Source organism: Streptomyces sp. NPDC048603, assembly GCF_043199475.1.
In the GTDB taxonomy this organism is placed as follows: domain Bacteria; phylum Actinomycetota; class Actinomycetes; order Streptomycetales; family Streptomycetaceae; genus Streptomyces.
Genome location: NZ_JBICVY010000026.1, coordinates 1 through 55,841 on the forward strand (window position 1 = coordinate 1; position 55,841 = coordinate 55,841).

Here is a 55,841-nt window from a genome sequence, read left to right on the forward strand (position 1 = left end):
CTCGAGCGGAGTCGAGAGCTTGGGGGAGGGTGGGCACACCGGGACACCGCCGCGCAACGTCCGTACCCCGCCCAACCCGAAGCCCCGCTCACGGGACCCGGGGCGCAGCTCCGGCTCACGAGTTGCGGGGCCCGGCCCCGCACCGGGCGCGGGGCGGAGCCCCGAGGGGGCCGGGGCGGAGCCCCGGTTTCGGGAAGGGGCGGGGTGGGGCAGAGGGAGGGGTCAGGCCTGGCGGCTGAAGGCCGCGTCCGCGTCCGCCTTGGCCGGAGCCGGGATCCGCACCCGCGCAGGCCCGGCCGCAGCTTCGGCGGAGGCACAGGCCGCAGCCTCGGCAGAGGCATCGGCGGAGGTGCAGTCCATGACCCGCGGCAGCTTCAGCGCCATGACCGCCCCGGCGAGCAACAGCCCCGCACTCACCATGAGCGTGACATGCAGCCCGTGCACGAACGACACCCGCGCCGCCGCGTACAGCGCCTCCCCCGCCGGCCCGCCCAGCGCGGACGCGATCTGGTAGGCCTCGCCCAGCGAGTTCGCCGCCCCCGCCGAATCGGCCGCCGGCACCCCTGCCACCTGCGCCAGGCCCGGCGCGTACGCCGCGTTCATCACGCTGCCGAGCAGCGCGATGCCCATGCCGGCGCCCAGCTGGTAGGAGGTCTCGCCGATGGCGGCCGCGCCGCCGGCCGTCTCCGCCGGGGCCTCGCTCAGCATCGATTCGTAGGCCGCGAAGAGCGTGGTCTGCAGGCCGAAGCCGAGCAGTACGAAGCCCACGGTCAGCAGCAGCGGACGGTCGTGCTGGCCCATCAGGGTCAGCATCAGCACGGCCAGGGCGGTGAGCAGGAAGCCCAGCGAGACCATCGCCCGCGGGCCGATCCGGTTCAGCGTGTACGAGCCGGTGCCGCCGGCCGCCATGGCCGCGAAGGTCAGCGGCAGCAGCCGCAGGCCGGTCTCCAGCGGGGACAGGTGCAGCACCAGCTGCAGGTACTGGACGGCGATGAGCTCCAGGCCGACCAGTGCCAGCATGGCGAGCACGATGCAGCCCACCGAGGTGGTGAAGGTGGCGCGGGAGAACATCCGCATGTCGATGAGCGGGTGCTTCCGGCGCCGCTGGCGGTGTACGAACAGCACCAGCAGGACCGCTCCGAGGAGCAGCGGAAGGAAGGCCTGCGCGTCCAGGAAGCTGCGGTCGGCGCCGGCCCGCTTCACGCCGAGCACCACGCCCAGTACGCCGCCCGCGGCCATCAGCGCGCCGACGACGTCCCACGGGCCGTCGGTCTCGCCGCGCGATTCGGGCAGCAGCCACCGGCCGAGCGGCAGGATCAGGGCCATCAGCGGGATGTTGATGAGGAAGACCGAGCCCCACCAGAAGTGCTGGATCAGGAAGCCGCCGAGGACGGGTCCGCTGGCCGCGCCGATCGCGGCGACCCCGGTCCAGATGCCGATCGCCAGGGCGCGTTCCTTACGGTCCGGGAAGACCTGGCGGAGTATGGACAGGGTGGCGGGCATGATCATCGCGCCGCCGATGCCGAGCAGGGCCCGCGCGGCGATCAGTACCTGGGCGTTGTCGGCCAGGGCGGCCACGGCCGAGGCCACGCCGAAGAGGCCGTAGCCCAGGAGCAGGATGCGGCGCCGCCCGACCCGGTCGCCGAGGGTGCCGAAGAGGATCAGCAGCGAGGCGCACACCAGCGGGTACGCGTCGACGATCCACAGCAGCTCGATCGAACCGGGACGCAGGTCCTCGGTCACGGAGGGGACGGCGACGTGCAGGATCGTCGCGTCGAGCGCGACGAGGACCAGGCTGATGCACAGGACCGCCAGGACCACCCAGCGGTTGGCTCCGCCCGCAACCGCGGTGAGCCGCTGCCGGGACTTCGGTCCGGACATGCATGTACCTCCCAGGTGATCCCTCGCGTTCGGTGGACCAGCGTCGTGACGTGCCGCGGTGGGCGGCTTGGTTGACGGGGCCCGGCATCGACACGCGAGTGAACGGTCAGCGTACGCGAGTTCGGTCAGGGGTCGCGTGGTCAAGCTCTCACCCCGGCGACCCCCGGCGTGTGGCGTGCGCCACTCGCCTCCCCTCCGCGTACACGCCTGGTCACGGCCCGTGGTTCTGCTCCCGGGTGCCGTGCCGGTACCACCGATAATCATGCCTGTGGAAGATCTTGCCGTTCGCCGGGCCGCGCCCGCGCTGCTCGCCTTCGCCGCCGTCCGGATCCTCGGGCTGGCGGTGCTCGGCGTATGGGGGGCGGTCGCCGGCAGCAGCCCGCACACCTTGCTCTCGGCCCGGTGGGATTCCCTCTGGTACGCGCGGATCGCCGCCGAGGGCTACGGGTACGAGGTGGTGCTGCCGAACGGCGACGTCCATTCGAACCTGGCGTTCTTCCCGCTGCTGCCCTGGCTGGAGCGGGCCGTCTCGGCGGTGACCGGGCTGTCGTACGGCTCCGCGGGCCTGGTGGTCTCGGTGCTCGCCGGTCTCGCGGCGGCGTGGGGGATCTTCGCGATCGGTGATCTGCTGTACGGCCGCCGGGTGGGGGTGTGCGCGGTGGCGGCCTGGGCGGCGCTGCCGGTGGGGATCGTCCAGTCCATGGCCTACAGCGAGTCGCTGTTCACGGCGCTGGCGGCGTGGTCGCTGTACGGGGTGCTGCGCGGCCGCTGGATCACCGCGGGCCTGCTCGCGGCGGCGGCCGGGCTGACCCGCCCGGTGGGTGTGGCGGTGGTGGCCGCCCTGTGGGTGGCGGCGGTCCTGGCCGCGCGGCGCGGTGAGGCCTCGTGGCGTACGGCGGCGGGGGCGCTGGTGGCTCCGGCGGGCGCGGCGGCGTACGTGCTGTGGGTGGGGGCGCGCACCGGCGAGGGGGTGCTCGGCTACCTGCGGGTGCAGGGCGGCTGGGGCAACGGCTTCGACGGCGGGCTCGCCTTCGCCCGGTTCATCGGGGCGAAGCTGGGCTCCCCGGCGTGGCCGGCCGGGGTGGGGCTGATCGCGGGTGTGCTGCTGGTGCTGTGGCTGTACCGGCTGTGCGTGCGGCAGCGGCAGCCGGCGGTGCTGCTGGTGTACTGCGGGGTCGTGGTGGCGCTGGCGTTGTGCGCGTCGGCGTACTTCGGGTCGAAGCCGCGGCTGCTGCTGCCGGCGTTCCCGCTGCTGCTGCCGGTGGCGGCGGCGCTGGCGCGCGGGAGCACCCGCCGGGCGGCGGTCTGGCTGGGGGCCGCGGCGGCGGTCGCGGCGGTGTACGGGGCCTTCTGGCTGAACGGTTCCGGACCGCCATAGCGGAATTCAGAATTCCGACACCGAATTGACGCTCCCCCATAAAGCGGTTGACGGGTTTCGGAGGAATTCACGAGCCCGGGACGGAACCACTGCCGGATTACCCCGGATAAAACCCCGACTGAGACCTACTCCACATCACATGGTCATCACAAACCCGGCGATTCGCGCGGGCGCCCCACTCGCGCGCGGTAACGTCGATTGAGTGCGTACCGACCCGTCATTCACCCGTCTGGAGCGGCTGTTCGCCCGCCTGGACCGTGAACCCGAACGACCGGCTCATCTGCAAACGCCGCAGATGAGCCGGCACCGTGTGGTGCTCTTCGCTTCGACCCTGGTGTTCTATCTGGCCATCGTGGTGGCGGTACTGACCACGTCCTGGCTGGTCCGGCTCGACTGGCAGGTGATGTTCTGGCGGCCGTACGAGCAGCTGCCGGAGCTCCACGCCTTCCTCGACTACCTGGTGGTGCTCGGCCAGCGCGGCCCGACCGCCGTGATGGTCGCCGCCTGGCTCGGCTGGCGGTCCTGGCGGCAGCACACCCTCCGCCCGCTGATCACCCTCGGCGTGGCCCTGCTGCTGCTCAACATCACCGTCGGCTCGGTGAAGCTCGGTCTGGGGCGGCTCGGTCCGCACTACGCCACCCGGATCGGGTCCGCCGAGATGTTCGCCGGCGGGGATATATTTCCGTCGGGCCACACCGCCAACGCCGTGGTGACCTGGGGCATCCTCGCCTACCTGGCCTCCACCGTGCGCACCCGGCGCAATCTGTCGGTGCTCTCCGCCGTGGTCGCGCTCAGCGTCGGCGCCACCACCGTCTACCTGGGCACCCACTGGGTCAGCGACGTGCTGCTCGGCTGGGCGGCCGGCCTGCTCATCCTGCTGGCCCTGCCCTGGTTCGAGCCGCTCATCGCCCGCACCGAGAGCCTGGTCTTCGAGCTGCGCGAGTACGTCCGCGAGCGCCGGGCCGGGCGGCGTGCACCGTTGCCGGTTCCCGTCCCCACCCCGGTCACCCTGCGTGCCGCGGGCCACTCCGCGGCACCCCGGGCCACCGCGCACCTCACCGTCCGGCCGCACATCATCCGCTCCGAGCGGACCCCGGCGACCCCGGCCGGGAGCCGTCGCCCCGCGCACGCCGCGGCCCATGCGGCGCACGCCGAGCGGGGCGCGCGGAACCCGTCCGCCCGCCCGGTCGCGGGAGGCTGATTCACGCCGCGCGGGGGCCGGTACGCACACACCGCCCCCGCGCGTCAGCGGCACGGCCACGGCTTCAGCCGAATCGGGTCACGCTTAGGTCACGAAATGTCGACAACTGTTTCACCGGCCCGGCTCACCCGAAGCGACGCATTCCGGAGCCCGCAGAATTGCCTCCGGTGGTGCGACACGCCCGGCCCGAACTCCCTTCTGCATTCCGCCGGCAGGCACCTGAATTACCGTGCGAGCATTCCCGACGGGCCGCCCCCGCAACGAATCTGACGGACTATGGACCGGCCTCCCCAGCGAGCCCGCACGGAACCCTCACTTCTTCCTCACGGGCGCGTCCGCACCGCCTTGCCGGGAAGAGGCTGGGAGCATCGTGACCCTGATCTGATGCCGCCTCAGTGAGGGGACCATCGTTGGGAACGCCGCCCGCGACAGCGCCGCCGGTCCGCACCCGCGGCCGGATCCTGGTCGACTGGCTGACCACCACCGACCACAAGAAGATCGGCCACCTCTACCTGGCCACGTCGTTCCTGTTCTTCCTGCTGGCCGGCCTGCTGGCGCTGCTGATGCGGGCGGAGCTGGCCCGGCCGGGCCTGCAGCTGGTCACCAACAACCAGTTCAACCAGGCGTTCACCCTGCACGGCACGATCATGCTGCTGCTCTTCGCGACCCCGACCTTCGCCGGGTTCGCCAACGAGATCATGCCCCTGCAGATCGGCTCCCCGGACGTGGCCTTCCCCCGGCTGAACATGCTGTCGTACTGGCTGTTCCTGTTCGGCGGGCTGATCGTGCTGATGTCACTGGTCATCCCGACCGGGCCGGCGTACTTCGGCTGGACCGCCTACGCCCCCCTCAACAGCCTGGACCGGTCACCCGGCATCGGCGCCGACATGTGGATCATGGGCCTGGCACTGGCCGGCTTCGGCACCATCCTCGGCTCGGTCAACTTCATGGTCACCATCATCGGCATGCGCGCCCCCGGCATGACCATGTTCCGGATGCCGATCTTCACCTGGAACGTGCTCTTCACCTCGATCCTGGTGCTGTTCGCGTTCCCGGTGCTCGCCGCCGCGCTGCTGGTCCTGGAGTCCGACCGGCGGTTCGGATCGGTGGTCTTCCAGCCCCAGTGGGGTGGTGCGCTGCTCTGGCAGCACCTGTTCTGGTTCTTCGGCCATCCCGAGGTCTACATCATCGCGCTGCCGTTCTTCGGGATCGTCACCGAGATCCTGCCCGTGTTCTCCCGGAAGCCGGTCTTCGGCTACGTCACCCTGATCGGCGCGACCATGGCCATCACCGGGCTGTCCGTGGTGGTGTGGGCGCACCACATGTTCGTGACCGGCGCCGTGCTCCTGCCCTTCTTCTCCCTCCTCTCCTTCCTGATCGCGGTGCCCACGGGGGTGAAGTTCTTCAACTGGACCGGAACCATGCTGGGCGGCTCGCTGTCCTTCGAGACGCCCATGCTGTGGTCGATCGGCTTCCTGGTGAGCTTCCTGTTCGGCGGGCTCACCGGGGTGATCCTGGCCTCCCCTCCGATGGACTTCCAGGTCACCGACTCCTACTTCGTCGTCGCGCACTTCCACTACACCGTGTTCGGCACGGTGGTGTTCGCGACCTTCGCCGGCTTCTACTTCTGGTGGCCCAAGATGACCGGCAAGATGCTCGACGAGCGCCTCGGCCGGATCCACTTCTGGACCCTCTTCATCGGCTTCCACACCACCTTCCTGGTGCAGCACTGGCTGGGCGCCGAGGGCATGCCCCGCCGGTACGCCGACTACCTGGCAGCCGACGGCTTCACCGTCCTCAACAGCGTGTCCACGATCGGGGCCTTCCTGCTCGGCCTGTCCACGCTGCCGTTCCTCTACAACGTCTGGAAGACCCACCGCTACGGCGCCCGGGTCGAGGTGGACGACCCCTGGGGCTACGGCCGCTCGCTGGAGTGGGCGACGTCCTGTCCGCCGCCCCGGCACAACTTCACCGGGCTGCCCCGGATCCGCTCCGAGTGCCCCGCCTTCGACCTGCATCATCCGGACTTCGCGGCGCTGCCGATCCGGGCCCGGGACCCGCGGACCGCTGAGCTGCCCGGGCCAGCAGATCCCGGGCGTCCCTGATCCGCTCGACCAGCTCGGGCGGCTCCACCACCTCGAACTCCAGGCCCATGAACAGCACGTGGAAGAGCAGCACGTCCAGGCTCACCCCTCCGGTGTGCAGCAGGCACGAGTGCGCGTCCACCGGCTCCAGCACCCCGTCCGCCGGCGCGAGGACCTGCCCGGCCTCCTCGGCGGAGACCAGCAGCCGGATCACCCCGTGCACCGCGTACGCCCGCTGCCCGATGCCCCTCGACACGTAGGCGGCCAGGTCCTCCGCGGGCGGCGTACGCGGAGTGAAGCGCGGGCCGTGCGGCGGTCTGGGCTCGATCCGGTCGGCCCGGAAGGTCCGCCAGTCGGCCCGGTCCACGTCCCAGGCGACCAGGTACCAGCGGCGCTCGGTGCACACCAGGCGGTGCGGCTCCACGGTCCGGCGGCTGGACGCCCCCTCGTGGTCGCGGTAGGAGAACCGGAGCCGCTCGCCGTCCCGGCAGACGGCGGCCAGTTCGGTGAGCACGGAGGGGTCCACGGTGGACCGCTGCTGCCCGCGCAGCAGGGACACGGTGAACTCGTTCAGCGTGTTCACCCTCCGCCGCAGCCGGCCGGGCAGCACCTGCTCCAGCTTGGCCAGCGCACGTACGGACGCCTCACCGATCCCCTCGACTCCGTTGCCGGCGGCGGTACGCAGACCCACGGCGACGGCCACCGCCTCCTCGTCGTCGAGCAGCAGCGGCGGCAGCTCGGCCCCCGCGCCCAGCGAGTAGCCGCCGCCGGTGCCGGGGCTGGCGTTGACGGGATAGCCGAGCTCGCGCAGGCGGTCCACGTCCCGCCGGACGGTGCGCGGGGTGACGCCGAGGCGCTCGGCGAGATCGGCCCCGGTCCATTCGCGGTGGGTCTGCAACAGGGACAGCAGGCGCAGCAGGCGCGCGGAGGTCTCCAGCATGCCCCGAGTCTGCCAGCGGGCCGGCCCGCTCCCGTGGGCGGCCCGGAGGGCCGCCCCGGGTGGGTGAAGCCCGCGACACACGGACGAGTGAGGCGGGAGGGCGGGAAGGCGGGAAGGCGGGAGGGCGGGAGGGCTCAGCAGCCGGGTGCGTCCTTGCCGCCGCTCCTCGCGAGTTCGCAGAGCGTCCGGGCCGACACCTTCCAGGTGCCGTCGCGGAGCACCGCGGTGCCCTTGCTGCCGGAGAGCAGCGGATTGCCGCCCACCCGCAGGTCGTAGGTGACCCGCGCCTCGGTGGGCGAGGTGAAGAGCACCTCGCCCACTTCGGCGGAGGTCCTGGTGGCACTCGGGTCGGCTTCGAGCCGGGCGAGCAGCGGCGCCATGCCGCTGCCGTTCTCCAGGACCCGGACCCGCTCCGCCGCGGGCGTCCGTCCGTCGAAGAAGAGCGCCCAGTTCTCCTCCACCTCGGCCCGCGCGGCGACGGCGTCGACGGGCTCCCGGGCGACGCCGATGCCTGCGGATGCGGAGGCGGAGGCGGAGGGAGAGTCGGAGGCAGAGGCCGGTGGAGAGCCGGAGGGGACGGGCGCGGGAGCCTCCTTGGACCGGCCTGGGGAATCGGGACCGGGCACGCCCCCGCCGTCGCCACCGGCGGAACATCCCACCAGGGCGGCCACCGCCCAGACCCCCACCGCCACCGCACGCGCGCGCACACGCCAGCCCATCCGCTCACCGCCACAATCCGAGCGACCCTTTCGCCCCATTCCTCCCAGCCTGCGTCCCCCCATCCCCCACTTCAAGCAGCCCCGCCGCCGAGCGGGCACGGGTCGGCCCGGCCTTCGGTGGAGTCGGCGGGGTCGGGGGCAGGGTGAGCATCGTGCCCGGCCGCAGGAGGGCCGGCCGGTCACCCACGCGATCGCGGTTCGCCGCGCGGAGGGTCCGCCAGCCTCCCTCGATCCGGTACTTCCGCGCGATCGCGTACAGCGTGTCACCCGGCCGGACCACATGCATCCGCCCGGCCAGCCCGTACCGCCTCGCGCACTCCGGCCAGGCCTCCCAGCCCTGCGTGGCCAGCACCTCCTCCGCGACCCGGATCTGCTGCGGCTTCGTCGCGAGGTCCGCCCTCGGCGCGAAGGCCAGGCCACCGTGGTCCTCCCAGGTCCGCTGCCAGAACTGCAGCCCGCCGTAGAACCCGTTGCCGGTGTTGACGTGCCAGCGCCCGCTGCTCTCGCAGTCCGCCACGCAGTCCCAGGGCCACACCGCCCCCGGCCCGCAGTCCCCCGGCCCGGTGCCGATCACGCCCGGCGAGCCGACCGCCGCCGACCCGGCCGGTCCCGGCGCGGGCGGGGGCGGCGCCGCGGCAGCCGCCCGGACGGCCGGCGACAGGGACAGCGGCAGGGGCAGGGGCAGGGGCAGCGAAAGGAGCAGGGACAGCGGCACGGACACCAGCGCGGCGATGGCCGGGGAAACGGCCCGCCGGATCCGGGAGTTGGGCATCGGGACACGCTACGCAGCCCGCCGGCGCCCGCTCCCGCCGCCACGCGGCACCCACCCCGGCCCCACCCGCACGGCCCACCCGCACGGCCCACCCGGCCACCCCCGCCGATGGCCGATCGACAACGTCAAACGACCGCATCCCGACCGGAGTTGACCGCTTGGGAAAGGGCCGTTCGGCGCATTCACCCTTTCGGGCCCCCGGTTCGATTCCGTTCCCCCGTCCGGCGTTACCCCGCCCACGGCTCCCCCGTTGAGCCCGGCGAGCCGGGAACCGCCCGGCCGCGCACGCCTAGTCCGAGGAGTGACCCCGTGCCGCGCATGCTCGACGTCAGTGATGACGTACGCGCCGAGATCGGCGACGAAGAAGCCGAACTGCTGCTCGCCGGCGACAACGCGCCGGGCAGTTACGACTGCACCTCCTGCCGCACCCCGGGCAACTCCGAGACCGAACGCACCAGCACCGTGCTGTTCGTCGGCGAAGAGACCGCCGTCCTCGCCTTCGCCCACGCCACCTGCATCCCCTCCCAGGTGGTGGCCGTGTCCGAGGAGCAGCTCCAGGGCGCCGTCGCCTCCATCACCGGCGACTCCCCCGCGCCCGGCGCCGGGACCCCCCAGTCGGTCCCCGGCGGCCAGGCCGTCCTCGGCATCACCAGCGGGCTGGTGCTCATCGGCGGGGAGCTGCACCCCGCCCTCGTGGTGGAGCCCACCGCCCCCATCGCCCGCCCCGGCAGCACCGGTCCCGGCGACGACTTCCTGCCGCTCCTGATCGAGCAGGGCTTCCACCCGATCACGGACACCACCGCGCTGCCCTCCCCGCTGGAGGGCTGGTCCGTGCTGCTGGCCGCCGGCCAGCTGCACGCCGTACTGCAGCCCGGCGCGGCCCCCGGTGCCCCGCAGGTCGCCTGGTGGCAGGCGCACCAGGCACTGTCCGTCACCGAGGGCTGGCGGGCCGCCGTCAACAAGACCCAGCGGGTCCTGATCTACGCCGCCCCGGTCGGCTCCATCGGGCAGCAGCCCCGCGAGGACCTGCTGCGCGACGCGCTGGACAAGGCGGCCGCCGCCGGCCAGCTGGTCGCCGCCTCCATGCCGCTCGCCGGCACGTGATGTCCGGGGCGGGGGCCGGCTGACGCGGCCCCCGCAGACGGGCGGCCGGGAGGCCGGCCGGCCCGGCGGGCGAGGACCCCGGTGGTGCGCCGGGGGTGCGCGGGATGCCCGCGTACCCCCGGCCATCTGCGTTTTTTCGGCGTTTCATGGCGGGTTTTCCGACCGACACGCGCCGCGCCCGCATCCGCGGCGCCTGTAGTTTCGTTGGCGTATACGTGCATTCATACGACCCCCACATCCCCCCGATGCGGACGCACAGCGCCTCGCAGACCCCGATCTACGACGCCCTCTACTCGGAGTACCTGCGGTCCTTCCGTGCCCTGCCGTACGACCGGACGGGCGAGGAGGACCTCGGGTTCACGGCGTTCGGGGCGCTCACCACCCCCGCCGCCATCACCCCCGTCCAGCAGTCCGCGTACGGGTTCGCCGGCCAGGGCTTCACCGGCCACAGCAGCAGCGGCCACAGCGGCGTCGGCGGCTGGAACGGTTCCGCATGGCAGACCGAGCCCTGGCCCGCCGTGTACGCCGCCCAGCCGACCCAGGTGGGCACCGGGTCCGCCGGAAACGGCGGCGGGCGGCAGCACCAGACCGGGATGCACCACATCCCGGCGGCCCTGCCGCCCGCTCCGCGCCGGACCTACTGAGCCCCGGCGCCGGGGGTTGTCCCCCCGGTCACTTCTTCTTGGCGGTCTTGCTGCCGCGCTTCTCCCGGACCCGCACGGAGATGTGGATCGGGGTCCCCTCGAAGCCGAACTCCTCGCGCAGGCGGCGCTCGACGAAGCGGCGGTAGCCGTGCTCCAGGAAGCCGGACGCGAACAGCACGAACCGCGGCGGCTTGGTGCCCGCCTGGGTGCCGAACAGGATGCGCGGCTGCTTGCCGCCGCGGATCGGGTGCGGGTGGGCGGCGACGATCTCACCGAGGAAGGCGTTCAGCCGGCCGGTCGGGACCCGCGTCTCCCACCCCTCCAGGGCCGTCTCGATGGCCGGGACCAGCTTCTCCATGTGCCGGCCGGTCTTCGCCGAGACGTTCACCCGGGGCGCCCACGCGACCTGCTGCATCTCGGTCTCGATCTCGCGCTCGAGGTAGTAGCGGCGCTCCTCGTCGAGCTCGTCCCACTTGTTGTAGGCGATGACGATGGCCCGGCCTGCCTCGACGGCCATGGTGATGATGCGCTGGTCCTGGACGCTGATCTTCTCGGTCGTGTCGATCAGGATGACCGCGACCTCCGCCTTCTCGACGGCGGCGGCCGTGCGCAGCGAGGCGTAGTAGTCCGAGCCCGTCTGGAGGTGGACCTTCTTGCGGATACCGGCGGTGTCCACGAACTTCCAGGTGACGCCGCCGAGCTCGATCAGCTCGTCGACCGGGTCGCGGGTGGTGCCGGCCAGCTCGTTGACGACGACCCGCTCCTCCCGCGCGACCTTGTTGAGGAGGGAGGACTTGCCGACGTTCGGGCGGCCGATGAGCGCGATGCGGCGAGGGCCGCCGATCGCGTTGCCTCCGAAGGTCTGTGCGGGCGCGTCGGGCAGCACCTCCAGCACGGCGTCCAGCATGTCGCCGGTGCCGCGGCCGTGCAGCGAGGAGACCGGCCAGGGCATGCCCAGGCCGAGGGACCACAAGGAGGCCGCGTCGGCCTCGCCGCTCTGGCCGTCGACCTTGTTGGCGCACAGTACGACGGGCTTGCCGGCCCGGCGCAGCAGCCTGACGACGGCCTCGTCGGTGTCGGTGGCGCCGACCTTGGCGTCGACGACGAAGACGCACGCGTCGGCGGCCTCGATGGCGTACTCGGCCTGGGCGGCGACGGAGGCGTCGAGGCCCAGGACGTCCTGCTCCCAGCCACCGGTGTCGACGACCTTGAAGCGGCGGCCCGCCCACTCGGCCTCGTAGGTGACCCGGTCGCGGGTGACGCCCGGCTTGTCCTCGACGACCGCCTCGCGGCGGCCGATGATGCGGTTCACCAGGGTCGACTTGCCGACGTTCGGGCGGCCGACGACGGCGAGGACGGGCAGCGGGCCGTGGCCGGCCTCCTCGATGGCGCCCTCGACGTCCTCAAGGTCGAAGCCCTCTTCCGCGGCGAGCTCCATGAACTCCGCGTACTCGGCGTCGCCAAGCGCTCCGTGCTCGTGCTGGTCGTTCATGAAGTCCGTTCCTCGTCGTTCGTGGTGATCGGTGGCACCCGCGCGGTCACGCGGGCCCACTACTGGTTCAAGTCTCACTCAGCGCCCGGTCAGGCGCTTCGCGTCCGCCAGGTGGGCGGTGAGGTGGTCCTGGATCCGTACGGTGGCGGCGTCCAGGGCCTGCCGGGTGCGGCGGCCGGTGCCGTCGCCGGCCTCGAAGGCGTCGCCGAAGACGACGTCGACGCGGCCCCGCAGCGGGGGCAGCCCCTTGACCAGGCGGCCGCGGCGCTCGCTGCTGCCGAGCACCGCGACCGGCACGATCGGGGCGCCGGAGCGCACCGCGAAGTAGGCGAGCCCGGCCCGCAGCGAGGCGAAGTCGCCCTCGCCGCGGGTGCCCTCGGGGAATATGCCGAGCACTCCGCCGTCCGCCAGCACGCCGAGCGCGCCGGTGACGGCGGTCCGGTCGGTGCCGGAGCGGTCGACCTTGAGCTGGCCGATGCCCTCCAGGAAGGGACCGAGCGGCCCGGTGAAGGCTTCCTTCTTGATCAGGAAGTGCACGGGCCGGGGCGCGGTCCCCATGAGCATGGGCCCGTCGATGTTGTGGGAGTGGTTCACCGCGAGAATGGCCGGCCCGGAGGCCGGCACCTTCCAGGCGCCGAGCACGCGGGGCTTCCACAGCCCGTACATGAGCCCGATGCCGATCCGCCGCCCGACCGCCGCACCCCTGAGGGAGGGCGAATCGCTCACTTGCCGCCCGTCCGCTTCTCTTCGACGAGCGTCACGACGCACTCGATGACCTGGTCGAGGGTGAGCTCGGTGGTGTCCACCTCGACGGCGTCACCGGCCTTGGCCAGCGGAGAGGTCTTCCGGCCGGAGTCGGCGGCGTCCCGCTTGATCAGGGCTTCCTTGGTGGCCGCCAGGTCGGTGGCCTCCTTGCCCCCCAGCTCACCGTTGCGGCGGGCGGCGCGGGCCTCGGCGGAGGCGGTGAGGAAGATCTTCAGGTCGGCGTCGGGGAGCACGGTCGTGCCGATGTCCCGGCCCTCGACCACGATGCCGCCCTCGGCGGCCGCGGCCGCCGCGATGGAGCGCTGCAGCTCGGTGATGAGGGTGCGCACCTCGGGCACCGCGCTGACCGCGCTGACCTTGGAGGTGACCTCCTGGGTGCGGATCGGGCCGGAGGCGTCCAGGCCGTCGACGGTGATGGTGGGCGCGGACGGGTCGGTGCCGGAGACGATCGCCGGCTTGCCGGCGGCGGTGGCGACGGCGTGCTGGTCGTGGACGTCCACGCCGTTGGTGATCATCCACCAGGTGATCGCCCGGTACTGGGCGCCGGTGTCCAGGTAGCGCAGCCCGAGCTTGGCGGCGACGGCCTTGGAGGTGCTGGACTTGCCCGTGCCGGAGGGACCGTCGATGGCGACGATCACGGCAGACGGAGCGGCGGTTTCCACGGGACGGACACCTTCCTGGTTGCGCGACGTTGTGCGGGCGCGCCAAACGCACCCCCGCTCAAGGTTACCGGCCCTCCGAAGCACCCTGTCCCCCCGTCCTCCCGGCTCCGCCGAGGTGGGGACGGCCCGGCAGGGGTCACTGGCGGCGGATGGCCCAGCCGCGTTCGGTGAGTTCCGCCGTGAGGACCGGTGCCGCGGCCGGTTCCACCATGAGCTGGACCAGACCCGCCTGCTGCCCCGTCGCGTGCTCGATGCGCACGTCCTCGACGTTGACCCCGGCCCGCCCCGCGTCGGCGAAGATCCGCGCCAGCTCGCCCGGCTGGTCGCTGATGAACACGGCCACGGTCTCGTACGACGCCGGCGCCGCACCGTGCTTTCCGGGCACCCGGTCCCGCCCGGCGTTGCCGCGGCGCAGCACGTCCTCGATGCCCGCCGCGCCCTCCTGCCGCTTCGTCTCGTCCGCCGACTGCAGGCCGCGCAGGGCCTGCACCGTCTCCTCCAGGTCGGCCGCGATCCCGGAGAGCACGTCCGCGACCGGCCCCGGGTTCGCCGAGAGGATCTCCACCCACATCCGCGGGTCCGAGGCGGCGATCCGCGTCACGTCGCGGATGCCCTGCCCGCACAGCCGTACGGCGGTCTCGTCGGCTTCCTCCAGCCGCGCCGCGACCATCGAGGAGACCAGCTGCGGGGTGTGCGAGACCAGGGCCACGGCCCGGTCGTGCGCCTCGGGGTCCATCACGACCGGCACGGCCCGGCACAGCGCCACCAGCTCCAGTGCCAGGTTGAGCACCTCGTGCTCGGTCTCCCGGGCCGGGGTGAGCACCCAGGGACGGCCCTCGAAGAGGTCGGCGGTGGCCGCCAGCGGGCCGGACTTCTCCTTGCCCGCCATCGGGTGCGTGCCGATGTAAGCGGACACGTCCACGCCCCGCTCCGTCAGCTCGCGCCGCGGCCCGCCCTTGACGCTGGCCACGTCCACGTAGGCGCGGGCCACGCCGCGCCCGATGGCGTCGGCGAGGGTCGCGGCCACGTGCGCCGGCGGCACCGCGATGACCGCGAGGTCGACCCGGTCGGGCGCGGGCTCGTCGGTCCCGGCACCGAGCGCGGCCGCGGTCCGGGCCTGGGCCGGGTCGTGGTCGACGAGGTGGACGGTGATCCCCCGGCGGGACAGGGCGAGCGCCGCGGAGGTGCCGATCAGTCCGGTTCCGATGACGACGGCGGTTCTCACGGTGGGCGCTCCTGGGTGGTCGTGGCGGGTCTGACACTCAGGGTAGTCATCCCGTACGACGGGCGGACCCCGGGGACCGCCTGTCGAGACGGCCGCCGGTTCCCCCGTGACGGAGCCGAACGGGCCTGCGGGGCCGGTCCCGCCCCGTCAGAGCCGCTGCTGCCGGATGATGTCCTCCAGCGAGCCGCTGGGCACGTGGCCGTCGGGGGTCAGCCTGTCGACGGCCTGGGGCAGCACCTGGGCGAGCTCGTCGGCGGCCTCGTCGGGGGTCACACCGGCCTCCTGGGCCACCTGCCGCAGGGTCTCGTCGGGCAGCGCCTCCTTGAGCTGCGCGCCGGAGACCGGCTGGTTGGCACCGGAGGAGACCCAGGACTGCGCCTGGTCGACCAGGCCGGACTTGGTCAGCATCTCCAGCAGCCCGTTGAGCGGGTTGCCGCCGACGGCGGCGCCTCCGCCCTGCGCACCGCCGGCGCCGCCCATCAGTGCGCCGAGCAGGGAACCGAGGACGTTGCCGGCACCGCCGGGGCTGCCGCTCCCGCCACTGCCGATCAGGCCGCCGAGGAGAGAGCCGAGATCGTTTCCCGCCATGACCGTGCGCCTTTCGAAGAGGGACCGGGCGACGCCGGGGAAGCGCCCTCCGGCTTCGGGACACGGATAATTTCTCCCGGATGGGGACATGTCGCCACCTCGCGGAGGGCAGGGCGGCGGACTGCGCTACAACAGGCGGCATGATCTTCCACGTCGTCCCGCTCACCGACTGGTCCGCCCGGCCGGAACTCCCCTACGCCCCGTCCTCCCTCGACTCCGTGGGTTACGTGCACTGTTCGGCGGACCGCCCGACCGCGCTGGCCATCGCGGAGTCGCACTACCGCGACACCCCCGGCACCCTGCTGGCGGTGGAGATCAACGAGCGGGCGCTGACCTCCGAGGTGAGCCGGGAGGGTGAATCGGGCGGCCGCTACCCGCACGTCCACGGCCCGATCGACCGGGCCGCCGTGGCCCGCGTGTGGGAGGTCGTCCGTACGCCGGGCAGCCCGGCCGAACTGGCGCCCTGGCAGCCCGGCACCCCGTAGGGGGTGTCCGGCGGCCGGTGCGGCGCGGCGGACCGTCATACGGCCCGGCAGGGACCAGGATGCTGCTCGCGACCCGGAACCCGACGAGGAGCCTCGGATGAGCGACCCACTGCACCCCGGAACCGCCCGCCGGACCGTCCTCGGCGCGGGCGCCGCGGCACTGGCCTGCTGCGGGCTCACCGCCTGCGGCGACGGCGGCGCCCAGGAGCCCGCACAGCCGCCGAGCCCGTCGGCCACCCCGCCGGCCACCCCGCCCGCCACGCCTCCGGACGCGGCGGCGCCCACGGCGCCCTCGTCCGCCGCCGCAGGCACCCCGCTGCTCCGGACGGCGGACGTGCCGGTGGGCGGCGGGACGATCCTGAAGGCGGAGAAGGTGGTGGTGACCCAGCCCACGGCGGGGTCCTTCAAGGGGTTCTCCGCCGTCTGCACCCACCAGGGCTGCATCGTGGCGAAGGTCGAGAACGGCACCATCGACTGCCCGTGCCACGGCAGCAAGTTCGATGTGACCGACGGCGCGGTGGCCCACGGCCCGGCCACGCGGCCCCTGCCGGCACGCGCGATCACGGTCTCGGGCGGCGAAATCTCCCTCGCGTAGCGGCGGGCCCGCCGCCTACCCTCCCGGGGTGAACGAACAGACCCTCGCCGACGAGACCCTCGTCGCGGAGCACACCGTGTACGCCTGCGTGATGGGCTCGCGGGCCTTCGGGCTGGCCACCGGGACCAGCGACACCGACCGGCGCGGTGTCTACCTGGCCCCGACCCCGCTGTTCTGGCGGTTCGAGAAGCCCCCCACGCACGTCGAGGGCCCCCTGCCGGAACAGTTCTCCTGGGAACTGGAACGGTTCTGCGAGCTGGCCCTCAAGGCCAATCCGAACGTCCTGGAGTGCCTGCACTCGCCGCTGGTCGAGCGGATCACCCCGGTCGGGGAGGAACTCCTCGCCCTGCGCGGGGCGTTCCTCTCCCGCCACGCGCACGCCTCGTTCACGCGGTACGCGATGGGGCAGCGCCGCAGGCTGGAGGCCGATGTCCGGCTGCACGGCGCGCCCCGCTGGAAGCACGCCATGCACCTGCTGCGCCTGCTGGTCTCCTGCCGCGACCTGCTCCGCACCGGCCGCCTGGCCATCGACGCCACCCCGCACCGGGACCGGCTCCTGGCGGTGAAGCGGGGTGAGCTGAGCTGGCAGGAGGTGGACGCCTGGATGGCCGGGCTGTCCGAGGAGACCGAGGCCGCCCTCGCCACCACTCCGCTGCCCGCCGAGCCGGACCGCGCCGCGGTCGCGGACTTCCTGCACCGCACCCGCCGCGCGTCGGCCCTCTGACGGCCCCCGCGCCGCCTGAGGGCCACGGCGCCGGCACCGACCGGGCTACGGCGCCGGCGCGTCCCAGAGCGCCCCGAACTCCAGCAGTTCGTCGCGGTACTCGATGCGCCCCTCCCAGTCCCGCGGCCACGCCTCCGCCCCCAGGTGCGCGCCGGCGAAGGCGCCCGCCAGGCAGGCGATCGAGTCGGAGTCGCCCTTCGTGCAGGCGGCCCGGCGCAGCGCGAGGAGGGGCTCGTCCGGGAAGAGCAGGAAGCAGTGCAGGGCGGTGGCCAGGGCCTCCTCGGCGATCCAGCCCTCGCCGGTGGCCAGGCACGGGTCGAGCTCGGGGGCCGGGTCGCGCAGCGCGGCCGCGAGCCGGTCCAGGACGGCCAGGCACTCGTCCCAGCCGCGCGCCATGAAGGACTCGGGCGTGGCGTCCGAGGTCGCCCGCATCCACAGGTCGCCCAACCAGCGCTCGTGGTAGCGGGTGCGCTGCCGGAGGGCGTACGAGCGCAACCGGCCGACCAGACCGGTCACTTCGACCCCCTGCGCCAGCAGGAACACCGCGTGGGCGGTCAGGTCGGACGCCGCGAGCGCGGTCGGATGGCCGTGGGTCAGCGCCGACTGGAGCTGGGCCGCTCCCGCCCGTTCCTCCTCCGTCCAGCCGGGCACCAGGCCCACCGGCACCACCCGCATGTTCGCGCCGCAGCCCTTGGAGCCGATCTGGCTGGCCTCGTGCCAGTCCCGCTCCGGGGCGTTCAGCAGGCTGCACGCCCGCAGACAGGTATTGCCCGGGGCCCGGTTGTTCTCGGGCGAGTGGTACCAGTCGACGAACTCCTCCCGCACCGGGCGGGTCAGGCGCAGCGGTCCGATCCGGCCCCGGTCCGTGGCGGTGCGGATGCCGCGCGCCAGGGCCAGGGTCATCTGCGTGTCGTCCGTGACGATCGCCGGGCGCGGCAGCGGCATCTCCCGCCACGGGCCGCACTTGGCCAGGATGCCCGGCACGTCGTTGAACTCGGTCGGGAAGCCCAGCGCGTCGCCCAGTGCCAGGCCGACGAGCGCGCCGGTCGCCGCTCGCTTGGTGGGGGTGGTGCCGGTGGTCGTCATCGCGGCTTTCCTTCCGGTCGGAGCAGGGGCGGGTGGAGCACGGCGGCGGATCCCGCCCGGTAGAGGGCGGCGGGCTTGCCCCGGCCGCCGGTGAGCCGGGCGGCGCCGGGCACGGGTTCGACGAACCCGGGGGTGGCGAGAACCTTCCGGCGGAAGTTCGGCCGGTCGAGCGTGGTGTCCCAGACGGTCTCGTAGACGGCCTGGAGCTCGCCGAGGGTGAACTCGGGCGGGCAGAAGGCGGTGGCCAGGCCGGTGTACTCCAGCTTGGCGCGGATCCGTTCCCGGGCGTCGTGCAGGATCGCGTCGTGGTCGAACGCGAGCGAAGCGAGACGGTGGTCCCCCCGGCCGGAGGCCGGTGGACGACCGGTGTCGTCCGCGGGCACCCAGCGCGCCTGTGCGGCGTCCCCGCCGCCCTCGGCGGCGGGTTCGGGCATGTCCGGCACGAGCGCGGTGAACGCCACCGAGACGACCCGCATCCGCGGGTCCCGGTCCGGTTCGCTGTACGTGCGCAGCTGTTCGAGGTGGAGGCCGGCCACGACCGGCCCGGGCAGCCCGGTCTCCTCGGCGAGTTCCCGGCGGGCGGCGGTCTCGGCGGATTCGCGGGGCAGCACGAAGCCGCCGGGCAGCGCCCAGGCGCCGGCGTACGGCTCCTGGCCGCGCCGGATCAGCAGCACGTGCAGCCGGCCGGCGCGCACGGTGAACACGGCGAGGTCGACGGTGACCGCGAAGGGTTCAAAGGCGTGCGGGTCGTAGGAGGGGGTGGTCATCGTCGCTCCGGAAGGGGGTCGGCGAACCGCGGGCCCTCGGCGAGCAGCGTGTCGACGGCCTCCACCGCGGTCCGCAGTCGCTCCTGCTCGCTGCCGCGGACCACGAGGAAACGGCGTCCGGTCCGGGTGAGTTCCTCCTCGAACCGGTCGGTCATCCAGGGCCGCAGGCCCGGGCTGTCGCGGAGCCCGTCGTCCTCGAAGGGCACGCCCTCGTGGTGGGTGAGCAGGTACAGGTCGCGGGGGCGGCGGGCGGCGATCTCCTCGACCTCCGGGCTGCGGCAGCCGAGGTAGCGCTCGTGCCAGATGCCGGTGGCGAAGGAGTCGGTGTCGCAGATGAGCACCGGGGAGCCGAGCCGGGCCTCCCGCTCCTCGTCGGCGTCCTGCCGGCGGGCGATGACCGGGAACTCCTCGGTGCCGAACTCCGCGTCGGCCCAGTCGGCCTCCGGGTCGACGGTGCGCAGCGCGGCGAGCTTCTCCTCGCTGTGGCGGCGCCCGTACTCGGGGACCCAGCCGGTGCGGGCCCAGACCCCGCCGCGCGCCCGGTAGTGGCCGGCCAGGGCCCGGGACAGGGTGGTGGTGCCGGTGGACTCGGCTCCGAGGACGACCACCCGGCGGGCGAGGGCCGCCCGTACCGGCGCGGAGAGGTACTCCCAGCAGGCGGCCGGGTCGGCCCGGACGGCCGTCCCGGAGACCGGGTAGCGGGTCCGGCCGGGGTCCACCAGGACCTCTTCGGCACCGAACCTGCGGGCCAGTTCGGCGCCGTAGTCCTCCGAGGTGAACACGGCGTCGACCGGTCCGGGGACGGCCGCCCGGAAGATCGCCATGTGGGCGTCCCAGACGGCGGGGTCGAGGAGGTCGACGGGGACGTCGTCCACGGCGCCCACCACGTCGGCCTCCGGGTGCTCCTCCCGCATCCAGGCGACCCGGTCGGCGAGCGGCACCGATTCCACGGAGGAGGCGCAGACCAGGACGGTCAGCCGGGCGCACTGCCGCCGGGCGGTGCGGACCAGGTGGTGGTGGCCGGCGTGCGGCGGGTAGAACTTGCCGAGCACCAGGCCGTGGACGTACCGCGTCATGCCGTCACCTCCGCACTCGCGCGCGGGGCGGTGGCCGTACCGGGGTCCCGGCTCCAGCCGCGCAGGCCGGCCACACACAGGGCGAGGAAGCCGACGTAGAGCAGGGCCGTCAGGTACAGGCCCTTGTAGGCGTACAGCGGTACGTAGACCAGGTCGGCGGCGATCCACAGCCACCAGGACTCCAGGCGCTTGCGGCACTGGCCGTAGGTGGCCGTCAGGGAGAGCGCGGTGGTCAGCGCGTCCCAGAAGGGGACGGTGGAGTCGGTGGCCCGGGCCAGCACCAGGGTGAGCGCGGCCGTCGTCACCGCCCCGGCCGCGGCGAGCCACAGCCATTCGGTACGCGTGGTGCGGCGCACCGGCAGGGCGTCGGCGGCGCCCGGACCACCCCCGTGGGCCCAGGTCCACCAGCCGTACGCGGCCAGGGCGATGAAGACGATCTGGAGGCCGGCGTCGGCGTACAGGCCGGCCTGGGTGAACAGCACGATGAAGAAGACGTTGTTGGCGATGCCCACCGGCCAGTTGGCGATGTGCTGCCGTGCGACCAGCCAGACGCAGACGGCGCCGGTGGCGAACCCGAGGACCTCGGTCCACGAGAGTGTCCAGCCCATGATGACGAACCCCTTTAATAGTCAGAACGACTATAAACAGTCCGGAGGGCGCGGACAAGGGGTCTGGGGTCGGTTCGGCTCCCGGTTCCCGCTTCCGGGAACGACGGAGCCCGCGGTGCCGGCGGGCACCGCGGGCTCGCGGATCGTGCGACGGCCGGGCCGTCGGTCAGAGGCCGACCTCGCGCATCAGCATGCCGACCTCGGTGTTGGTCAGGCGGCGCAGCCAGCCGGACTTCTGGTCGCCGAGCTCGATCGGGCCGAAGGCCGTACGGACCAGCTTCTCGACGGGGAAGCCCGCCTCGGAGAGCATCCGGCGGACGATGTGCTTGCGGCCCTCGTGCAGGGTCACCTCGACCAGGTAGTTCTTGCCGACCTGGTCGACCACGCGGAAGTGGTCGGCCTTGGCGTAGCCGTCCTCCAGCTGGATGCCGGACTGCAGCCGCTTGCCGATCTCGCGCGGCAGCGGACCGGTGATGGCCGCGAGGTAGGTCTTCTGCACGCCGTACTTGGGGTGCGTCAGCCGGTGCGCGAGCTCGCCGTGGTTGGTGAGCAGGATGATGCCCTCGGTCTCCGTGTCCAGGCGGCCGACGTGGAAGAGCCGGGTCTCCCGGTTGGTGACGTAGTCGCCGAGGCACTGGCGGCCGTCCGGGTCCTCCATGGTGGAGACGACACCGGCGGGCTTGTTCAGCGCGAAGAACAGATACGACTGGGTGGCGACGGTGAGGCCGTCCACCTTGATCTCGTCCTTCGCCGGGTCGACCCGCATGCCCTGCTCGGTCACGATCTTGCCGTTGACCTCGACGCGGGCCTGCTCGATCAGCTCCTCACAGGCACGCCGCGAGCCCATGCCGGCCCGGGCCAGCACCTTCTGCAGGCGCTCGCCCTCCTGCTCGGCGCCGGGGAAGGTCTTGGGCAGCTTGATCTCGGGCTTGTTCGCGTACCGCTCGCGGTTGCGCTCCTCGATCCGGGCGTCGTACTCGCGGGGACGGGACGGGCGCGCCTGGCCGCCGCGCGCGCCGCCGGACTGGCCGCCGCGGCCGCCGCCCTGGCCCTGGGGGGCCTTCGAGCTCTTCGGACCGCCCTTGGCCCCGCCGCGGGCCGCGGCGCCGCGGGCACCGCCGCCGGAGCGGCCGGCGCCGGAGCGCTCGCCCTCGGGGCCGACGTCGTAGCGGCGCTCCTCCGGGCGCGGACGGCGCGGACGGTCCTGGCCCTGGCCCTGGGTGTTCCGGTCGTCGCGCGAGTTGCCGGCGCCGCGGTAGTTACCGCGTCCGCCGCTCTTGCCGCTGTTCCTGTTGCCGCCGCTGCCGCTGCTTCGCATCAAATGTCCGTCGTCTTGTCGTCTTCATCTGTGTCCGGAGCGTCCGGATCGAACGACGGGACGCCTTCCTGCGTCTCGGCCTCGATCGCGTCCGCCTCCGGGAGGAAGGGCGCGAGCTCCGGGAGCTCGTCCAGGCCGCGCAGGCCCATCCGCTCCAGAAAGTAGTTCGTCGTCCTGTACAGGATCGCACCTGTTTCGGGTTCCGTGCCCGCCTCCTCGACCAGACCCCGCTGGAGCAGGGTCCGCATGACCCCGTCACAGTTCACGCCGCGCACGGCGGAGACCCTGCTGCGGCTCACCGGCTGCCGGTACGCCACCACCGCGAGGGTCTCCAGTGCCGCCTGGGTGAGCCGGGCCTGCTGGCCGTCCAGGACGAAGCCCTCCACGGCCGGGGCGTACTCCGCCCGGGTGTAGTACCGCCAGCCCCCGGCGACCAGCCGCAGCTCGAAGCCGCGGCGCTGCACGTCGTACTCGTCGGCGAGCTCCCGGAGTGCGTCGGCGACCTCGCGGGGGGTACGGCCGAGCACCTTGGCGAGGTGCGCCTCGGTGGCGGGTTCGTCCACCACCATGAGGACAGCCTCCAGGGCGGGCTTCAGCGCGAGCCGCCCCACCCCCTCACCCTGGCCGGTCCCCGCACTCCGGCCCATTCCCTCACTCCGGCTCATTCGGTCTCCTCCACGGCCACGACCCGGTCGAACTCGTCCGTGACGGCCGGCGACGCACCGGCCTCCCCGCCGCTCCAGCGCACGGTCAGGGCCTGCAGCGCCTCTTCCTGCTCCAGCTCCACGGCCTTCTCCCGGTACAGCTCCAGCAGCGCGAGGAACCGTGCCACCACCGTGAGGGTGTCGGGCGCGTCCTCGGTGAGCTCGGCGAACGAAGCCTCGCCGCGGGCCCGCAGCATCCGTACGACGACCTCGGCCTGCTCGCGCACGCTGACCAGCGGGGCGTGGATGTGGTCGACGTAGACCTGGGGCTCGGGCCTGGGCTGCATGGCCTTGGCCGCGAGCCGGGCGAACCCCTCGGCACCGATGCTGATGACGACCTCGGGCAGCAGCTCGGCGTGGTGCGGCTCCAGTCCCACGGTGCGCGGGTAGCGCCTGCCCTCGGCCTCCGCCCGCTGCTCGAAGATCCCGGCGACCTGCTTGTACGCGCGGTACTGCAGCAGCCGCGCGAAGAGCAGGTCCCGGGCCTCCAGGAGGGCCAGGTCGGCCTCGTCCTCGACCTCGGCGACGGGCAGCAGCCGGGCGGCCTTGAGGTCGAGCAGGGTCGCGGCGACCACGAGGAACTCGGTGGTCTGGTCGAGGTCCCAGTCCGGGCCCATGGCGCGGATGTGCGCCATGAACTCGTCGGTCACCCTGGACAGGGCGACCTCGGTGACGTCGAGCTTGTGCCGCGAGATCAGCTGCAGCAGGAGGTCGAACGGCCCTTCGAAGTTCGCGAGCCGCAGGGTGAACTTCCCGTCGCGGGGCGCGGGCAGGTCCCCTTGCGCGGGCTCGGACTCAGCGGCCTGTACGGGCTCGGGCGCGGCAGCCGGGTCGGGCGCAGCCGCCTGTACGGGCTCAGGCGCAGCGGCCCGGTCGGGCGCAGCCGCCTGTACGGGCTCAGGCGCAGCGGCCCTGTCCGGCGCGGCTCCGGGCCCGCAGGGCCCGCCCTCCGGGCCTGCGGCCCGCCCGGCGGAGTCCTCCCCCGCCCCACCCCTTCCCGGAACGGGGGCTCCGCCCCCGGCCCCGGCCGATGGCTGGTCCCCGACCTCTCCGACGGCCTCGGCGGGCACCACGCCGGTGCGGACGCCCGGACCACCGGCCGTGGCGGCCATGGCGGCGCGGGCCTCGGCGGGTTCCGGCGGTCGGGGGCCCTCCCCCGGGCCATGGGAAGGAGCGGATGGCGACTGATCCTGATCCCCGTCGGCCCGCGCCGGCGCGGCGGACACCCCCGGGCCGCGGCCCAGGCGGCGCCGAGCGGCGGCGGGGCGGGCGGGGTCGTTCGGGGGCATCGCGTTCCAGGGTCGGGGGGTGATCCGGCGGCAGTGCCGACGGCCGACGACGGCCGCACGTGGCACCCACGCAGCCTACCGGCCGGCCCCGCCCGACCCCGTACGCCGCCGCCCGCCCGTACGGCCCTACACCCGCGCAGCCCCCGCCGCCGCTGGCCGGATGCCGCCGCCGTGTGGGCAGGCGTGCCGCAGGGCGATGGGGGTCCCCCCTGCTCGAGCGAAGCCGAGAGCTTGGGGGTGGGGGTCCCCCCGGACGGAGTCTGGGGGAGGTGGGCACACGGCACACCGGCCCGCGCCGGACGCGCAGCGTGTGCCCGCACCCCGACCCCGCTCACGGGTCGGACCCCGCTCCGGGCGGTGCTGGGGGCGGCGAAGCCACCGCCCAGGCCCGGGGGCAGCGGCTGCGGCCGGGCCCGGCCATGGCCTTGGTGGGGCGGGAGCGAGCCTGCGGAGCGGCGTTCCGGTGTGCCCACCCGTTCCGCCCTGCGGAACGCCTGCCCACACCTTTCGCGGAGCCGCGCCCACGCCTTCGGCGGTGCCGCGCCCCGGCCAGGGCGGGGCAGAGCCCTGCGGAACGCCTGCCCACACCTCGGCTGAGCGCCCGCGCACACCTTTCGCGGAGCCGCGCTCACGCCCCCGGCGGGGGGAAAGCCCGGCGGAGCGCATGCATATGGCTTCGGCGGGGCCGTGGCGGGCGTCCGGCGGGGGATCGGGAGCGCCGCAGCCCCGCCGGGCGGGCCGACGGGGCTGCGGAAGGAAGGACGGCGGGGGCAGACCCGCGGGCGCGGGTCGGGGCCCGCCAGGGTGAGGCTGCGTCCACGGGGAGGGCGGCTCCTGCGGAGCCGCGTCGCTTCGGCGGGCCGGAGTGGCCGCCGCGGCGGCACACCGCTGCTGCGGAGCGGCCGGGCTGCGGGCCCCGCGGGGGTCAGCGACCGCGGAGGCGGCGGACCAGGATGCTGGCGTCGCCGCGGGACTCCAGGTCCGCCAGGACGACGGCGACCGCTTCTCGGACGATGCGTCCGCGGTCCACCGCGAGGCCGTGCTCGCCGCGCAGCACCAGCCGCGCGTGCTCCAGGTCCATGAGCTCCTCGGCGGAGACATAGACCGTGATCTTCTCGTCGTGCCGCTCGCGCCCGCTCGGCCGGCGGTTCCCGCCCCGCCCCTTCCGGCGCGGAGCCGCGCCCGCCGCCGGGCCGGAACCTTCCTGCGGCCGGCGCGGCGCTGCGACAGCCGGCTGCCCGGCCTCATCGGCCTCCCGGCCGGAGTTCGAGGCCGGCGCCGGCGCCGGCACCGCGTCCTGCGCCGCCGTGTGCTCACCGCCGTCCAAAGGAGACGGAGTCTCCTCCGTGCCCCGCCGCGGCGACGACGCCTGCAGCGCCATCCCCCCGGTCGTACGGAAGAGTTCGTCCGCTCCGGGCAGACTCACTCGGCGTGACACCGGGCGAGCACCTCCCTGGCCAGCTGACGGTAGGCGGCGGCACCCACGGAGTTGGACGCGTACGTGGTGATCGGCTCGCCGGCCACCGTGGTCTCCGGGAAACGGACCGTCCGGCCGATGACCGTGTGGTAGACGTGGTCGTCGAAGGCCTCGACCACCCGCGCCAGCACCTCGCGGCTGTGCACCGTACGGGAGTCGTACATCGTGGCGAGGATGCCGTCGAGCTCCAGCTCCGGGTTGAGCCGCTCCTGCACCTTCTCGATGGTCTCGGTCAGCAGGGCCACGCCGCGCAGCGCGAAGAACTCGCATTCCAGCGGGACGATGACCTTGTGAGCGGCCGTCAGGGCGTTGACCGTCAGCAGGCCGAGCGAGGGCTGACAGTCGATCACGATGTAGTCGTAGTCGGCCATCAGCGGCTTCAGCGCGCGCTGCAGCGTTGATTCCCGGGCCACTTCACTGACGAGCTGTACCTCGGCCGCCGACAGGTCGATGTTGCTCGGCAGCAGGTCCATGTTGGGGACCGCCGTCTTGAGCAGCACCTCGTCGGCCGACATGCCCCGCTCCATGAGCAGGTTGTAGACCGTCAGGTCGAGTTCCATCGGGTTCACGCCGAGACCCACCGACAGCGCGCCCTGCGGATCGAAGTCGACGAGCAGCACCCGCCGTCCGTACTCGGCGAGCGCCGCACCCAGGTTGATGGTCGACGTGGTCTTGCCCACGCCGCCCTTCTGGTTGCACATCGCGATGATCTTCGCTGGACCGTGGTCGGTCAGCGGACCCGGGATCGGGAAGTACGGCAGCGGCCGTCCGGTCGGGCCGATCCGCTCGCGGCGCTGCCGGGCAGCGTCGGGGGCGAGCGTGGCCGCGTATTCGGGGTCGGGCTCGTACTCGGCGTCGGGGTCGTAGAAGTGCCCCTCGGGCACCTCGTCGTAGTCGGCGAAACCGATGGGCGTGTCGCCGCTCCGGTCGCCGGCCATGGAGTTCACGTCTAGGCCGTCCATGCTCTTCGGGGGCGTCGTCATGTGCTGGTGGTTTGCGAAGGTGCGGACCGCGACGGAGCCGACAGCCTCGAGCCCCGCGGGGCCCTGGGCCCGCGCCGGGGGCTCCCCCGCGCCCTCCGGGCGCAGGGTGCGTACGCCTGCTTGACCACCCCCGGGAGCAAATGTCGACTCATTCACAAGTCGTCTTACCTCCTTGGACGTGACCAGGACACTTATCGATAGGTCAGCGTGGCACCATGCCGACGGTTGTGGACTCTATGGCGTGTCAGCGCTCCGCAGCAACACAATCCGCCGGACCCGGCACGATGTGTCGGCAACCGAACACCGCTCTGTCAAGAGCGTCCGAGGTGTCGTCGCGAAGTTTCACGGGTGCGCGAAACGGTTAAAGGGTTACGTTCGAGGCGAGTTGAGCCGGGTCGCCACCGTTCCCGCAGACGCGTCCGGCCGGACCTTGGGGGCAAGGTCCGGCCGGATACGTGAGATTGACGTCAGTCGTTGACGGAAGGCCAAAAGGGCCTCCCACCAGCGGAACGACTAGCCGAGGAGCGACTGCAGCTCGACGGACTCGAGGCCGTGGGCCTCGGCGACGGGGCCGTAAACGACCTTGCCGTCATGCGTGTTGAGGCCCAGCGCCAGAGCGGCGTCGCGACGCAGCGCCTCGACCCAGCCGAGGTTCGCGAGCTGCACGATGTAGGGCAGGGTCGCGTTGGTCAGCGCGTAGGTGGAGGTGTTCGGCACCGCGCCCGGCATGTTGGCGACGCAGTAGAAGACCGAGTTGTGGACCTGGAAGGTCGGCTCGGCGTGGGTGGTCGGACGGGAGTCCTCGAAGCAGCCGCCCTGGTCGATGGCAATGTCGACAAGGACACTTCCGGGCTTCATCTTGGCGACGAGCTCGTTGGTGACCAGCTTCGGGGCCTTCGCACCCGGGATCAGCACAGCACCGATGACGAGGTCGGCCTCGACGACGGCCTTCTCCAGCTCGAAGGCGTTGGAGACGATCGTCTTGATCTTCGTGCCGAAGATCTTGTCGGCCTCGCGGAGCTTGTTGATGTCCCTGTCGAGCAGGGTCACGTGGAAGCCCATGCCGATGGCGATCTGAGCCGCGTTCCAGCCGGAGACGCCGCCGCCGATGACCACGCACTCGCCGGCGTGGGTGCCGGGGACGCCGCCGGGGAGGACGCCACGGCCGCCGGCCGAGCGCATCAGGTGGTAGGCGCCGACCTGCGGGGCCAGGCGGCCCGCGACCTCGGACATCGGGGCGAGCAGCGGGAGCGCGCGGTTGGCGAGCTCGACCGTCTCGTACGCGATGGCGGTGGTGCCGGACTCCAGCAGGGCGTCCGTGCACTCGCGGGAGGCCGCCAGGTGCAGGTAGGTGAAGAGGGTCTGGTCCTTGCGGAGGCGGTGGTACTCCTCGGCGATGGGCTCCTTGACCTTCAGCAGCAGGTCGGCGGTGGCCCACACCTCGTCGGCGGTGCCGAGGATCTCGGCACCGGCCGCGACGTACTCGGCGTCCGTGATCGAGGAGCCGACGCCGGCGTTCTGCTCGATGAAGACCTGGTGGCCGTTGCGGACGAGCTCGTGCACGCCGGCGGGGGTGATGGCCACCCGGAACTCGTTGTTCTTGACCTCGCGGGGGATGCCGACCTTCATCGTCGATCACGGTCCTTGGCTCAGGGGAAATAACGGGGCAATGCCATACATACCCGCTGACACTGGTGCGCAACGGGATGCACCACGAGATGACGTGGCAGAGCCAGTTTAATGAAGGATTAACGCGTGTCTAGCCTTGCAAACTAAATATCTTGGCCGGAACCGCTGCGGATTTCGTAGGCCGAAGGGTCCTCTCCGAGTAGACGATCAGCAGCAGTACGGTGCAGCCGGGCCGCCGCCGGGTCGCCCAGCCGGTCCAGCGTGTCGGCCAGCCGCACCTGCAGCGCGGCCTGAAGCCGCAGGTCCCCGGCCCGGCGGGCCAGATCCACCGCCTCGCGGCAGGTGTGCAGGGACTCCTCGGGCCGCCCGGCGTACTCCTGCACCCGGGCCATCTCGCTCAACGCCTTTGCCTGGCCCGGCACATCGGCCAGCTTCCGGTACCCGGCCGCAGCCGCTCGCCAGCTCCGCAGCGCCTCCCCGTAGCGGCCGGACAGGGTGTGCACGTTGCCGAGCCGTCCGTACAGCCGCGCCTCGTCGGCCCGCTCCCCGCGGGCGAGCGCCTGGGTGAGGGCCCGGCCGAACCAGTCGGCCGCCCGGTGCCAGTCCCCCAGTTCCTGGTGCGCACCCCCTACGGATTCCATCGCCCGGCCGGTGGCGTACGGGTCCTTCGCCTCGCGTCCGGCGTCCAGTGCGGCCCGGTAGCGCTCCAGCGCCTGGGCGGTCCGGCCGGTCTCCGCGTCCAGGTCGGCCAGGTTCAGCAGGGCCGCCGCCTTCTCCCGGTGCAGCCCGCGCCGCTCGGCCACGTCCAGGACCAGCCGGTGCAGCCCGTACAGCTCGGGGGCCGCCGCATCGGTGCCGCGGTGTACGGCCAGGGCCCGGACCAGGGCCGAGATCAGACGCCTGGCCAGGGTGTCCAGCTCGCCGTCGGCGACGGCCAGCCGGGCGGCGGCGTCGAGGGCGGGCAGCCTGGAGTCCAGCCAGCGGGCGGCGGCCCGGGCGTCGGGGAAGCGGAGGGCGCGGGGCACCGCCGGCGACACCTCGCGCATTTCCCCCACGAGGTCGTCCTCGTCGTCTTCCGCCACGGCCCGGCAGGAGTGCAGCAGCCGTACGGTCCGCTCCAGCGTCCGGGCCCGGGCCAGCTGTACCTCGGCGGCCCGTTCCTTGCTCTCCAGCAGGGCCTGCAGGAACGGCGTGAGGCAGCCGGGCAGGAGGTAGAGGCCGTCCGCGGCGGGCCGCAGCAGGCCCAGTCCGGCGAAGTCCTCCAGCGTCGACTGGGCCGCGGCCACCGAGCAGCCGGCCAGTGCGGAGGCGGTCTGGGGGTCGATGATCCCGGCGGGCGCGAGCGGCAGCAGCCGCAGGGTCCGCTGGGCGGGCTGCGGCAGCGAGCCGTAGACGAAGCGGAATGCCCGGCCGAGCGGTCCGCCGCCGGCTGCGGCCGGGGTGTCGTGCAGCTGCTTGGCCAGGTCGGCGACGGTGGCCTTGGGGTGCGCGGCGAGCCAGCCGCCGACCACGGCGAGGGCCGCCGGCTGGCCTCCGCAGGCCTCGGCGAGGGCCTCGGCCGCGCGCGGGTCGACGGTGACGCGGATGTCGCCGATCCGCTGGGTGAGAAGCTCGACGGCGGCCGGGGTGTCCAGGCCGCCGAGGGTGCAGGGGCGGACATCCGGAATCCCGGTGAGCGGGCCCTCGGAGGTGACCACGACCAGGCACTCGCGCACGTCGGGGAGGAGCGGGTCGACCTGGAGGGCGTCGAGTGCGTCGTCCAGCAGGACGATCGCGCGGCGCCCGGTCAGCGCCTCGTTGAGCACCTCGCCGAGCTCGTCGGCGCCGGCCCCGGGGGGTGTGGGGCGGCCGAGCCCCTCGAGGAGGTCCCGCAGGGTGCGCTCGGTGGAGACCGCCGTCCCGCCGGGGGTGGAGAGGCCGGCCCGCAGCACCCCGTCGGGGTATTCGTCCGCCACCTCGCGGACGAACTCCTCGGCGAGCGCGGTCCGGCCGGAGCCGGGACGGCCCGCGATCAGCAGGACGCGGGCGCGGGGGGCCATGTCCTTGCGGCCGGAGAGGGTGTCGAGACCGGTACGGGCGATGTCCTCGCGCAGCTCCTTGAGCTCGCGCCGCCGCCCGACGAAATCCGTCACAGCCCGCTCCTTTCCGTGGCCGTCGCTTCGGGGATCCCGAGCGTAGTTCACGCAGAGCGACGGGCCGCGTGCCGCGCGGCCGATGATCCCTCGATCGGATCAGCAGATCTTCATATCAATGTGTTGCGTGGTGGGGCTGGGGCTGCGAAGCGTTTGTGCGGGGCCCGGGCCGAAGCCGTTGTGCGGGGCGGGAGCCGAAGCCTAGGCGGGGCCGGGGCGAAGCCTTCATACGGGCAGGGGAGGCTGCGCGTGCCCGCGGCGGACCGGGGTGCCGCGTGCCCACCCGTGCCGCCCTGCGGCACGCCTGCCCACACGGCGGCGCGAGCCGGCACGCCTGCGCGCAGGGCGGCGTGAGCCGGTTACGGCTGGTAGGGGCGGGCCGGCCAGGGGGCTTCGGCGGGGCGGAGGGTGTCCAGGCCGCCGGCGGAGAGGGCGGCGGAGAGGGCCATGACGCCCGTCACCAGGGCACAGTTGGCCAGGTCACCCGCGAAGGCGCCACGGACCAGCTCCGGCAGCGGCACCCGGGCCACCTCCATGTCCAGCTCCTCGCCGTGGGCCTGGTAGCGCTCGCCCTCCGCCTCGGCGAGGTCCTGGGCCAGGAAGATCCGGACCGCCTCGTTCGATCCGCCGGGCGAGGTGAAGAGGTCGACCAGCACCCGCCAGTCCCCCGCCTTGACGTGCGCCTCCTCGTACAGCTCGCGCTGCGCCGCGTGCAGCGGGTTCTCCCCCGGCACGTCCAGCAGCCCGGCCGGAAGCTCCCACATCCGGTGCCGCACCGGGTGCCGGTACTGGTGGAGCACCAGGATCCGGCCCTCCTCGTCGAGCGCCAGCACGCACACCGAGCCGGGGTGCACCTGGTAGTCCCGGCGGGCCACCGCACCGTCGGGCATCCGCACCCGCTCGGAATCCACGGCCGTCTTCGCGCCCTGGAACGGCCGCTCCGAGGAGAGGACCTCCCAGGTCTCCGCGATGTCCTTGATCTCCTTCGGCGCCATGGCCGTACCCTCCCGAGAAACGCGACAGCCGGGGTACGGATGATCCGTACCCCGGCCGCCTACGTTACCGAGCGTCAGCCCTGCTTGCGCTGCACGGCCGCCTTCACCAGACCGGCGAAGAGCGGGTGCGGGCGGGTCGGGCGGGAGCGCAGCTCCGGGTGGGCCTGGGTGGCCACCAGGTAGGGGTGCACCTCGCGCGGGTACTCGACGTACTCGACCAGCTTGTTGTCCGGGGAGGTGCCCGAGAAGAGGATGCCCGCCTTCTTCTCCAGTTCCGCGCGGTAGCCGTTGTTCACCTCGTAGCGGTGACGGTGGCGCTCCTCCACGTACGGCTGGTCGCCGTAGACCTCGCGGACGATCGAGCCCTCGGCCAGCTTCGCCGGGTACATGCCGAGCCGCATGGTGCCGCCCAGGTCGCCGGCGCCCTCGACGAAGGCCAGCTGCTCCTCCATGGTCGAGATGACCGGGTGCGGGGTGGACGGGTCGAACTCGGTGGAGTTCGCGTCCTCGATGCCCGCCAGGTTCCGCGCCGCCTCGATGACCACGCACTGCAGGCCCAGGCACAGGCCCAGCAGCGGGATCTTGTTCTCGCGGGCGTAGGTGATCGCGCCGACCTTGCCGTTCACGCCGCGGTCGCCGAAGCCGCCCGGAACGCAGATCGCGTCCACGTCGGCGAGCTGTGCGGCCGCGCCGGACGGGGTCTTGCAGTCGTCCGAGGTAACCCACTTGATCTTGACGCGGGCCTTGTTGGCGAAACCGCCGGCGCGCAGCGCCTCGGTCACCGACAGGTAGGCGTCCGGCAGGTCGATGTACTTGCCGACCAGCGCGACCGTGACCTCGTGGTCGGGGTTGTGGACCCGGTCCAGCAGGTCCTCCCACACCGTCCAGTCCACGTCGCGGAACGGCAGGTCGAGCTTGCGCACGACGTACGCGTCCAGGCCCTCGGTGTGCAGCACCTTGGGGATGTCGTAGATGGACTTCGCGTCGATGGCGGCGACCACGGCGGCCTCGTCCACGTCGCACATCAGCGAGATCTTGCGCTTGATGGAGGTCGGGACGTCCCGGTCGGCGCGCAGCACGATCGCGTCGGGCTGGATGCCGATGTTGCGCAGGGCGGCGACCGAGTGCTGGGTCGGCTTGGTCTTCAGCTCGCCGGACGGGCCGATGTACGGCAGCAGCGAGATGTGTACGACGAAGACGTTGTCCCGGCCGACCTCGTGGCGGACCTGGCGGACGGTCTCCAGGAACGGCAGCGACTCGATGTCGCCGACGGTGCCGCCGACCTCGGTGATGACGACGTCGACGTCCTCGGTCGCCATCCGGCGGATGCGGTGCTTGATCTCGTTGGTGATGTGCGGGATGACCTGCACGGTGTCACCGAGGTACTCGCCGCGCCGCTCCTTGGCGATGACCTGGGAGTAGACCTGGCCGGTGGTGACGTTGGCCGAGCCGTCGAGGTCGACGTCGAGGAAGCGCTCGTAGTGGCCGATGTCCAGGTCGGTCTCGGCGCCGTCGTTGGTGACGAACACCTCCCCGTGCTGGAACGGGTTCATCGTGCCCGGGTCGACGTTCAGGTACGGGTCGAGCTTCTGCATCGTGACCCGCAGGCCGCGCGCCTTCAGCAGCGCACCCAGGCTGGAGGCCGTGAGGCCCTTGCCGAGGGACGAAGCGACACCCCCGGTGACGAAGATGTGCTTGGTCGTCATGGATTTGGGCGGCATCGCCAAGAGGGGGCTCCCGTGGTCGCGTAGTGAGGTGCCTGCGGCTGCTTCCCCGGTATCCGGGGGCGCCGAAGCTGCGGTTTCGGGGCCCCTGATTCGCACAGGCAGACCACCGGTCCACGGAGTACCAGCCTATCAGCGACCTGGACGGTCCGCCTCCGAGCCACGCTCCGGTGAGACGGTCCGCGCCGTCGGCGGGCGTGCCGCACCGGCCTCACCCGTTCGGAGCAGCCGCATTCCTGCGGCCCTCGAGGAGATCACTAGGGTGCCGTCTTATCCTGCTCGGATAACGCTCTACATCGCCGCCGAGCAGACCGGCAGACGGCACCACCCCAGCCGGCCGGCGGAAACCCAGCAGTAACGCAAGCGCCCTTCGGGGCGGACGTGGCCGTTCGACTGGAGATGCAACGTGTCCGGGCGCATCGAGGATTACGCACTGATCGGGGACATGCAGACCGCCGCGCTGGTCTGCCGGGACGGGTCGGCGGACTGGCTCTGCCTGCACCGTTTCGACTCCCATGCCGTCTTCGCGAAACTCCTCGGAACGGAGGACCACGGCTTCTGGCGCATCGGCCCGGCCGTCGCCCCGGGCACCAAGGCCCCCGACGCCGACCGGCGCCGGTACCGGGGCGACTCCCTGGTCCTGGAGTCGGAGTGGGACACGCCGCGCGGCACCGTCCGGGTCATCGACTTCATGCCCCCGCGTGAGGACCACGCGCCGCAGCTCATCCGCATCGTGGAGGGGGTCAGCGGCCGGGTGCCGATGCGGTCCGCGCTGCGCATGCGGTTCAGCTACGGCCGGGTCGTGCCCTGGGTGCACAAGGTGGACGCCCGTACCGTGGCCGTGGCCGGCCCGGACTCGGTCTGGCTGGACACCGATGCCGAGACCTACGGCAAGGACCTGACCACGTACGCCGACTTCACCGTCGGGCCCGGCGACCGGGTGGCCTTCTGCATCAGCTGGCAGCCCTCGCACAAGGAGGCGCCGGAGGAGCCGGACGCCGAGGCGGCGCTCGAGGCCACCACCGAGTTCTGGCGCGAGTGGGTCGAGCACTGTACGTACCACGGGCCCTACCGGGAGGCCGTGATCCGGTCCCTGATCACCCTGAAGGCCCTGACCTACGCGCCGACCGGCGGCATCGTCGCCGCGCCGACCACCTCGCTGCCCGAGGAGATCGGCGGCGTACGGAACTGGGACTACCGGTACACCTGGCTCCGGGACGCGGCGATCACCCTGTCCTCGCTGCTGCGCACCGGATACCGGGAGGAGGCCCGCGCCTGGCGCGAGTGGCTGCTCCGCGCGGTGGCCGGCGACCCGGAGAACCTGCAGATCATGTACGGGATCGCGGGCGAGCGCGAGCTCGGCGAGACGGAACTGGACTGGCTTCCGGGCTACGAGAACTCGCAGCCGGTCCGGGTCGGCAACGGGGCCGCCCACCAGCTGCAGCTGGACGTCTACGGCGAGGTCACCGAGGCCCTGCACCTGGGTCACATGACCGGTCTGGCGCGCAGCGACTACGCCTCGGTGCTCCAGCTCAAGCTGATCCACTACCTGGAGGCCCACTGGGACCAGCCGGACGAGGGGATCTGGGAGGTGCGCGGCCCGCGCCGGCACTTCGTGCACTCGAAGGTGATGGCCTGGGTGGCGGTGGACCGCACGATCAAGCTGATCGAGAGCGGGGACGCGGACGGTCCGCTGGAGCGCTGGCGGGAGCTGCGCGACGAGATCCACCGGGACGTGTGCGAGAAGGGCTACGACAAGGAGCGGAACACCTTCACCCAGTCGTACGGCTCCAAGGAGCTGGACGCCTCGCTGCTGCTGATCCCGCAGATGGGCTTCCTGCCGCCGGACGACAAGAGGGTCATCGGCACGATCGAGGCGATCCAGCGCGAGCTGTCCACCCCGGACGGGTTCATCCTGCGCTATCCCACGGCCGGGGACGAGGCCGGCGTGGACGGCCTGGAGGGCGACGAAGGGGCCTTCCTGGCGTGCTCGTTCTGGATGGCGGACGACCTGGCGATGATCGGCCGGGTGGACGAGGCGCGGAAGCTCTTCGAGAAGCTGCTGTCGCTCCGCAACGACCTCGGGCTGCTCGCGGAGGAGTGGGATCCGCAGTTGCAGCGCCAGGTGGGGAACTTCCCGCAGGCCTTCAGCCACGTCCCGCTGATCGACACGGCGCTGCGGCTGACCGCGAGCGGCGCGTACGGCGGCTGACCTCCCGGTTCCCGCCGCCCGCCGCCGGGGGGCGCGGCGCGGCGGGCCCGCCTAGCCTTGAAGGGACCTTCACCCCTGCCAGGGAAGGGGGCCCGGTATGGCCGCCTCCGGCAAGGCGGGTGCGGCACTGGCCGCGCTCCGCGAGGACCTGTCGGGCGATGTGTTCGCCCCGGACGACCCCGGCTACGACGAGGCCCGGACGGTCTTCAACGCCATGATCGACCGGCGGCCGGCCGTGATCGCCCAGTGCGAGAGCGAGACGGACGTGGTCACGGCGGTGCGGTTCGCGCGCGAGCTGGACCTGCCGGTCGCGGTGCGCGGCGGCGGGCACAGCGTGGCGGGTTCCGCCCTCGGTGACGGGGCGCTGGTGGTGGACCTGCGCCGGATGCACGAGGTGACGGTGCACCCGGCGGCCAAGGCCGTCCGGGTCGGCGGCGGGTCCGTCATGAGCCATCTGGACCGGGCCTGCCAGCCGTACGGCCTGGCGACCACCGGCGGCCGCGCCTCCACCACCGGGGTGGGCGGTTTCGTGCTGGGCGGCGGCTCGGGCTGGCTGGACCGCACGTTCGGGCTGGCGATGGACAACCTGCTGGGCGCGGACCTGGTCACCGCGGACGGCGAGTGCCTGACCGCGACCGCCGAGGAGCATCCGGACCTGTTCTGGGCCCTGCACGGCGGCGGCGGCAACTTCGGCGTGGCCACCTCCCTCACGCTGCGGCTGCACGACCTGCCCGCCATGTCCATCGCGTTCCTGCTGTACCTGCCGGAGCACGGACCAGAGGTGGTGCGGACCTACCGCGAGCTGATCGAGAACGGCCCGGACGAGGCCGGCGGCGGGGTGCTCTACCTGACCGGCCCGCCGGACGACGAGCTCGTACCGCCGCACCTGGTCGGGCAGCTGGTGTGCGGGCTGCTCCTGACGTACGCGGGCCCGGAGGAGCGGATGCGGAAGCTGGCGGAGCCGCTGCTGGCGATCCCGCACGAGGCCGAGCTGGTCACCGGCATTCCGTACGCCGATCTCCAGTGCATGCTCGACGACCCGCCGGGGATGCGGAACTACTGGTCGGCGGAGTACCTGACCGGGGTGCCGGACGCGTTCGTGGACGTGTTCTGCACGCGGGCCGGCTCGATGCCGGTGCCGACCGGCACCCAGCACATCCTGTTCCCGCAGGGCGGTGCCATCGCCTCCGGCCCGGCCGGCTACCCGGTCCCCTACCGGGACGCGGCCTGGGTGGTGCACCCGTTCGGCATCTGGGCGGACCCGGCCGACGACGAACGGTGCCGGAGCTGGGTGCGGGACGTCCGCGCCGACTCCCGGCCCTGGTCCACCGGCGCGACGTACCTCAACTTCACCGGGGACGAGGGCCGGGACCGGGTGGTCGCGGGCCTGGGCGCGGACAACATGCGGCGGCTGGGCGAGGTGAAGCGGGAGTACGACCCGGACAACGTCTTCCGCTTCAACCACAACATCCGGCCGCTGTAGGGCCCGGCCCGGCCACCGGGGCGGGGCCCGGCGGCTCAGATCAGGGCGGCGATCACCTCCCGCGCCGCCCGCTCGCCCTCGGTGGCGCCGCCTTCCATGAAGCCCTGGAAGTCGTAGGAGCAGTGTTCGCCGCCGATGTGGACGTTCCCCTGTGCGGTGCCCTCGTACTTGGCGTACCGGTGCAGGTAGCCGACGGGCCAGTACGAGTACGCGCCGAGGGCGCGGGGGTTCTCGTGCCAGGCCGACAGCTGGGCCCGGCCGTTCCAGACGGCCTTGGTGCCGGGGAAGAAGGCGTCGATCCCGGTGAGCATGCGGGAGGCGAGGTCGCGTACGTAGGGGTCGGACTCGGTGCCGAACGGGCCCGCCGGGTCGAGGGCCGCGGCGAGGCTGCCGCCGCCGTACTGGATGAGGATGCCGCCGTTGCCCGGCTGGACCTTGGTGGTGTCCCAGGTCTGCTGCACGTCGGAGTCGGTGAAGCAGTCGCCGGCCGAGACGCCGGGCCAGGGGCCGGTGCCGCGCCAGGGACGGGCGGTGAACTGCATGTTGAGTTTGGTGCAGTGGCCCATGCGGGCGTCGCGCAGCAGGTTGCGCATCAGCGGGTCGAAGCCGGCCCGGGAGAGGTCGATGCGCTGGAGCACGGGGAGCGGCACGCAGAGGATCGTGTGGTCGGCGGTGACGGTGCGGGTGGCGCCCGAGTCGTCGAAGGTGAGGGTCTGGGTGCCGTCGGAGCCGGCGCGTACGGCGGTCAGCTCGCGGCCCATCACGATCGAACCGGCGGGCAGGGCGGCCGCGATGGCGTTCGGCAGCCGGTCGTTGCCGCCGGTGATGTGGTAGCGCTCGTTGGACAGGCCCCAGATGTTGAAGTTGCCAGGATTGGTCTGATAGCCCATCAGCAGGACCAGGGCGAGGGCCGACTGCTCGGTGGTGTCGGCGCCGTACTCGACGTTGTAGGCCACGTCCATGAAGCGGCCCAGGTTCGAGGAGTGCCCGCCGGGGACCCGGCTCTCGATCCACTCGTACAGGGACATGTCGTCGAGGGCGGTGCCGGTGGGCGTGGTGGTGTTCCAGGAGACCTCGCCCGACTCCGAGAGGTCCCGGCGCAGCCGCTGGTAGACGGCGTTGAAGTCCTCGTCGGCCTGTTCCCGCGGGTAGTAGGCGCCCTGGAACCAGAGGACCTCCTCGGCGCCGTTGGGTCCGCCGCCGAGGAAGTCCTCGGTCTGCAGGCCGAAGCGGCGGCAGAGTTCGAGGATCTTCTTGTGGCTGGTGTCGATCAGCTCGCCGCCGATCTCGGAGGTCTGCCCGTACGCCCAGTGCGTGCGCTGGGTCCACATCCGGCCGCCCACGCGGCCGGGGTCGGCCTCGTAGACGGTGGCGGTGATACCGGCGTCCTTGAGGGTGAGGGCGGCGGTGAGGCCGGCGATGCCGGCGCCGACGACGGCGACGCGCGGGTTGCCGACGGGCTTGCGGCCGTCGGGCGCGGCGGCCCGGGCGGGGGCGGGTGCGGCGGCGGCCGGTACGGCGGCCGCGAGCGCGGTGCCCAGGCCGAGTGCCGCGGCGCGCTCCAGCAGGGCGCGGCGGCCGATGCCGCGTACCTCGGCGACGGGCAGGCGCAGCCTGCGGGCGGCGGCGTGCTCGGCGGCGAGCCGGCGCAGTGCGTGCATCAGGGGCGTACGGGCCATGGCGTGCCTCCTAGACGTTCGCGGCGGACGGGGACGGGTCGGTGGTGCCGTCGGTGCTCCCGGAGCGTTCGGTGGCGTCCTCCAGGACGATCCGGCCGATGATCGCGTAGCGCTCGGGGGCCTTGTACTTGAGCCAGAAGCCGAGGCCCAGGCCGCCGAAGAAGACCGCGCCGACGATCCAGGGGATCAGCGTGAAGAAGACGGAGCCGGCGGCGGTGCCGGCCGCGGTCTCCATGTTGAGGACGAGCAGGACCACCACGGCCGTCATGCCGATGCCGCCGAGGAGGGGCGCGACCAGGGTCCTGAACCAGTGCCGGTCCTCGGGGTGGTGGGTGCGGAAGTAGCCGATGACGGCGAAGGAGCACAGGGTCTGCACGATCAGGATGGCCATCGTGCCGAGGATCGCCAGCAGTGTGTACAGGTGCAGGTACGGGTCCTGGCCGGTCAGCCAGAAGAGGGCGACCAGGCCGGTGGCGATGGCCGTCTGGGCCACCGAGGCGACGTGCGGTGAGCCGTGCCGGGTGTGGGTGCGCCCGAGGGCGGGGTGCAGGAAGCCCTCGCGGCCGATGGCGTAGAGGTAGCGGGCGGCGCACTGGTGGAAGGCCATGCCGCAGGCGAACGAGCCGGTGAGCAGCAGCCATTGGAAGGCGTCGACGGCCCAGGCGCCGATGAAGGTCTGGGTGGGGGCGAAGAACAGGTCGAGGGGGTTCGTGGAGGAGGACAGCTCGACCGACTTGGCCAGGCCGTTCCCGGAGATGGTCATCCAGGAGACGTAGATGTAGAAGAGGCCGACACCGATCACGGAGATGAGGGTGGCCTTGGGGATGACCCGCTTGGGGTCGCGGGATTCCTCGCCGTACATGGCGGTGGACTCGAAGCCGACCCAGGACCAGAAGGCGAAGAAGAGGCCGAGGCCCGCGGAGGTGCCGGTGAAGGCGTTCTTGGGGTTGACCGGCTCGACGGGGATGCCGTCGGGGCCGCCGCCGGCGATCAGCACGGCGGTGGCGACGGCGAACAGGACGGCGATCTCGGCGATCAGCATGACGCCGAGGGCCTTGGCGGTGAGGTTGATGTCGAAGTGGGCGAGGACGGCGGTGACGGCGAGCATCGCGGCCGCGTACACCACCCAGGGCAGGTCGACACCGAGCTGGTCGTGGACGGTGGTCTTGGCGAAGTACGAGAAGACGCCGACGATCGAGGCCTCGAACACGATGTACGCGAGGACGGCGAGCATTCCGGAGGCCATGCCGGCGATCCGGCCGAGCCCGTGCGAGATGTAGCCGTAGAAGGCGCCGGCGGCGGTGATCCGCTTGGCCATGGCCACGTAGCCGACGGCGAACACGGTCAGGACGACGGTGGCGAAGAGATACCCGGCGGGGGCTCCGGTGCCGTTGCCGAAGCCGACGGCGATGGGGAGGTTGCCGGTCATGGCGGTGATCGGGGCGGCGGTGGCCACGGCCATGAAGACCACGCCGACCAGTCCGACGGAGTTGGCCTTGAGCCGCTGCACCTCACCGGTGCCGGTTGGGGATGGAGTGGGAGAACCGTTGTTCATGTCGCACGCCCTCGTTCCTGTGGCCTGTCGCTGTCGTTGCACGGGAAGGGCGCCCACTCTGACGGCACGTGACGCAGACCACAATCGACATGCGGTCCGATAATCTCCGCGCATGAACGACGAGTTGTCCGGTGAACGGCGACTCGTAACGGGCGGGTGATGTTCACGGAACACACCGGGCGGTAGCGTCCGCCGCATGGACAACCAGGGTGGCGGGATCACCGTTCAGCGGGCGCTGGAACTGCCGGGGCTGCGCAGCGGCCTCCCGGAGGTGGTGGCCGGCGCCGACCGGCTCGGCCGTACGGTGCGCTGGGTGCACGCGGGTGAGGTCCCCAACATCGCCTCCCTCCTCAAGGGCGGGGAACTGCTGCTGACCACCGGGCTCGGCCTCGGCACCCGCCCGGCCGAACAGCGCGCCTTCGTACGGCGGCTGGCCGACCGGGGCATCGCCGCACTGGTGGTGGAACTCGGGCCGCGCTTCACCCGGCTGCCGGCGACGATCGTGGACACGGCGCGCGCGGCGGGGCTGCCGCTGGTCCAACTCCACCGCGAGGTGCCGTTCGTGACGGTCACCGAGGAGGTCCACACCGAGATCGTCAACGGGCACTACGCACTGCTGCAGCGGGCCGAGGAGGTGCACCGGCGGTGTACCGAGGCGCTGCTCGGCGGGGGCGGCATCCCCCAGGTGCTGCACATCCTCGCCGACTTCACCGGCAACCCGGTCTTCCTGGAGACCCCGGACGGGCAGCTCCTCTACGCGGCGGGCAGCGCGGCGGGCGAGGCGGCCGCCGACCCGCTCCAGGTGTGGGAGGGGCTCCGCGGCCGGGAGGCCGAGCCGTCCGGCAACGCCGTCCTGGTCGACGTCCCGGGCGGCGGCCACGGCACCGGCTCGGTCCGCGCCAGGCTGGTGCTGCTCGGCGTCACGGCGCCGCTCCAGCCCGTCCACCGGATGGCGGCGGAACGTACGGCCGGGGTGCTGGCGGTGGTGCTGATGCAGGCCCGGCAGGAGGAGGAGCTGGCCGCGCGCGGCCGCGGCGATTTCCTGACGGACCTGGCAGAGGGCCGCATCTCGGCGGAGGACGCCCCGGCGCAGGCACGCGTGCTGGGCTTCAAACCGGGCTCCGGGCCGCTCCTGCCCGTGGTCATGCGGCTGTCCTCGGAGCTGGGGCCGTCCGGGAACTGGGCCGTGCTGGCGCGGGCGGTCCTGGAGGAACTGTCCTCGGTGGGCGTCCCCGTCCTCCTGGGCGTCCGCCCGGTCGAGGGACGGGTCCCCCTCCTCGTCGGCCTGCGCACCGAATCCGAGCGCACCGCGGTCGCGGACCGGGTCGCGGCGGCGCTGCGGGCGGGCGTGGAGCGGGCGGGCCTGGACCGTGCCGGGGCTCCGCCGGCGGTGGTCGTCGGCGTGGCGGGCGGCTGGGCGGCGGCCTCCTCCGGCCTGCGCCACGCCGCGGAGACCGCGACCGCGGCGCAGGGCCTGCCGGCCCGTCCCTGGTACGACGCCCGCCGCCTGGACATCGACCTGCTGCTGTGGCGGCTGCGCGAACACCCCGACCTGTCGGCCTTCGTGGACCGCGCGATCGGCGCGCTCCGGCAGCACGACGCCACGTCCCGCCCGCCGCTCCTGCCCACGCTGGAGACGTACCTGGCCCATGCGGGCCGCAAGGCGGAGACCGCCCGCGAGCTCCACCTCAACCGCCAGACCCTGTACAACCGCCTGGCCCGCATCTCGGAACTCCTGGGCACCGACCTGGACGACCCGGAGACGGTCCTCTCCCTCAGCCTCGCCCTCCGCGCCCGCCGCCACACCCCGTAGCCCACCCCGACCTGCTGCGCCGCCAGGCGGGCCCCCGGCACACCCCGCCAGGGGCGCGGGGAACTGCGCGACCAGCCCCCACCGGCGCGCAGGCCCGGCGCAACGGGACCGCCCCGAACCAGGGGCGGGGTCCGGGGCCGCAGGCTCCGGTTTCGGGATGGGGGTCCCCCCGGACGGAGTCTGGGGGAGGGCGGGGTGGGGGAATGGCACCGCGCAGCGGACCGGCTAGCGGTGGCGTTCCATCAGTTCGTCGTAGACCGCCAGGACCTGGGCGACCGTGTCGTCCTCCGTCGGCCAGGTCGCCGCCTGCGCCGGCCCCGCCTCCGCCAGGACCCCGCGGCGGGCCGGGTCGGCGATCAGCGCCGCGACCGCCGTGGACAGCGCGGCCGCGTCGCCGTACGGCACCAGCACCCCCGCGTCCCCGACCAGCTCCGGTACCCCGCCCACCGCCGTCGCCACCAGGGCGACGCCCGCCCGCAGGGCCTCCTGCGCCAGCAGGGACCGCGCCTCCCAGCGGCTCGGCAGGACCGCCACGTCCGAGGCCGCCAGCAGTTCCGCCACGTCCGGCCGTCGTCCGAGCAGCCGTACCGGCAGGCCCTCGGTGTCGATCCGCCGGGCCAGCACGGGCCGCAGCGGGCCTTCGCCCGCGATCACCAGCAGCGGCTGCGGATCCAGTGCCCGCCAGTCCCGCGCCGCGTCCAGCAGCACGCCGTAGCCGCGGTGCGGCTCCAGGCTGCCCACCGCGATGAGCAGGTGCCGCCCCAGCGCCCCCAGTTCGGCACGGACCTTGTCCGCGTCGCCCTCGCCCGCCACGTAGCGCGCCCCCGGCACGGTCACCGGCGCCAGCCGGGCGTCCCGCGCGCCCCGCCGCCGCGCCAGGTCCACCTGGTCGGAGGACGTGCCCAGCACCACCGCGGCGGCCCGCGCCACCCGCCGCTCCAGCAGCCGGGTCAGCCCGCGCAGCGGGGCCGGGCCGGGCTCGGGGCCGCCGCCGTGCCAGGTCACCACCAGCGGCACCCGCCGCCCGCGCAGGGCCAGGGCCGCCCGCACCCCGGCCCGCAGGCCGTGCGCGTGCACGATGTCCGCTCCGAAGCAGGCCGCCCGCAGGGCGTTGACGGCTGCCGGTTCGAACTGCGCGCCCGCGCCCGTGAAGTCGTACTCCCCCTCGCTCGCGACCGGCGCGCACACCGTCACCCGCACCCCGCGCGCGGCCAGTCCCCCCGCCAGCGACCGGACGTGGGCACTGCTGCCCGCCCCGGAACCAGGGCCGGCGCCGTCCAGCACCTGCACGGTGCGCAACGGCGGCCGCCCGTACGGGGGGACCGGAACCGGGGTGCTGCTCACGGGCCGGAGCTCCTGATCGAGGGGTTCGGATGTCTTCGGCGGGCCGACGTGCTCGGCGGGGTTCTTTCGGACGTCGTTCTTCGGACGTCGCCCAGGATGCCAGTCCGTACGCGCGTTCCGGGACCGGTTCGGCGACCCCGCCGGTGCGGATCTCTCCGCGGACCGGTTGCTCCGTGGTCCGCCGGCCCCGCCGGGCATCACCCACACGGGTGAAATGGCGGATGAAGTGCCGGATGAGGTACCGGATGAAGTGCCTGTCGCGGGCCCGGCAGGGCAGGGCCGTGGACGGGCGGGCAGCGGGATCCGGCCCCGCGTGCCCGCCCGGCGGTCACGCGTCCGCCCGCGCCGCGGCCAGCAGCTCCTCCGCGTGCGCCCGTGCCGTCTGCGAGTCCTCCTGCCCGGCCAGCATCCGCGACAGCTCCCGGATCCGGTCCTCGCCCTCCAGCACGGTGACCCCGGACCGGGTCACCGACCCGTCGTTGGTCTTCTCCACCAGCAGCTGCCGGTCCGCGAAGGCCGCCACCTGCGGGAGGTGCGTCACGACCACCACCTGGGCCGACTTCGCGAGCTTGGCCAGCCGCCGGCCGACCTCGACCGCCGCCTTGCCGCCCACGCCCGCGTCCACCTCGTCAAAGAGGTACGTCGGCACCGGGTCGGCGCCCGCGAAGACGACCTCCACCGCGAGCATCACCCGGGACAGCTCACCGCCCGACGCGCCCTTGGCAATCGGCCGCGGCTGCGCGCCCGGGTGCGGGGCCAGCAGCAGCTCGACCTCGTCCGCACCCGTCGGCCCGTACGCCACCGGCCGGCCGCCGACCTCCACCCCTTCGGGGTCCTCGGCCTGCCGGATGTCGATCGTCACCCGTGCGTGGGGCATCGCCAGCGAGGCCAGCTCCGCCGTCACCGCGGACGCGAACCGCTGCGCCGCCTCCGCCCGCGCGTCCGTCAACGCCTGGGCCAGCTGCGACAGCTCCGCCCGCAGCCCGTCCCGCTCCGCCGTCAGCTCGCCGATCCGCTCGTCGTCGCCGTCGAGCTCCAGCAGCCGCGCCGCGCCCTGCTCGGCCCAGCTGAGCACCGCGTCGACGCTGTGCCCCTCGGAGCCGTACTTCCGGGTGAGCTGGCCGAGGGCGGCCCGCCGCTCCTCGACCGCGGCCAGCCGCAGCGGGTCCGCGTCCAGGTCGTCGGCGTAGCCGGCGAGTTCCCCGGACACGTCGGCGAGCAGGATGCCCAGCTCCCCGATCCGCTCGGCGAGCGCGCCCAGCGCCGCGTCGTGGGCCCGTACCGACTCCAGCGCCCGGTGCGCGCCGGCGACTAGCGTGTTGGCGTCGACGCCCTCCGGGTCCTCCGGGTTGCCGGCGAGCGCGGCGTGCGCGAGCAGCGCCGCCGAAGCCAGCGACTCGGCATGGCCGAGGCGCTCCGCCTCCGCCGCGAGCTCGGCGTCCTCGCCGGCCCGCGGTTCCACGGCCGCGATCTCGTCCAGGCCGAAGCGCAGCAGGTCGGCCTCCTGGGCCCGTTCCCGGGCCCGGGTGGTGATCTCGTCCAGTTCGGCGGCGACGGCGCGCAGCCGGCGGTACGCGGCGGCGTACTTCTCCAGCGGGACGGCGACCGCGTCACCGGCGTACCGGTCCAGCGCCTGCCGCTGCCGCGCGGGCCGCAGCAGGCCCTGCTGGTCGGTCTGCCCGTGTACGGCGACCAGGTCGTCGGCGAGCTCGCCGAGCAGGCCCACCGGGACGGACCGCCCGCCGACATGGGCGCGGGAGCGCCCCTCGGCGGAGACGGTACGGCTGATCAGCAGGGCACCGTCGTCCAGCTCGGCGCCGGCCTCCTCGGCCCGCACGGCGGCCGGCGCGTCCGGGCGCATCACGATCCGCCCCTCGACCACCGCGGCCTTGGAGCCGAGGCGCACCAGCGCCGGGTCCGCCCGGCCGCCGAGCAGCAACCCGAGGCTGGTGACGACCATGGTCTTGCCCGCGCCGGTCTCGCCGGTCACCGCGGTGAATCCGGGCGACAGCTCGACCACCGCGTCGTCGATGACACCGAGCGACCGTATCCGCATCTCCTCAAGCACGGACCGACCATACCGAGGTTTGGCCGACGCCATGCGACGTCACCCCCGCCCGTCACCCCACGGCACCACCCCGTCACCCGGCACCGACCGGACAATCGGCACCGAACAGACGTTCTAGGCCGTGTCCGCAAAGTCTCGCCTGCCCCACGGCGTCTGGCACCGCACCTCGCTGCGTTGTCGGGCACGCCCGAGTACGTCCAGTACACAGGCGGCCCTCCGCCTTGCGATGCACGGCACCAGACGCCGCGGGGCCCGCCCTCCGGGCGGCCGGCGATACTTTGCGGACCCGGCCTAGAGCCGGGTCTCGTGCGGCGCGCCGCGCCACCCCGCCACCGGGAGGGCGAACTTCGCCACCAGCCGGTCCGTGAACACGGCGTGGTGCAGCCGGGCCAGCCGGACCGGGACGCTGCCCCGGCGGACCTCCACGCGGGCGCCGGGCGGCAGCTCGACGGTCCGCCGGCCGTCGCACCACAGCACGCCGTGCGGAGTGCGCTGCTGCACCTCCACCGCCAGCACCGATGTGGGCGAGGTCACCAGAGGCTTCGCGAACAGCGCGTGCGCGCTGATCGGCACCATCAGCAGCGCCTCCACCTCCGGCCAGACCACCGGCCCGCCGGCGGAGAACGCGTACGCGGTGGAGCCGGTGGGAGTGGCGCAGACGATCCCGTCGCAGCCGAACCCGGAGACGGGGCGGCCGTCGATCTCGAGCACGACCTCCAGCATCCGCTCCGGCGACACCTTCTGCACGGCCGCCTCGTTCAGCGCCCAGTCGTGGTGGACCACGTCCCCGTTGCTGCGCACCACCACGTCGAGGGTCATCCGCTCCTCGACCTCGTACGCCTTGGTGACGACCCGGTCGACGACCTTGTCCAGGTCGTCCCGCTCGGCCTCGGCGAGGAAGCCGACCCGGCCCAGGTTGACGCCGAGCATCGGCACGCCCGAGCCCCGGGCGAACTCCGCCCCGCGCAGCAGGGTGCCGTCACCGCCCAGCACGATCAGCAGCTCACAGCCGTCAAGGGCGCCCTCGGTGGTCTCGGTGACCAGCTCGACCTCGGGCGGCAGCGGCAGGTCCGCCGCCTCGTGGGCCAGCACCCGTACGCCCAGACCGCAGCGCAGCAGTCCCTGCACGACCAGCTCGGCACTGCGGATCGCGGCCGGCCGGCCGGTGTGGGCGACCAGGAAGACGGTCCGCCCGGTACGGCGTGCCCCTCCTGCCCCACCGGTGGCGTGCCGCTCGTCCGTCATGTGCCGCTCGTCCGTCCCGCCTGATGTGTGTGTCACCGCGGCCCCTCCGCCACTGCACGGTCAACATCCGCCGGGTCGAGTGCCGGAGCCCCCGCCCGCAGCCACAGAAAGTACTCGACGTTGCCGGACGGGCCCGGCAGCGGACTCGCCGTCACGCCGAGCACTCCGAGTCCCAGCTCCCCCGCCTGCCGCGCCACCTCGCGCACCGCCTCGGCCCTCAACTCGGGGCTGCGGACCACGCCGCCGCTGCCCAGCCGCTCCTTGCCGACCTCGAACTGGGGCTTGACCATCAGCACCAGATCGGCGTCGGGTGCGGTGCAGCGCACCAGGGCGGGCAGCACCAGCCCGATCGAGATGAACGAGAGGTCGCCGACGACGAGGTCGGCCGGCGTCCCGTCGATCTGCTCCAGGGTGAGCTCGCGGACGTTGGTGCGGTCCTTCACGGTGACCCGGTCGTCGCTCTGCAGCGACCAGGCGAGCTGGCCGTAGCCGACGTCGACGGCGACGACGTGCGCGACGCCCGCGCGCAGCAGCACGTCGGTGAAACCCCCGGTGGACGCGCCCGCGTCCAGCGCCCGCCGCCCCTCGACGCGCAGGCCGAGCGGGGTGAACGCGGCCAGCGCGCCGGCGAGCTTGTGCCCGCCGCGCGAGACGTACTCGGGGTCGCTGTCGTCCTTCAGCACGACCAGCGCGGCGCTGGTCTCGACCTGGGTGGCGGCCTTGGTCGCGGTGGTGCCGCCCACGGTGACCCGGCCGGCGGCGATCAGCTGGCCCGCGTGCTCGCGCGAGCGCGCCAGATTGCGGCGTACCAGTTCGGCGTCCAGGCGGCGGCGTGCCACTCCTGCCACGTTCGGTTCAGCTCCTGTTTTCGTACGGACGAGGACCCGGGGGCGCGTCCAGCGCGGTCAGCGCGTCACGCAACCCCCTGTGCACATCCTCGTACACGGCGACGTGCTCGTCCGCCGGGAGGTCGTCGACATCACCCAGCCGTTCGAGCCGCGCGTCGATCTCGTCCCGTCCGGTGGGCGTCCGCAGGAGCCCCAGCGGGCCGGGTCCGGCGGGCTCGGCGGGCGCGCCGGGGGCCGCGTCGTGCACTTCCTCGTTCATGGCCCCGACGCTACCCCCAACGGCTGCGGTACGGTCGGCAGCACCATGGCGACGATCGAGGAGTGCCGAGCCGCACTCGACCAGCTGTCCGGCAACCTGGCGCGGGCCGGCGAGGGCGTGCGCAGCGCCACCGCCCTGGACCGTTCCCTGAGCTGCCACATCACCGACCTCGACCAGACGTTCACCGGCCGCCTGGAGGGCGGCCGGATCCGCGTGGACGCGGTCGCGCCGGGCCCGCCGCGGGCGAAGGCCGAGATCCGCCTGGCGATGACCGGCGACGACCTCGTGTCGATGGTCGGCGGCGAGCTGAACTTCGCCAGGGCCTGGGCGGGAGGCCGCGTCCGCCTCGAAGCGGGCTTCCGCGACCTCCTCCGCCTCCGCGCCCTCCTGTAGGGGACGGGCCCGGTGCCGGGCGGCGCGCCGGTACCGGGCGTCAGACGGCCGCCCTCGTACGGGCCTGGCGTGCGGCCGGCACCACCAGCGGCGTCCCCGTCTCCGGGTCGTCGATGACCGAGCAGCGCACCCCGAACACCTCCTCCACCAGTTCCGCGGTGACCACCTCGGCCGGCGGCCCCTCGGCCACGACCCGCCCCGCGCGCAGCGCGATCAGGTGCGTCGCGTACCGCGCCGCCTGGTTCAGGTCGTGCAGCACCGCCACCAGCGTCCGCCCCTGCTGCTCGTGCAGCTCCGCGCACAGGTCGAGCACGTCGAGCTGGTGCTGGATGTCCAGATAGGTGGTCGGCTCGTCGAGCAGCAGCAGCGGCGTCTGCTGGGCCAGCGCCATCGCGATCCACACCCGCTGCCGCTGCCCGCCGGACAGCTCGTCCACCGCGCGGTCGGCGAGCTCCGCGACCCCCGTCGACTCCATCGACTCGCGGACGATCCGCTCGTCCTCCGGGGACCACTGCCGCAGCAGGCCCTGGTGCGGGTACCGGCCGCGCGAGACGAGGTCGGCGACCGTGATGCCGTCCGGCGCGATCGAGGACTGCGGCAGCAGACCGAGCGTCTTGGCCACCTTCTTCGCGGGGAGCGAGCCGATCGCCTGCCCGTCCAGCAGCACCCGTCCGGCCGTCGGCTTGAGCATCCGCGACAGCGCCCGCAACAGCGTGGACTTCCCGCACGCGTTCGGACCGACGATCACCGTGAACGAGTTGTCGGGTATCTCCACGGACAGGTTCTCCGCGATGACCCGCTCGTCGTAGCCGATCGTCACGTTCTCCGCGGCCAGCCGCTGCTGCACTTGCTTGCTCCTCAGGTTCCGATACGTCGCGGTCATACGCGTCCCGCCTTGCGCTCGGTGACGAGCAGCCACAGCAGGTAGATTCCGCCCACCAGTCCGGTCACCACGCCCACCGGCAGCTGGTCCGCCCCGAAGGCCCGCTGCGAGGCCCAGTCGGACACCAGCAGCAGGACCGCGCCCATCAGCGCGGCGGACACCAGGTTGGACCCGGGCGACCGGGTCAGCCGGCGGGCCAGCTGGGGCGCGGCCAGCGCCACGAAGGAGACCGGGCCGGCCGCCGAGACCGCGGCCGTGGACAGCAGGATCGCCGCCACGGTCAGCACCGACCGGGTCCGTTCCACCCGTACGCCGGCCGCGTGCGCGGCGTCGTCGCCCATCTCCATCATCCGCAGGGCCCGGCCCTGGCTGAGCACCAGCGGGAACAGCACGGCGCAGCTCCAGGCCAGCGGGGTCACATGGGCCCAGTCCCGCCCGGCCAGCGAGCCGGTGAGCCAGACCATCGCGCGGGTCGCGTCGACCAGCTCGGACACGGTCAGCAGGTACTGGATGGCCGCGACGAGCATCGCGGAGGCACCGATGCCGACCAGCACCAGCCGGTAGCCGTTGACACCCCGCCGGTACGCCAGCAGGTAGATCGCCGCGCCGGTCACCAGGCCGCCGCCCAGGGCGCCCGCCGCGACCTGGCCCGCGTCACCGCCCACCAGCACCATGACCAGCAGCGCGCCCACTCCGGCGCCGTAGTTGAAGCCGAGCAGGTCGGGCGAGCCGAGCGGGTTGCGCGACACCGACTGGAACACCGCACCGGACAGTCCCAGGGCCGCGCCGACCAGCACCGCCACCACGACCCGCGGCAGCCGCAGGTCGTTGACGATGAAGTCGTCGGCGGGCGCGCCGTTGCCCAGCAGGGTCTGTACGACGTCCCACGGCGCGATCTCGAAGTCGCCGGTGCCGATCAGGACGACGGACATCACGAGCATCAGGGCGACCAGCACCAGACAGGCCGCCAGCGCACGCGGTTCCACGCGCAACGACAGACCGCCGGGGGCGCGCAGGGCGCGCGGCCGTGCCGGTGCGGTCCGCAGGACGGGGCGCGTACGGAGCTTCGCGGTCACAGCTGGGCCATCCTCTTGCGCCGAACCAGGTAGATGAAGACGGGTCCGCCGACGATCGCGGTGACGATGCCGACCTGGAGCTCGGCGGGCCGGGTGACGACCCGTCCGAGCACGTCCGCGCCGAGCAGCAGGGCCGGCGAGAGCACCGCCGAATAGGCGAGCACCCAGCGCATGTCGGGACCGGTGAAGGTGCGCACCAGGTGCGGGACCATCAGGCCGATGAAGGTGATCGGCCCGCAGGCCGCGGTCGCCGCCCCGCACAGCAGGGTGATGACCACCATGGCGGTGATCCGGGTCCGGGTGAGGTTGGCCCCGAGCGCCCGGGCGGTGTCGTCGCCCATCGCCATCGCGTTCAGCGGCCGGCCCAGCAGCAGCGCGACGGCCGCGCCCGCCAGCAGGAAGGGCGCCACCTGCCGGACGGTCTCCATGTTGGCGGTGGCGAGCGAACCGACCGTCCAGAAGCGCAGCTTGTCCAGCGCCTTGCTGTCCATCAGCTGTACCGCGTTGACGTAACCGGTGAGGGCGAAACTGGCCGCCGTACCGGCGAGCGCCAGCCGCACCGGGGTGGCGCTGCGGCTGCCGCCGAGCACGTACACGACGACGGACACCACCGCGGCACCGCCGAGCGCGTACCAGACGAACCCGCTCAGCGAGGTGACACCGAGGAAGCTGATCGCCGAGACCACGGCCGCCGCGGCGCCCGCGTTGACACCGAGGATGCCGGGCTCGGCGAGCGGGTTCCGGGTGAGCGCCTGCATGACCGCACCGGACAGTCCCAGTCCCGTCCCGACCATCAGGCCCAGCAGGGTGCGCGGGATGCGCAGGTCGTGGACGACCACGTCGGACGGCGTTCCGGTGTAGTGGAACAGGCCGTGCCAGACGTCGGTGAGCGGCATCGCCTTCGCGCCCATGGCCAGACTCGTCAGGGCGATCACCACCAGCACGGCGAGGGCGGCCAGCAGGCCGGCCGTGCGGGCGCCGTGGCGCGCACGGGGGGCGGCGACCGGCGCCGCGCTCTGTTCGGGGGGACTCTCGACCAACACGCAGGTTAGGTTAGCCTACCCTGCGATCAAGACCCGACGGCCGTCCGGCCGGTTCCGCCGCCGGCACAGAGCCACACGTGGAACGACCCCGCGCGGTCCTCTCACCGGCTCCGTACCGGCCCCGCACCGGCGCAGCTGCCGGAGCCCGTACCGCCCGCCCGTGCCGGAGCCCGTCCCCGGCCGGCCCGCCGCGCACCCGACCTCGCGTCAGAGCCCCAGCCGCGCCAGCGCCTTCCCGCCGTCCAGCCGGCACGCCCCGTCCCCCGCAGCCGTCCAGGCGGCCGCGCACAGCGCCCGCAGCCCGTCCACCGGAGCGCCCTCGCCCCGGACCTCCAGGACCCCGTCCGCCGCCACCGCAGTCCAGCCGCCGCAGCGGAACCCGGCGCCCTCCCCGGAGACCTCCGGCTGACCGGTCAGCAGACCCCGCAGGTCCAGGTCCACGTAGGTCGGCCGGTGCCTCGGCTCGGCCCGCAGCAGCTGCGCCGCGTCCGTCACCCCGGTGAGCACCAGCAGCGAGTCCACCCCGCCGTTGAAGGCGCCCTCGATGTCGGTGTCGAGCCGGTCCCCGACCACCAGCGGCCGCTCGGCCCCCGTCCGCAGGATCGTCTCCCGGTGCATGGGCGTCAGCGGCTTCCCCGCCACCTGAGGCTCCGCACCCGTCGCGATCCGGACGACCTCCACCGCGGCCCCGTTCCCCGGAGCGATCCCCCGCGCACCGGGAATCGTCAGGTCGGTGTTGGAGGCGAACCACGGCACCCCCCGCGCGATCGCGTACGAGGCCTCCGCGAACCGGCCCCAGGCCAGGTCCGGGCCGCCGTACCCCTGCACCACCGCGGCCGGGTCCTCGTCCGCCGACTCCACCGGGACGAGCCCGCGCTCCCGCAGCGCCACCCGCAGCCCTTCCCCGCCGATCACCAGCACACGCGAACCCGCCGGCACCTGCTCGGCGATCAGCCGGGCCACCGCCTGCGCCGAGGTGATCACCTCCCCGGGCTCCGTCGGGATGCCCAGCTCGGTCAGGTGCCCGGCGACCGCCTCGGGCGTGCGCAGCGCGTTGTTCGTGACGTACGCGAGGTGCATCCCCTCCGCCCGCGCGGTGCCCAGCGACTCCACCGCGTACGCGATGGCCTCGCCGCCCGCGTACACCACCCCGTCCAGATCCAGCAGAGCCGTGTCGTACGCCTCGTGCAGCCGCCGCTCACTGCCCGCGGGCCTGGTCCTGCTCAGCCGGGTCATACCGTCCGCTCCTCCTGCCGCTCCCCGCACAGGCCGCCCGAGGCAACCGGCGAAGGATCTTGTCTGATTTTCCGCGCTGCCCCGATCATCCCGTATGGCGAGACGCGACTTACCATGCACCAATGACCACACCAGCCACCGAGGGACACGGACTGCGCCTGATCCCCTTCCGCGGACTGCGCTACGTCCCCGAGCGCGTCGGCAGCCTCGCCGCCGTCACCTCGCCCCCGTACGACGTGGTCGTACGCCCCGACGGGCTGAACCACCTGGAGTCCGCCGAACCCCACAACATCGTCCGGCTGATCCTCCCCCAGGCCGCCACCCCTCAGGAGCGCAACGCACAGGCCGCCCGCACCCTCCGCGACTGGCTCGCCGAGGGCATCCTGCGCACCGACCCCGAGCCCGCCCTGTACGTCTACGAGCAGCGCCGCGGCGAGCTGCTGCAGCGCGGCGTCATCGGTGCGCTCGCCCTCACCCCACCCGGCGACGGCATCGTCCTCCCCCACGAGGACGTCATGCCCGAGGTGGTCGCGGACCGGGCCGGCCTGATGCGCACCACCGCCGCCAACCTCGAACCGCTGCTGCTCACCTACCGCGGCGAGCACCCCGACGGCGGCGCCGCCGAGGTCCTGGAGGCCACCGCCGGCCGTCCGCCGCTGCTCGCCACGACCACGGAGGACGGTTTCAGCCACCGCCTGTGGGCGGTCACCGACCCGGAGGAGATCGCGGCGGTCACCGCCGACCTCGGCCACCGGCAGGCCCTCATCGCCGACGGCCACCACCGCTGGGCCACCTACCTGCGCCTGCAGGCCGAGCAGTCGGCGCCCGGCGCCTGGGACTTCGGCCTGGTGCTGCTCGTGGACACGGCCCGCTACCCGCTGCAGGTCCGCGCCATCCACCGGCTGCTGCGCCGCCTTCCGGTGGCCGAGGCGGTGGCCGCCCTCTCCCCCTCCTTCCGTATCCGCACGGTCGAGGGGCCGCTCCCGGCCGCCATGGCCGCACTCGGCGAGGCCGCCGAGGCGGGAAACGCCTTCCTGCTCGCCGGCGACGGGAACTTCCACCTGGTCACCGACCCGGACCCGGCGCTGATCGACCGGACCGTACGGCTCGACCGCCCGGAGGCCTGGCGCCGACTGGACGCGACGGTCCTGCACGCCACCCTCCTCGACGAGCTGTGGCGGATCCCCGACGCCCCCGAGCACATCGCCTACATCCACGACACCGAGGCCACGGTGGCGATGGCGGAACGGGCGGGCGGAACGGCCGTACTGCTCCACCCGGTGCACGAGGAGGTCGTCCGCGACCTGGCCCGGCAGGGCGTCACCATGCCCCGCAAATCGACCTCGTTCGGCCCCAAGCCGGCCACCGGCCTGGTCCTGCGCAGCCTGGACTGACCCGGCCGGCACGAACGCGAGAGGGCGGCACCCCCACGGGGGTGCCGCCCTCTCCTCGTCTCACGGCCGGACCGACGGGTCAGGCCTTGGAGCCGCCCTCGACCTCGGCGTCCGCCTCGGAGCGCTCCTCGTCGGACTCGAACTCCTCGTCGTCCTCGTCGTAGTACTCGGTGACGTCCGAGGCGGCCTCGGCCGCGGCGAGCTCGGCCGCGTCGACCGCGTCCAGCTCGTCGTCCTCGTCCTCGTCCTCCATCGCGTCGACGAACTCGATGCCGTCGATCGCGGCCAGCCGGTCGGAGGCGTCCGTGGTCCCGTCCTTGTCCGCCTCGACGGTCTTGGCGAACCACTCGCGGGCCTCGTCCTCGCGGCCGGCGGCCAGCAGGGCGTCGGCGTACGCGTACCGCAGGCGCGCGGACCACGGCTGGATCGCGCTGGAGGCCAGCTCGGGGCTCTGCAGGGTCACGATGGCCGCGTCCAGCTGCCCCATGTCCCGCCGGGCCCCGGCCGCGACCAGCCGCATCTCGACCTGGCCGGCCTTGTCCAGCTTCTGCACCTCGGGCTCGCCGGCCATGGCCAGCGCCCGCTCCGGACGGCCCAGGCCGCGCTCGCAGTCGGCCATCACGGGCCACAGCTCGACGGAGCCGGTCATCCGCTTGGCGGCCCGGAACTCGGCCAGCGCCTCGCTGTACTTCTGCGTGGCGTACGCGGCGAAGCCGGCGGCCTCGCGCACCGCGGCGACGCGGGAGGCCAGGCGCAGGGCGATCCGCGAGTACGCGTACGCCTGCTCGGGCTCCTCGTCGATCAGCCGGGCCACCATGACCAGGTTGCGGGAGACCTCCTCGGCCAGCCCCTTGGGCAGGCTCAGCAGCTCCTGTCGCACATCGGCGTCGATCTCGTCGCCGGTGACGTCCTCGTCGATCGGCAGCCGCTTCACCGGCTCCCGGTCGCCACGGTCGCGGTAGTCGCGGTCCCGCTCCTCACGGCCCCGGTAACCGCCACGGTCATCACGGCCGCCACGGTAGCCGCCACGGTCACCACCGCGGTCGTCGCGGCCACCACGGAACCCACCACGGTCGCCCCCGCGGTCGTCGCGCCGGAAGGACGGACGGTCGCCACCACGGTCGTCGCGGCCGCCGCGGTAACCACCACGGTCGCCACGGTCGTCACGACGGGGGTAGCTCGGACGGTCGCCACGGTCGTCGCGGCGCGGGTAGCTGGGGCGGTCCCCGCCACGGTCGTCACGGCGCGGGTAGCTCGGACGGTCCCCGCCACGGTCGTCACGGCGCGGGTAGCTCGGACGGTCCCCGCCACGGTCGTCACGGCCGCCGCGGTAACCACCACGGTCGTCATCACGACGCGGGTAGCTGGGGCGGTCGCCCCGGTCATCGCGGCGGGGGTAACTCGGACGGTCGCCACCACGGTCATCGCGGCCGCCGCGGAACCCACCACGGTCGTCATCACGACGCGGGTAGCTCGGACGGTCGCCACGGTCATCGCGGCGCGGGTAGCTGGGGCGGTCGCCGCCACGGTCGTCGCGGCGCGGGTAGCTCGGACGGTCCCCGCCACGGTCGTCACGGCCGCCGCGGAACCCACCACGGTCGTCATCACGACGCGGGTAGCTCGGACGCTCACCACGGTCGTCGCGACGGAAGGACGGACGGTCGCCGCCCCGGTCGTCACGACGGTAGCCACCGCCGCTCGGCCGGCCGCCGCGGTCATCGCGACGGTAGCCACCGCGGTCGTCACGGCCCCCGCGGTAGCCACCCCGGTCGCCACCGTCGGAGCGACGAGGCTCGCGCTCCGGACGATCGTCGGGAGAGTTGGACATGGGTGTGACTCCTGTCTTCGGGGTACCGCTAGTCATTCTCGCGCAACCAGCCCATGGCCGCGCTCCGGCGTAAAACGTGCAAAATCAACAAAAACAAAAAGGACCCTTGGTCCTCAGCGTGAACGCTGAGGACCAAGGGTCCTTTGAAAGATTGTTCGGCGGCGTCCTACTCTCCCACAGGGTCCCCCCTGCAGTACCATCGGCGCTGAAAGGCTTAGCTTCCGGGTTCGGAATGTAACCGGGCGTTTCCCTAACGCTATGACCACCGAAACCCTATCGGTTTCGAGCGAACAAGCACACTCTGTAGTTGTGTTCTGCTCAAACCAGCAACCGTTCGTTGCTTCAGAACTAACACAGTGGACGCGAGCAACTGAGGACAAGCCCTCGGCCTATTAGTACCAGTCAGCTCCACCCGTTACCGGGCTTCCACATCTG

47 protein-coding genes, 1 rRNA gene and 1 pseudogene are annotated in these 55,841 nt (G+C 73.2%); 13 read left to right on the forward strand and 36 right to left on the reverse strand.

Going from position 1 to position 55,841, the window contains the following annotated elements:
- Nucleotides 1–222: 222 nt before the first annotated feature.
- A complete protein-coding gene (locus ACGFQ9_RS37615) occupies nt 223–1,881 on the reverse strand; it encodes an MFS transporter (protein ID WP_393580340.1) in 1,659 nt (552 codons plus the stop codon).
- A 262-nt stretch (nt 1,882–2,143) separates the two neighbouring features.
- Here ACGFQ9_RS37615 and ACGFQ9_RS37620 point away from each other — a divergent pair, with 262 nt between their 5' ends.
- The 3 genes and pseudogenes from ACGFQ9_RS37620 to ACGFQ9_RS37630 form a co-directional block, all read left to right on the forward strand.
- Nucleotides 2,144–3,259: a hypothetical protein gene (locus ACGFQ9_RS37620; protein ID WP_393580342.1), complete on the forward strand. Its 1,116-nt coding sequence runs from the start codon at nt 2,144–2,146 to the stop codon at nt 3,257–3,259.
- Between the two features lie 202 nt (nt 3,260–3,461).
- Nucleotides 3,462–4,460 carry a phosphatase PAP2 family protein gene (locus tag ACGFQ9_RS37625; RefSeq protein WP_393580343.1) on the forward strand — a complete coding sequence of 333 codons (999 nt, stop codon included), beginning with the start codon at nt 3,462–3,464 and terminating at the stop codon, nt 4,458–4,460.
- A gap of 395 nt (nt 4,461–4,855) precedes the next feature.
- Nucleotides 4,856–6,385: pseudogene (locus ACGFQ9_RS37630) on the forward strand (cbb3-type cytochrome c oxidase subunit I); the annotation flags it as partial.
- 43 nt (nt 6,386–6,428) lie between these two features.
- Here ACGFQ9_RS37630 and ACGFQ9_RS37635 read toward each other — a convergent pair.
- From ACGFQ9_RS37635 to ACGFQ9_RS37645, 3 genes are all read right to left on the reverse strand, one after another.
- On the reverse strand, nt 6,429–7,484 hold the full coding sequence (locus ACGFQ9_RS37635) for a helix-turn-helix transcriptional regulator (RefSeq protein WP_393580345.1): 1,056 nt from the start codon (nt 7,482–7,484) through the stop codon (nt 6,429–6,431).
- A 134-nt stretch (nt 7,485–7,618) separates the two neighbouring features.
- Complete coding sequence (locus tag ACGFQ9_RS37640) at nt 7,619–8,203, reverse strand: hypothetical protein (protein ID WP_393580346.1); 585 nt, start codon at nt 8,201–8,203, stop codon at nt 7,619–7,621.
- 4 nt (nt 8,204–8,207) lie between these two features.
- On the reverse strand, nt 8,208–8,975 hold the full coding sequence (locus ACGFQ9_RS37645; protein ID WP_393580347.1) for a transglycosylase family protein: 768 nt from the start codon (nt 8,973–8,975) through the stop codon (nt 8,208–8,210).
- Nucleotides 8,976–9,284: 309 nt separating this feature from the next.
- Between ACGFQ9_RS37645 and ACGFQ9_RS37650 the strand changes: the two genes are divergently transcribed.
- Nucleotides 9,285–10,079, forward strand: a complete 795-nt coding sequence (locus ACGFQ9_RS37650; protein ID WP_393580348.1) for a hypothetical protein — start codon at nt 9,285–9,287, stop codon at nt 10,077–10,079.
- Nucleotides 10,080–10,324: 245 nt separating this feature from the next.
- Complete coding sequence (locus ACGFQ9_RS37655; protein ID WP_393580349.1) at nt 10,325–10,723, forward strand: hypothetical protein; 399 nt, start codon at nt 10,325–10,327, stop codon at nt 10,721–10,723.
- 28 nt (nt 10,724–10,751) lie between these two features.
- Here ACGFQ9_RS37655 and der read toward each other — a convergent pair whose 3' ends face one another.
- From der to ACGFQ9_RS37680, 5 genes are all read right to left on the reverse strand, one after another.
- Complete coding sequence (der, locus tag ACGFQ9_RS37660; protein WP_393580351.1) at nt 10,752–12,215, reverse strand: ribosome biogenesis GTPase Der; 1,464 nt, start codon at nt 12,213–12,215, stop codon at nt 10,752–10,754.
- Between the two features lie 78 nt (nt 12,216–12,293).
- Nucleotides 12,294–12,881 (reverse strand): lysophospholipid acyltransferase family protein, encoded by a 588-nt coding sequence (locus ACGFQ9_RS37665; RefSeq protein WP_393580397.1) that lies wholly within the window; start codon nt 12,879–12,881, stop codon nt 12,294–12,296.
- A 56-nt stretch (nt 12,882–12,937) separates the two neighbouring features.
- Nucleotides 12,938–13,642, reverse strand: coding sequence for a (d)CMP kinase (gene cmk / locus ACGFQ9_RS37670; protein WP_393580352.1), 705 nt, complete (start codon nt 13,640–13,642; stop codon nt 12,938–12,940).
- A 136-nt stretch (nt 13,643–13,778) separates the two neighbouring features.
- Nucleotides 13,779–14,867 (reverse strand): prephenate dehydrogenase, encoded by a 1,089-nt coding sequence (locus ACGFQ9_RS37675; RefSeq protein WP_393580353.1) that lies wholly within the window; start codon nt 14,865–14,867, stop codon nt 13,779–13,781.
- Between the two features lie 147 nt (nt 14,868–15,014).
- Entirely contained in the window at nt 15,015–15,455 is a 441-nt protein-coding gene (locus ACGFQ9_RS37680; RefSeq protein ID WP_393580355.1) for a YidB family protein, read from the reverse strand.
- A 140-nt stretch (nt 15,456–15,595) separates the two neighbouring features.
- On the opposite strand from ACGFQ9_RS37680, the gene ACGFQ9_RS37685 reads away from it, so the two are divergent.
- The 3 genes from ACGFQ9_RS37685 to ACGFQ9_RS37695 all read left to right on the forward strand — a co-directional run bounded on the left by ACGFQ9_RS37685 (nt 15,596) and on the right by ACGFQ9_RS37695 (nt 17,259).
- On the forward strand, nt 15,596–15,940 hold the full coding sequence (locus ACGFQ9_RS37685) for a DUF952 domain-containing protein (RefSeq protein WP_393580356.1): 345 nt from the start codon (nt 15,596–15,598) through the stop codon (nt 15,938–15,940).
- Nucleotides 15,941–16,037: 97 nt separating this feature from the next.
- On the forward strand, nt 16,038–16,535 hold the full coding sequence (locus tag ACGFQ9_RS37690; protein ID WP_393580358.1) for a Rieske (2Fe-2S) protein: 498 nt from the start codon (nt 16,038–16,040) through the stop codon (nt 16,533–16,535).
- 28 nt (nt 16,536–16,563) lie between these two features.
- Complete coding sequence (locus ACGFQ9_RS37695) at nt 16,564–17,259, forward strand: DNA polymerase beta superfamily protein (RefSeq protein WP_393580360.1); 696 nt, start codon at nt 16,564–16,566, stop codon at nt 17,257–17,259.
- A gap of 45 nt (nt 17,260–17,304) precedes the next feature.
- Here the strand turns inward: ACGFQ9_RS37695 and ACGFQ9_RS37700 are convergent, their stop codons facing one another.
- The 13 genes from ACGFQ9_RS37700 to ACGFQ9_RS37760 form a co-directional block, all read right to left on the reverse strand.
- The gene (locus ACGFQ9_RS37700) at nt 17,305–18,345 is read right to left on the reverse strand and encodes an ADP-ribosylglycohydrolase family protein (RefSeq protein WP_393580361.1); all 1,041 of its coding nucleotides are present in this window, start codon (nt 18,343–18,345) and stop codon (nt 17,305–17,307) included.
- Nucleotides 18,342–19,112, reverse strand: a complete 771-nt coding sequence (locus ACGFQ9_RS37705) for an NUDIX domain-containing protein (protein ID WP_393580363.1) — start codon at nt 19,110–19,112, stop codon at nt 18,342–18,344. Before ACGFQ9_RS37705 ends, ACGFQ9_RS37700 begins: the two co-directional genes overlap by 4 nt.
- On the reverse strand, nt 19,109–20,188 hold the full coding sequence (locus ACGFQ9_RS37710; protein WP_393580364.1) for an AAA family ATPase: 1,080 nt from the start codon (nt 20,186–20,188) through the stop codon (nt 19,109–19,111). Before ACGFQ9_RS37710 ends, ACGFQ9_RS37705 begins: the two co-directional genes overlap by 4 nt.
- Nucleotides 20,185–20,796 (reverse strand): nicotinamide riboside transporter PnuC, encoded by a 612-nt coding sequence (pnuC, locus tag ACGFQ9_RS37715; protein ID WP_393580365.1) that lies wholly within the window; start codon nt 20,794–20,796, stop codon nt 20,185–20,187. Before pnuC ends, ACGFQ9_RS37710 begins: the two co-directional genes overlap by 4 nt.
- Before the next feature lie 166 nt (nt 20,797–20,962).
- A complete protein-coding gene (locus ACGFQ9_RS37720; protein WP_393580366.1) occupies nt 20,963–22,114 on the reverse strand; it encodes a pseudouridine synthase in 1,152 nt (383 codons plus the stop codon).
- Complete coding sequence (gene scpB / locus ACGFQ9_RS37725) at nt 22,114–22,779, reverse strand: SMC-Scp complex subunit ScpB (protein WP_393580367.1); 666 nt, start codon at nt 22,777–22,779, stop codon at nt 22,114–22,116. Before scpB ends, ACGFQ9_RS37720 begins: the two co-directional genes overlap by 1 nt.
- Nucleotides 22,776–24,107, reverse strand: a complete 1,332-nt coding sequence (locus ACGFQ9_RS37730) for a segregation and condensation protein A (protein ID WP_393580369.1) — start codon at nt 24,105–24,107, stop codon at nt 22,776–22,778. The genes scpB and ACGFQ9_RS37730 overlap by 4 nt, the downstream gene beginning before the upstream one ends.
- Nucleotides 24,108–25,032: 925 nt before the next feature.
- Nucleotides 25,033–25,545: a hypothetical protein gene (locus ACGFQ9_RS37735; RefSeq protein WP_393580371.1), complete on the reverse strand. Its 513-nt coding sequence runs from the start codon at nt 25,543–25,545 to the stop codon at nt 25,033–25,035.
- Nucleotides 25,530–26,567: a ParA family protein gene (locus ACGFQ9_RS37740; protein WP_393580372.1), complete on the reverse strand. Its 1,038-nt coding sequence runs from the start codon at nt 26,565–26,567 to the stop codon at nt 25,530–25,532. Before ACGFQ9_RS37740 ends, ACGFQ9_RS37735 begins: the two co-directional genes overlap by 16 nt.
- A 513-nt stretch (nt 26,568–27,080) precedes the next feature.
- Nucleotides 27,081–28,196 (reverse strand): alanine dehydrogenase, encoded by a 1,116-nt coding sequence (gene ald, locus ACGFQ9_RS37745; protein WP_393580374.1) that lies wholly within the window; start codon nt 28,194–28,196, stop codon nt 27,081–27,083.
- Nucleotides 28,197–28,339: 143 nt separating this feature from the next.
- The gene (locus ACGFQ9_RS37750) at nt 28,340–30,328 is read right to left on the reverse strand and encodes a tetratricopeptide repeat protein (RefSeq protein WP_393580376.1); all 1,989 of its coding nucleotides are present in this window, start codon (nt 30,326–30,328) and stop codon (nt 28,340–28,342) included.
- A gap of 359 nt (nt 30,329–30,687) precedes the next feature.
- Nucleotides 30,688–31,323, reverse strand: a complete 636-nt coding sequence (locus tag ACGFQ9_RS37755) for an NUDIX domain-containing protein (protein WP_393580377.1) — start codon at nt 31,321–31,323, stop codon at nt 30,688–30,690.
- 74 nt (nt 31,324–31,397) lie between these two features.
- Nucleotides 31,398–33,044, reverse strand: coding sequence for a CTP synthase (locus ACGFQ9_RS37760; protein WP_393580399.1), 1,647 nt, complete (start codon nt 33,042–33,044; stop codon nt 31,398–31,400).
- 409 nt (nt 33,045–33,453) lie between these two features.
- Here ACGFQ9_RS37760 and ACGFQ9_RS37765 point away from each other — a divergent pair, with 409 nt between their 5' ends.
- Together ACGFQ9_RS37765 and ACGFQ9_RS37770 are read left to right on the forward strand one after the other, a co-directional pair.
- The gene (locus ACGFQ9_RS37765) at nt 33,454–35,259 is read left to right on the forward strand and encodes a glycoside hydrolase family 15 protein (RefSeq protein WP_393580378.1); all 1,806 of its coding nucleotides are present in this window, start codon (nt 33,454–33,456) and stop codon (nt 35,257–35,259) included.
- A gap of 97 nt (nt 35,260–35,356) precedes the next feature.
- The gene (locus ACGFQ9_RS37770) at nt 35,357–36,742 is read left to right on the forward strand and encodes an FAD-binding protein (protein ID WP_393580379.1); all 1,386 of its coding nucleotides are present in this window, start codon (nt 35,357–35,359) and stop codon (nt 36,740–36,742) included.
- A gap of 35 nt (nt 36,743–36,777) precedes the next feature.
- On the opposite strand, the gene ACGFQ9_RS37775 is transcribed toward ACGFQ9_RS37770, so the two are convergent.
- On the reverse strand, nt 36,778–38,421 hold the full coding sequence (locus tag ACGFQ9_RS37775; protein WP_393580380.1) for a flavin monoamine oxidase family protein: 1,644 nt from the start codon (nt 38,419–38,421) through the stop codon (nt 36,778–36,780).
- A gap of 10 nt (nt 38,422–38,431) precedes the next feature.
- A complete protein-coding gene (locus ACGFQ9_RS37780; protein WP_393580381.1) occupies nt 38,432–39,976 on the reverse strand; it encodes an APC family permease in 1,545 nt (514 codons plus the stop codon).
- Between the two features lie 196 nt (nt 39,977–40,172).
- On the opposite strand from ACGFQ9_RS37780, the gene ACGFQ9_RS37785 reads away from it, so the two are divergent.
- Nucleotides 40,173–41,789 (forward strand): PucR family transcriptional regulator, encoded by a 1,617-nt coding sequence (locus tag ACGFQ9_RS37785; RefSeq protein WP_393580382.1) that lies wholly within the window; start codon nt 40,173–40,175, stop codon nt 41,787–41,789.
- Between the two features lie 225 nt (nt 41,790–42,014).
- On the opposite strand, the gene ACGFQ9_RS37790 is transcribed toward ACGFQ9_RS37785, so the two are convergent.
- The 5 genes from ACGFQ9_RS37790 to ACGFQ9_RS37810 form a co-directional block, all read right to left on the reverse strand.
- Complete coding sequence (locus ACGFQ9_RS37790) at nt 42,015–43,133, reverse strand: glycosyltransferase family 4 protein (RefSeq protein WP_393580383.1); 1,119 nt, start codon at nt 43,131–43,133, stop codon at nt 42,015–42,017.
- A 328-nt stretch (nt 43,134–43,461) separates the two neighbouring features.
- Nucleotides 43,462–45,189, reverse strand: coding sequence for a DNA repair protein RecN (recN, locus tag ACGFQ9_RS37795; RefSeq protein WP_393580400.1), 1,728 nt, complete (start codon nt 45,187–45,189; stop codon nt 43,462–43,464).
- Nucleotides 45,190–45,492: 303 nt separating this feature from the next.
- On the reverse strand, nt 45,493–46,446 hold the full coding sequence (locus tag ACGFQ9_RS37800; RefSeq protein ID WP_393580401.1) for an NAD kinase: 954 nt from the start codon (nt 46,444–46,446) through the stop codon (nt 45,493–45,495).
- Nucleotides 46,447–46,478: 32 nt separating this feature from the next.
- Nucleotides 46,479–47,294: a TlyA family RNA methyltransferase gene (locus ACGFQ9_RS37805; RefSeq protein ID WP_393580384.1), complete on the reverse strand. Its 816-nt coding sequence runs from the start codon at nt 47,292–47,294 to the stop codon at nt 46,479–46,481.
- A 7-nt stretch (nt 47,295–47,301) separates the two neighbouring features.
- Entirely contained in the window at nt 47,302–47,553 is a 252-nt protein-coding gene (locus ACGFQ9_RS37810; RefSeq protein WP_393580386.1) for a hypothetical protein, read from the reverse strand.
- A 45-nt stretch (nt 47,554–47,598) separates the two neighbouring features.
- Between ACGFQ9_RS37810 and ACGFQ9_RS37815 the strand changes: the two genes are divergently transcribed.
- A complete protein-coding gene (locus ACGFQ9_RS37815; protein ID WP_393580387.1) occupies nt 47,599–47,946 on the forward strand; it encodes an SCP2 sterol-binding domain-containing protein in 348 nt (115 codons plus the stop codon).
- Between the two features lie 40 nt (nt 47,947–47,986).
- Here ACGFQ9_RS37815 and ACGFQ9_RS37820 read toward each other — a convergent pair whose 3' ends face one another.
- From ACGFQ9_RS37820 to ACGFQ9_RS37835, 4 genes are all read right to left on the reverse strand, one after another.
- A complete protein-coding gene (locus ACGFQ9_RS37820) occupies nt 47,987–48,829 on the reverse strand; it encodes an ABC transporter ATP-binding protein (RefSeq protein ID WP_393580389.1) in 843 nt (280 codons plus the stop codon).
- Nucleotides 48,826–49,905, reverse strand: a complete 1,080-nt coding sequence (locus tag ACGFQ9_RS37825; RefSeq protein ID WP_393580391.1) for a FecCD family ABC transporter permease — start codon at nt 49,903–49,905, stop codon at nt 48,826–48,828. The genes ACGFQ9_RS37820 and ACGFQ9_RS37825 overlap by 4 nt, the downstream gene beginning before the upstream one ends.
- Complete coding sequence (locus ACGFQ9_RS37830) at nt 49,902–50,948, reverse strand: FecCD family ABC transporter permease (RefSeq protein ID WP_393580392.1); 1,047 nt, start codon at nt 50,946–50,948, stop codon at nt 49,902–49,904. Before ACGFQ9_RS37830 ends, ACGFQ9_RS37825 begins: the two co-directional genes overlap by 4 nt.
- Before the next feature lie 207 nt (nt 50,949–51,155).
- Complete coding sequence (locus ACGFQ9_RS37835) at nt 51,156–52,184, reverse strand: HAD-IIA family hydrolase (RefSeq protein ID WP_393580393.1); 1,029 nt, start codon at nt 52,182–52,184, stop codon at nt 51,156–51,158.
- Nucleotides 52,185–52,306: 122 nt separating this feature from the next.
- On the opposite strand from ACGFQ9_RS37835, the gene ACGFQ9_RS37840 reads away from it, so the two are divergent.
- A complete protein-coding gene (locus ACGFQ9_RS37840; RefSeq protein WP_393580394.1) occupies nt 52,307–53,578 on the forward strand; it encodes a DUF1015 family protein in 1,272 nt (423 codons plus the stop codon).
- 79 nt (nt 53,579–53,657) lie between these two features.
- Here ACGFQ9_RS37840 and ACGFQ9_RS37845 read toward each other — a convergent pair whose 3' ends face one another.
- The 3 genes from ACGFQ9_RS37845 to rrf all read right to left on the reverse strand — a co-directional run bounded on the left by ACGFQ9_RS37845 (nt 53,658) and on the right by rrf (nt 55,676).
- A complete protein-coding gene (locus ACGFQ9_RS37845) occupies nt 53,658–54,458 on the reverse strand; it encodes a tetratricopeptide repeat protein (protein ID WP_393580402.1) in 801 nt (266 codons plus the stop codon).
- Nucleotides 54,459–54,508: 50 nt separating this feature from the next.
- Nucleotides 54,509–55,324 (reverse strand): hypothetical protein, encoded by an 816-nt coding sequence (locus ACGFQ9_RS37850; RefSeq protein WP_393580396.1) that lies wholly within the window; start codon nt 55,322–55,324, stop codon nt 54,509–54,511.
- Nucleotides 55,325–55,559: 235 nt separating this feature from the next.
- Nucleotides 55,560–55,676: ribosomal RNA gene (rrf, locus tag ACGFQ9_RS37855) — 5S ribosomal RNA — on the reverse strand.
- Nucleotides 55,677–55,841: the final 165 nt, after the last annotated feature.

Bases quoted from the DNA above. Each gene is read 5' to 3' on its own strand.
- ACGFQ9_RS37835 (WP_393580393.1), bottom strand. From the start codon at position 52,184: ATGACCCGGCTGAGCAGGACCAGGCCCGCGGGCAGTGAGCGGCGGCTG.
- ACGFQ9_RS37780 (WP_393580381.1), bottom strand. From the start codon at position 39,976: ATGAACAACGGTTCTCCCACTCCATCCCCAACCGGCACCGGTGAGGTG.
- scpB (WP_393580367.1), bottom strand. From the start codon at position 22,779: ATGAGCCGGAGTGAGGGAATGGGCCGGAGTGCGGGGACCGGCCAGGGT.
- ACGFQ9_RS37635 (WP_393580345.1), bottom strand. From the start codon at position 7,484: ATGCTGGAGACCTCCGCGCGCCTGCTGCGCCTGCTGTCCCTGTTGCAG.
- ACGFQ9_RS37680 (WP_393580355.1), bottom strand. From the start codon at position 15,455: ATGGCGGGAAACGATCTCGGCTCTCTCCTCGGCGGCCTGATCGGCAGT.
- ACGFQ9_RS37815 (WP_393580387.1), top strand. From the start codon at position 47,599: ATGGCGACGATCGAGGAGTGCCGAGCCGCACTCGACCAGCTGTCCGGC.
- ACGFQ9_RS37760 (WP_393580399.1), bottom strand. From the start codon at position 33,044: ATGCCGCCCAAATCCATGACGACCAAGCACATCTTCGTCACCGGGGGT.
- ACGFQ9_RS37690 (WP_393580358.1), top strand. From the start codon at position 16,038: ATGAGCGACCCACTGCACCCCGGAACCGCCCGCCGGACCGTCCTCGGC.
- ACGFQ9_RS37685 (WP_393580356.1), top strand. From the start codon at position 15,596: ATGATCTTCCACGTCGTCCCGCTCACCGACTGGTCCGCCCGGCCGGAA.
- ACGFQ9_RS37840 (WP_393580394.1), top strand. From the start codon at position 52,307: ATGACCACACCAGCCACCGAGGGACACGGACTGCGCCTGATCCCCTTC.
- ACGFQ9_RS37785 (WP_393580382.1), top strand. From the start codon at position 40,173: ATGGACAACCAGGGTGGCGGGATCACCGTTCAGCGGGCGCTGGAACTG.
- recN (WP_393580400.1), bottom strand. From the start codon at position 45,189: ATGCGGATACGGTCGCTCGGTGTCATCGACGACGCGGTGGTCGAGCTG.
- ACGFQ9_RS37800 (WP_393580401.1), bottom strand. From the start codon at position 46,446: ATGACGGACGAGCGGCACGCCACCGGTGGGGCAGGAGGGGCACGCCGT.
- ACGFQ9_RS37730 (WP_393580369.1), bottom strand. From the start codon at position 24,107: ATGCCCCCGAACGACCCCGCCCGCCCCGCCGCCGCTCGGCGCCGCCTG.
- ACGFQ9_RS37665 (WP_393580397.1), bottom strand. From the start codon at position 12,881: ATGTACGGGCTGTGGAAGCCCCGCGTGCTCGGCGCCTGGAAGGTGCCG.
- ACGFQ9_RS37755 (WP_393580377.1), bottom strand. From the start codon at position 31,323: ATGGCGCCGAAGGAGATCAAGGACATCGCGGAGACCTGGGAGGTCCTC.
- ACGFQ9_RS37710 (WP_393580364.1), bottom strand. From the start codon at position 20,188: ATGACGCGGTACGTCCACGGCCTGGTGCTCGGCAAGTTCTACCCGCCG.
- ACGFQ9_RS37620 (WP_393580342.1), top strand. From the start codon at position 2,144: ATGCCTGTGGAAGATCTTGCCGTTCGCCGGGCCGCGCCCGCGCTGCTC.
- ACGFQ9_RS37770 (WP_393580379.1), top strand. From the start codon at position 35,357: ATGGCCGCCTCCGGCAAGGCGGGTGCGGCACTGGCCGCGCTCCGCGAG.
- ACGFQ9_RS37655 (WP_393580349.1), top strand. From the start codon at position 10,325: ATGCGGACGCACAGCGCCTCGCAGACCCCGATCTACGACGCCCTCTAC.
- ald (WP_393580374.1), bottom strand. From the start codon at position 28,196: ATGAAGGTCGGCATCCCCCGCGAGGTCAAGAACAACGAGTTCCGGGTG.
- ACGFQ9_RS37640 (WP_393580346.1), bottom strand. From the start codon at position 8,203: ATGGGCTGGCGTGTGCGCGCGCGTGCGGTGGCGGTGGGGGTCTGGGCG.
- ACGFQ9_RS37820 (WP_393580389.1), bottom strand. From the start codon at position 48,829: ATGACCGCGACGTATCGGAACCTGAGGAGCAAGCAAGTGCAGCAGCGG.
- ACGFQ9_RS37700 (WP_393580361.1), bottom strand. From the start codon at position 18,345: ATGACGACCACCGGCACCACCCCCACCAAGCGAGCGGCGACCGGCGCG.
- ACGFQ9_RS37810 (WP_393580386.1), bottom strand. From the start codon at position 47,553: ATGAACGAGGAAGTGCACGACGCGGCCCCCGGCGCGCCCGCCGAGCCC.
- ACGFQ9_RS37615 (WP_393580340.1), bottom strand. From the start codon at position 1,881: ATGTCCGGACCGAAGTCCCGGCAGCGGCTCACCGCGGTTGCGGGCGGA.
- der (WP_393580351.1), bottom strand. From the start codon at position 12,215: ATGAACGACCAGCACGAGCACGGAGCGCTTGGCGACGCCGAGTACGCG.
- pnuC (WP_393580365.1), bottom strand. From the start codon at position 20,796: ATGGGCTGGACACTCTCGTGGACCGAGGTCCTCGGGTTCGCCACCGGC.
- ACGFQ9_RS37775 (WP_393580380.1), bottom strand. From the start codon at position 38,421: ATGGCCCGTACGCCCCTGATGCACGCACTGCGCCGGCTCGCCGCCGAG.
- ACGFQ9_RS37740 (WP_393580372.1), bottom strand. From the start codon at position 26,567: ATGACGACGCCCCCGAAGAGCATGGACGGCCTAGACGTGAACTCCATG.
- ACGFQ9_RS37720 (WP_393580366.1), bottom strand. From the start codon at position 22,114: ATGCGAAGCAGCGGCAGCGGCGGCAACAGGAACAGCGGCAAGAGCGGC.
- ACGFQ9_RS37705 (WP_393580363.1), bottom strand. From the start codon at position 19,112: ATGACCACCCCCTCCTACGACCCGCACGCCTTTGAACCCTTCGCGGTC.
- ACGFQ9_RS37645 (WP_393580347.1), bottom strand. From the start codon at position 8,975: ATGCCCAACTCCCGGATCCGGCGGGCCGTTTCCCCGGCCATCGCCGCG.